Origin of the sequence: Calidithermus chliarophilus DSM 9957 (assembly GCF_000430045.1) — a bacterium.
Taxonomy (GTDB): Bacteria; Deinococcota; Deinococci; order Deinococcales; family Thermaceae; genus Calidithermus; species Calidithermus chliarophilus.
Window position 1 is genome coordinate 2348702 of the sequence record NZ_KE387023.1, and the last position, 55814, is coordinate 2404515.

General features: G+C 66.3%; 52 protein-coding genes and 4 tRNA genes (1 of these 56 cut by a window edge). 31 read left to right on the top strand and 25 right to left on the bottom strand.

The features are described from left to right. Nucleotides 1–290, top strand: a 290-nt coding sequence (locus MEICH_RS24765; protein ID WP_036218517.1) for a hypothetical protein, incomplete at its 5' end; no start/stop codon positions are given. Between the two features lie 58 nt (nt 291–348). Here MEICH_RS24765 and MEICH_RS0111405 read toward each other — a convergent pair. Continuing rightward, nucleotides 349–1563 carry an ABC transporter substrate-binding protein gene (locus MEICH_RS0111405; RefSeq protein ID WP_027892719.1) on the bottom strand — a complete coding sequence of 405 codons (1215 nt, stop codon included), beginning with the start codon at nt 1561–1563 and terminating at the stop codon, nt 349–351. Between the two features lie 47 nt (nt 1564–1610). Here MEICH_RS0111405 and MEICH_RS0111410 point away from each other — a divergent pair, with 47 nt between their 5' ends. The 16 genes from MEICH_RS0111410 to MEICH_RS28715 all read left to right on the top strand — a co-directional run bounded on the left by MEICH_RS0111410 (nt 1611) and on the right by MEICH_RS28715 (nt 15569). After that, nucleotides 1611–2489: a carbohydrate ABC transporter permease gene (locus tag MEICH_RS0111410; protein WP_036218518.1), complete on the top strand. Its 879-nt coding sequence runs from the start codon at nt 1611–1613 to the stop codon at nt 2487–2489. Beyond that, nucleotides 2476–3318, top strand: a complete 843-nt coding sequence (locus MEICH_RS0111415; RefSeq protein ID WP_027892721.1) for a carbohydrate ABC transporter permease — start codon at nt 2476–2478, stop codon at nt 3316–3318. The genes MEICH_RS0111410 and MEICH_RS0111415 overlap by 14 nt, the downstream gene beginning before the upstream one ends. 239 nt (nt 3319–3557) lie before the next feature. Beyond that, on the top strand, nt 3558–3992 hold the full coding sequence (locus MEICH_RS0111420; protein ID WP_027892722.1) for a type II toxin-antitoxin system RatA family toxin: 435 nt from the start codon (nt 3558–3560) through the stop codon (nt 3990–3992). Nucleotides 3993–4142: 150 nt separating this feature from the next. Then, complete coding sequence (gene cysS, locus MEICH_RS0111425; RefSeq protein WP_027892723.1) at nt 4143–5588, top strand: cysteine--tRNA ligase; 1446 nt, start codon at nt 4143–4145, stop codon at nt 5586–5588. Nucleotides 5589–5688: 100 nt separating this feature from the next. Next, nucleotides 5689–6804, top strand: coding sequence for a M20 family metallopeptidase (locus tag MEICH_RS0111430; protein WP_027892724.1), 1116 nt, complete (start codon nt 5689–5691; stop codon nt 6802–6804). 9 nt (nt 6805–6813) lie between these two features. Next, nucleotides 6814–7287: a YbaK/EbsC family protein gene (locus MEICH_RS0111435; protein WP_027892725.1), complete on the top strand. Its 474-nt coding sequence runs from the start codon at nt 6814–6816 to the stop codon at nt 7285–7287. A 4-nt stretch (nt 7288–7291) separates the two neighbouring features. After that, a complete protein-coding gene (locus tag MEICH_RS0111440; RefSeq protein ID WP_027892726.1) occupies nt 7292–7576 on the top strand; it encodes a hypothetical protein in 285 nt (94 codons plus the stop codon). A 291-nt stretch (nt 7577–7867) separates the two neighbouring features. Continuing rightward, a complete protein-coding gene (locus tag MEICH_RS28705; protein WP_169730660.1) occupies nt 7868–8131 on the top strand; it encodes a hypothetical protein in 264 nt (87 codons plus the stop codon). A gap of 264 nt (nt 8132–8395) precedes the next feature. Then, nucleotides 8396–9136 (top strand): hypothetical protein, encoded by a 741-nt coding sequence (locus tag MEICH_RS0111445; RefSeq protein WP_157202744.1) that lies wholly within the window; start codon nt 8396–8398, stop codon nt 9134–9136. Nucleotides 9137–9207: 71 nt separating this feature from the next. Further along, a complete protein-coding gene (locus tag MEICH_RS28710; protein WP_157202745.1) occupies nt 9208–9432 on the top strand; it encodes a hypothetical protein in 225 nt (74 codons plus the stop codon). Beyond that, complete coding sequence (locus tag MEICH_RS0111450) at nt 9429–9650, top strand: hypothetical protein (protein ID WP_027892728.1); 222 nt, start codon at nt 9429–9431, stop codon at nt 9648–9650. Before MEICH_RS28710 ends, MEICH_RS0111450 begins: the two co-directional genes overlap by 4 nt. 21 nt (nt 9651–9671) lie before the next feature. Next, complete coding sequence (locus MEICH_RS0111455; RefSeq protein ID WP_027892729.1) at nt 9672–10151, top strand: nuclear transport factor 2 family protein; 480 nt, start codon at nt 9672–9674, stop codon at nt 10149–10151. Between the two features lie 14 nt (nt 10152–10165). After that, complete coding sequence (locus tag MEICH_RS24770) at nt 10166–10705, top strand: hypothetical protein (RefSeq protein WP_051304115.1); 540 nt, start codon at nt 10166–10168, stop codon at nt 10703–10705. A gap of 304 nt (nt 10706–11009) precedes the next feature. Then, complete coding sequence (locus MEICH_RS0111465) at nt 11010–11894, top strand: DMT family transporter (protein WP_027892730.1); 885 nt, start codon at nt 11010–11012, stop codon at nt 11892–11894. A 65-nt stretch (nt 11895–11959) separates the two neighbouring features. Beyond that, nucleotides 11960–14971 carry an AfsR/SARP family transcriptional regulator gene (locus MEICH_RS0111470; protein WP_027892731.1) on the top strand — a complete coding sequence of 1004 codons (3012 nt, stop codon included), beginning with the start codon at nt 11960–11962 and terminating at the stop codon, nt 14969–14971. 157 nt (nt 14972–15128) lie between these two features. Then, entirely contained in the window at nt 15129–15569 is a 441-nt protein-coding gene (locus MEICH_RS28715) for a hypothetical protein (protein WP_157202746.1), read from the top strand. 80 nt (nt 15570–15649) lie between these two features. Here MEICH_RS28715 and MEICH_RS0111480 read toward each other — a convergent pair. The 5 genes from MEICH_RS0111480 to MEICH_RS29820 form a co-directional block, all read right to left on the bottom strand. Then, nucleotides 15650–15726 (bottom strand) — tRNA-Arg (locus MEICH_RS0111480). 61 nt (nt 15727–15787) lie between these two features. After that, nucleotides 15788–15863, bottom strand: a tRNA-Gly gene (locus MEICH_RS0111485). A gap of 103 nt (nt 15864–15966) precedes the next feature. Further along, nucleotides 15967–16048: transfer RNA gene (locus MEICH_RS0111490), tRNA-Pro, on the bottom strand. Between the two features lie 164 nt (nt 16049–16212). Next, complete coding sequence (locus MEICH_RS29815) at nt 16213–16920, bottom strand: restriction endonuclease (protein ID WP_218916398.1); 708 nt, start codon at nt 16918–16920, stop codon at nt 16213–16215. Nucleotides 16921–16924: 4 nt separating this feature from the next. After that, nucleotides 16925–17380, bottom strand: coding sequence for a hypothetical protein (locus MEICH_RS29820; protein ID WP_218916399.1), 456 nt, complete (start codon nt 17378–17380; stop codon nt 16925–16927). Nucleotides 17381–17576: 196 nt separating this feature from the next. On the opposite strand from MEICH_RS29820, the gene MEICH_RS27160 reads away from it, so the two are divergent. After that, entirely contained in the window at nt 17577–18848 is a 1272-nt protein-coding gene (locus MEICH_RS27160) for an HNH endonuclease (RefSeq protein ID WP_051304116.1), read from the top strand. Between the two features lie 32 nt (nt 18849–18880). On the opposite strand, the gene MEICH_RS0111505 is transcribed toward MEICH_RS27160, so the two are convergent. Further along, on the bottom strand, nt 18881–19891 hold the full coding sequence (locus MEICH_RS0111505; RefSeq protein ID WP_157202747.1) for a hypothetical protein: 1011 nt from the start codon (nt 19889–19891) through the stop codon (nt 18881–18883). A 121-nt stretch (nt 19892–20012) separates the two neighbouring features. On the opposite strand from MEICH_RS0111505, the gene MEICH_RS0111510 reads away from it, so the two are divergent. The 6 genes from MEICH_RS0111510 to MEICH_RS0111535 all read left to right on the top strand — a co-directional run bounded on the left by MEICH_RS0111510 (nt 20013) and on the right by MEICH_RS0111535 (nt 32238). Continuing rightward, nucleotides 20013–23210: a DUF499 domain-containing protein gene (locus MEICH_RS0111510; protein ID WP_245587643.1), complete on the top strand. Its 3198-nt coding sequence runs from the start codon at nt 20013–20015 to the stop codon at nt 23208–23210. A 3-nt stretch (nt 23211–23213) separates the two neighbouring features. Beyond that, on the top strand, nt 23214–26492 hold the full coding sequence (locus MEICH_RS30465) for a helicase-related protein (protein ID WP_027892736.1): 3279 nt from the start codon (nt 23214–23216) through the stop codon (nt 26490–26492). An 8-nt stretch (nt 26493–26500) separates the two neighbouring features. Further along, nucleotides 26501–27124, top strand: coding sequence for a type II toxin-antitoxin system toxin DNA ADP-ribosyl transferase DarT (gene darT / locus MEICH_RS0111520; RefSeq protein ID WP_245587644.1), 624 nt, complete (start codon nt 26501–26503; stop codon nt 27122–27124). 15 nt (nt 27125–27139) lie between these two features. After that, nucleotides 27140–28189: a type II toxin-antitoxin system antitoxin DNA ADP-ribosyl glycohydrolase DarG gene (gene darG / locus MEICH_RS0111525; protein WP_027892738.1), complete on the top strand. Its 1050-nt coding sequence runs from the start codon at nt 27140–27142 to the stop codon at nt 28187–28189. Nucleotides 28190–28263: 74 nt separating this feature from the next. After that, a complete protein-coding gene (locus MEICH_RS0111530; protein ID WP_027892739.1) occupies nt 28264–30993 on the top strand; it encodes a DUF1156 domain-containing protein in 2730 nt (909 codons plus the stop codon). 45 nt (nt 30994–31038) lie between these two features. Further along, nucleotides 31039–32238 carry a hypothetical protein gene (locus MEICH_RS0111535; RefSeq protein WP_157202748.1) on the top strand — a complete coding sequence of 400 codons (1200 nt, stop codon included), beginning with the start codon at nt 31039–31041 and terminating at the stop codon, nt 32236–32238. Nucleotides 32239–32292: 54 nt separating this feature from the next. On the opposite strand, the gene MEICH_RS0111540 is transcribed toward MEICH_RS0111535, so the two are convergent. From MEICH_RS0111540 to MEICH_RS28015, 3 genes are all read right to left on the bottom strand, one after another. Further along, nucleotides 32293–32655, bottom strand: a complete 363-nt coding sequence (locus MEICH_RS0111540; protein WP_027892741.1) for a hypothetical protein — start codon at nt 32653–32655, stop codon at nt 32293–32295. 317 nt (nt 32656–32972) lie between these two features. Then, nucleotides 32973–35312, bottom strand: a complete 2340-nt coding sequence (locus tag MEICH_RS0111545; protein ID WP_169730661.1) for a DUF927 domain-containing protein — start codon at nt 35310–35312, stop codon at nt 32973–32975. A gap of 52 nt (nt 35313–35364) precedes the next feature. Beyond that, nucleotides 35365–35541, bottom strand: coding sequence for a helix-turn-helix domain-containing protein (locus tag MEICH_RS28015; RefSeq protein WP_084542276.1), 177 nt, complete (start codon nt 35539–35541; stop codon nt 35365–35367). A 98-nt stretch (nt 35542–35639) separates the two neighbouring features. Here MEICH_RS28015 and MEICH_RS0111555 point away from each other — a divergent pair, with 98 nt between their 5' ends. Further along, nucleotides 35640–36584 carry a hypothetical protein gene (locus MEICH_RS0111555; RefSeq protein ID WP_157202749.1) on the top strand — a complete coding sequence of 315 codons (945 nt, stop codon included), beginning with the start codon at nt 35640–35642 and terminating at the stop codon, nt 36582–36584. A 308-nt stretch (nt 36585–36892) separates the two neighbouring features. Here the strand turns inward: MEICH_RS0111555 and MEICH_RS27165 are convergent, their stop codons facing one another. The 4 genes from MEICH_RS27165 to MEICH_RS0111575 form a co-directional block, all read right to left on the bottom strand. Then, nucleotides 36893–38053, bottom strand: a complete 1161-nt coding sequence (locus MEICH_RS27165) for a vWA domain-containing protein (protein WP_027892744.1) — start codon at nt 38051–38053, stop codon at nt 36893–36895. A 212-nt stretch (nt 38054–38265) separates the two neighbouring features. Continuing rightward, the gene (locus MEICH_RS24785; protein ID WP_051304117.1) at nt 38266–39354 is read right to left on the bottom strand and encodes a DNA methyltransferase; all 1089 of its coding nucleotides are present in this window, start codon (nt 39352–39354) and stop codon (nt 38266–38268) included. Nucleotides 39355–39382: 28 nt separating this feature from the next. Then, a complete protein-coding gene (locus MEICH_RS28720) occupies nt 39383–40285 on the bottom strand; it encodes a tyrosine-type recombinase/integrase (protein WP_169730662.1) in 903 nt (300 codons plus the stop codon). A 136-nt stretch (nt 40286–40421) separates the two neighbouring features. After that, nucleotides 40422–40498, bottom strand: a tRNA-Pro gene (locus MEICH_RS0111575). 135 nt (nt 40499–40633) lie between these two features. Between MEICH_RS0111575 and MEICH_RS0111580 the strand changes: the two genes are divergently transcribed. Next, nucleotides 40634–41791: a M28 family metallopeptidase gene (locus MEICH_RS0111580; protein WP_027892745.1), complete on the top strand. Its 1158-nt coding sequence runs from the start codon at nt 40634–40636 to the stop codon at nt 41789–41791. A 39-nt stretch (nt 41792–41830) separates the two neighbouring features. Here MEICH_RS0111580 and MEICH_RS0111585 read toward each other — a convergent pair whose 3' ends face one another. After that, on the bottom strand, nt 41831–43498 hold the full coding sequence (locus tag MEICH_RS0111585; RefSeq protein WP_084542279.1) for a formate--tetrahydrofolate ligase: 1668 nt from the start codon (nt 43496–43498) through the stop codon (nt 41831–41833). A 263-nt stretch (nt 43499–43761) separates the two neighbouring features. After that, nucleotides 43762–44676 (bottom strand): threonine/serine dehydratase family protein, encoded by a 915-nt coding sequence (locus MEICH_RS0111590; RefSeq protein ID WP_027892747.1) that lies wholly within the window; start codon nt 44674–44676, stop codon nt 43762–43764. Nucleotides 44677–44841: 165 nt separating this feature from the next. Here MEICH_RS0111590 and MEICH_RS0111595 point away from each other — a divergent pair, with 165 nt between their 5' ends. Beyond that, entirely contained in the window at nt 44842–46149 is a 1308-nt protein-coding gene (locus MEICH_RS0111595; RefSeq protein WP_027892748.1) for a MiaB/RimO family radical SAM methylthiotransferase, read from the top strand. Between the two features lie 136 nt (nt 46150–46285). Here MEICH_RS0111595 and MEICH_RS0111600 read toward each other — a convergent pair whose 3' ends face one another. After that, on the bottom strand, nt 46286–46657 hold the full coding sequence (locus tag MEICH_RS0111600) for a hypothetical protein (protein ID WP_027892749.1): 372 nt from the start codon (nt 46655–46657) through the stop codon (nt 46286–46288). 45 nt (nt 46658–46702) lie between these two features. Further along, the gene (locus tag MEICH_RS24795; RefSeq protein ID WP_036218522.1) at nt 46703–47389 is read right to left on the bottom strand and encodes a DNA alkylation repair protein; all 687 of its coding nucleotides are present in this window, start codon (nt 47387–47389) and stop codon (nt 46703–46705) included. 17 nt (nt 47390–47406) lie between these two features. Here MEICH_RS24795 and MEICH_RS0111610 point away from each other — a divergent pair, with 17 nt between their 5' ends. Then, nucleotides 47407–47733 (top strand): HIT domain-containing protein, encoded by a 327-nt coding sequence (locus MEICH_RS0111610; protein ID WP_027892750.1) that lies wholly within the window; start codon nt 47407–47409, stop codon nt 47731–47733. Between the two features lie 237 nt (nt 47734–47970). Here MEICH_RS0111610 and MEICH_RS0111615 read toward each other — a convergent pair whose 3' ends face one another. Both MEICH_RS0111615 and MEICH_RS0111620 read right to left on the bottom strand, forming a co-directional pair. Further along, complete coding sequence (locus MEICH_RS0111615) at nt 47971–48738, bottom strand: metallophosphoesterase family protein (RefSeq protein WP_157202750.1); 768 nt, start codon at nt 48736–48738, stop codon at nt 47971–47973. Nucleotides 48739–49019: 281 nt separating this feature from the next. Further along, nucleotides 49020–49448 carry a bifunctional nuclease family protein gene (locus MEICH_RS0111620; protein WP_027892752.1) on the bottom strand — a complete coding sequence of 143 codons (429 nt, stop codon included), beginning with the start codon at nt 49446–49448 and terminating at the stop codon, nt 49020–49022. Between the two features lie 205 nt (nt 49449–49653). On the opposite strand from MEICH_RS0111620, the gene MEICH_RS0111625 reads away from it, so the two are divergent. Beyond that, on the top strand, nt 49654–50193 hold the full coding sequence (locus tag MEICH_RS0111625) for a phosphoribosyltransferase family protein (protein WP_027892753.1): 540 nt from the start codon (nt 49654–49656) through the stop codon (nt 50191–50193). Nucleotides 50194–50230: 37 nt separating this feature from the next. Then, a complete protein-coding gene (locus MEICH_RS0111630; RefSeq protein WP_027892754.1) occupies nt 50231–50767 on the top strand; it encodes a type I phosphoribosyltransferase in 537 nt (178 codons plus the stop codon). Between the two features lie 62 nt (nt 50768–50829). Here the strand turns inward: MEICH_RS0111630 and MEICH_RS0111635 are convergent, their stop codons facing one another. The 5 genes from MEICH_RS0111635 to MEICH_RS0111650 all read right to left on the bottom strand — a co-directional run bounded on the left by MEICH_RS0111635 (nt 50830) and on the right by MEICH_RS0111650 (nt 55441). Next, nucleotides 50830–51177 carry a hypothetical protein gene (locus MEICH_RS0111635; protein ID WP_027892755.1) on the bottom strand — a complete coding sequence of 116 codons (348 nt, stop codon included), beginning with the start codon at nt 51175–51177 and terminating at the stop codon, nt 50830–50832. A gap of 323 nt (nt 51178–51500) precedes the next feature. Beyond that, on the bottom strand, nt 51501–52157 hold the full coding sequence (locus MEICH_RS0111640; RefSeq protein ID WP_027892756.1) for a carboxylesterase family protein: 657 nt from the start codon (nt 52155–52157) through the stop codon (nt 51501–51503). 10 nt (nt 52158–52167) lie between these two features. Continuing rightward, nucleotides 52168–52506 carry a PaaI family thioesterase gene (locus MEICH_RS24800; RefSeq protein ID WP_169730682.1) on the bottom strand — a complete coding sequence of 113 codons (339 nt, stop codon included), beginning with the start codon at nt 52504–52506 and terminating at the stop codon, nt 52168–52170. 94 nt (nt 52507–52600) lie between these two features. After that, on the bottom strand, nt 52601–53743 hold the full coding sequence (locus MEICH_RS28030; protein ID WP_084542280.1) for a DUF4034 domain-containing protein: 1143 nt from the start codon (nt 53741–53743) through the stop codon (nt 52601–52603). A gap of 42 nt (nt 53744–53785) precedes the next feature. Further along, nucleotides 53786–55441, bottom strand: a complete 1656-nt coding sequence (locus tag MEICH_RS0111650; protein WP_027892757.1) for an acyl-CoA mutase large subunit family protein — start codon at nt 55439–55441, stop codon at nt 53786–53788. Between the two features lie 104 nt (nt 55442–55545). On the opposite strand from MEICH_RS0111650, the gene MEICH_RS24805 reads away from it, so the two are divergent. Then, nucleotides 55546–55814 carry the beginning of a DUF1684 domain-containing protein gene (locus MEICH_RS24805; protein ID WP_036218523.1) on the top strand. The gene runs 568 nt beyond the window's last position, so 269 of the gene's 837 nt are visible here — the first part of the coding sequence; the start codon lies at nt 55546–55548; the stop codon falls past the right edge of the window.

A 55814-nucleotide genomic window follows, 5' to 3' on the forward strand; every position in this document is an offset into this window, starting at 1 on the left:
GGCAGGCGGCGCGCACCGCGGCCGCGATGGGGCTCCCCCTGGAGCACTGGCTGCTCGAGGCCGAGCAGGCGCACTGGTTGTCCCACCTGGGGCGGCCCGAGGAGGCCCAAGCCTGCCTCGAGCGGGCGCGCGGGGTGCTCGCCGGGCTCACCCAGGGCCTGCCCCCCTCCCGGCGCCCAGCCTTCTGGTCAGCAGCCGAGCAGGTGCTCGAGGGCCGCTGGCAACCCCTCGCCCCGCTCGCCGGGGCTGCCCCCGTCCTCCCGCTGACCGAGAGCCCGGCCGGGTCGTGAGGGGAAAAACGCCCGCCGGTCCTGGCGGGCGTTCGTGCGGCGCGCCGGGGCCCCGGGGCTACGGCTGGGCCAGCATCCGCCGGATCTCGGCCGCGAAGTCGTCGAGGGCCTGCTGGGGGGTCTTCTGGCCCACCACCATGCTCTGCCACACCGTCTCCTCCATCAGCCGGATGGCCGGCATGGCCGGGGGGCGGGGGCGGGGGAAGGCCACCTTGAGCTGCTGGTTGAACAGTTGCCACTGGGGGTTGGTCCGGAAGTGGGCCTGCACCTCGGGGCGCTCGAGGGTGCTTTGGCGCAGGGGCATGAAGTTGCTCTGGGTCACCAGCCTGGCGTTGTTCTCCGGGTGCAGCAGGTAGCGCATGAAGGCCCAGGCGGCCCGTTTCTTCTCGGGCGGGGCGGCCGCGGTCATGCCCATGGCGGTCCCCCCGATGGGCGCGGCGCACTTGACCTGGCAGGGCAGGGCCGCGACCCCCAGCTCGAAGCCGACGTTCTGGGCGTAGAAGCCGTAGTTGCCCGAGGAGTCGAAGGTGACGCCGACCCGCCCGGCGTAGAAGAGCTGCCGCCCCACGTCCTCCTTGAGCGCCGCCTCGCGCGAGGCCGAGCCCTGCCGCACCAGCCGCAGCAGGTACTCGTAGGCCGCGACGCTGGGCGCGGCGTTGATGAGCACCCGGCCCCCCTCGTCGATCCACTCCCCGCCGTTCTGCTTGACGAAAGCCCAGCGCACCCACTGGCCCGGGATGTTGACGCCCCACTGCCCCTCCCGGCTCAGCCGCCGGGCCGCCGCCTCCAGCTCGCCCCAGGTGCGCGGGGGCCGCTGGGGGTCGAGCCCGGCCTGTTTGAACAGCGCCTTGTTGTAGTACATCACCGGCACCACCACCACCAGCGGCAGCACGTAGGTGCGGTTGCGGTAAGTCGAGACCGAGCGGGCCGCGGGCAGCAGGTCGGCTTGCAGCGCGGGGTCGGAGCGCAGGTAGGGCTCGAGCCGCTCCAGCACCCCCCGCTCGGCGAAGAGCCCGAAGCGGGTGACCTCGAGGAAGACCACCTCCGGCTGCCGCCGCGCCGCCACCGCCGCCTGCAGGCGGGTGACCAGCTCGTTGTGATCGCCGGCGTACACCTCCTCGACCCGCACCTCGTCCTGCGCCCGGTTGAAGCCCTGGATCAACTGCCGCAGGGCCGGGTCGTTCACCGAGTGCCAGACGGTGATCTGCACCTGCGCCAGCGAAAACGGGATCAGCAGCACCCCCAGACCGACAACGAACTTCCAAACTCGCATGGTCCCTCCCTCAGTTGTCTGGCAGTGAGCAATTCTAGAATATACCAGTGCTTCGCTGGCAACGCCTCGTACCCTACTTGTACCTGCTGCCCAGCGGGCTCTTCCTCGCCCTGTTCGTGCTGTGGCCGGCGCTCCAGTCCTTCGCGCTGTCCTTCCAGCGCTGGGACTTCCTCGCCGCCGAGCGCCCCTTCGTGGGGGGCGCGAACTACGCCGCCTTGCTGCAGAGCGCGGAGTTCTGGAACTCGGTGCGGGTGAGCCTGGGCCTGGTCGCGCTCAGCGTCCCCGTGCGGCTGGTGCTGGCCCTGGCCCTGGCCCTGCTGCTGCTGCGCGAGACCCGCGCCAACCGGCTGGTGCGCGCCGTCCTGATGCTGCCCGGGGTTTCGAGCGCGGTGACGGTGGCGGTGGTCTTTAGCTGGATCTTCAACACCGACTTGGGGTTCGTCAACTTGCTGCTCGGGCGGTTGGGCCTGGGCCGTCCCGACTGGCTGGGCAGCCTCGAGCTGCCCCTGGTGGTGCTGGCCGTCGTGGTGGTGTGGAAGCAGTTGGGCTACGACGTGCTGGTGTACATCGTCGCGCTCCAGGCCATCCCGCAGGCCTACCTCGAGGCCGCCCGCGTCGATGGGGCGAGCCGGTGGCAGAGCTTCCGCCACGTCAGCCTGCCGCTGCTGACGCCGACCACCTTCTTCCTGCTGGTGATGGGTGTCCTCGACGCCTTCCACACCTTCACCCTCGTCAACGTGATGACCGGCGGCGGGCCCGCCCTCGCGACCGACGTGCTGGTGAACCTGCTCTACCGCACCTCCTTCGTGTTCTTCGACATCGGCAAGGCCTCGGCGCTGGCGGTGCTGCTGTTCGGCCTGCTCGGCACCCTCACCGCCTTGCAGTTCTACTGGATCGGGCGGCGCGTCCACTATGAGAACTCCTAGCCGTCTGGCTCGAGCCCTCTCCGCCCTGCAAGGCCTGGCCGCCCTGGGCGCGGGCTTCGTGGTCCTGCTGCCGCTGGCCTACAGCTTCCTGGTCTCGCTGGCGACCCCTGCCGAGGCCTTCGTGGGCCGCCTCGTGCCGGCCACCCCCCACTGGGAGAACTACCTCTCGGCCTGGAACGCCGTGCCCTTCGGGCGCTACTACCTCAACACCCTCGTCTTCGCGCTGGTCTCCACCTTCGCGGCGGTGTTCTCGAGCATCCTCGCCGCCTACGCCTTCGCCCGGCTGCAATTCCCGCTGCAGAACCTCTTCTTCGCCCTCTTCCTGGCCACGCTGATGATCCCCGGCCACCTCACCCTCATCCCCAACTACCTCACCCTGGCCCGCCTGGACCTCCTCGACACCTTCTGGGCCCTGATCCTGCCGCTGGTGGGCAACGGCTACGCCGTCTTCCTGCTGCGCCAGCAGTTCCGCGCCCTGCCCCGCGAGATCGACGAGTCGGCCCGCATCGACGGCGCGGGCTCGTGGACCATCCTCTGGCGGCTGGTGGTGCCCTTGTCGCTCCCGGCCATCGCCACCACTGCGCTCTTCACCCTGATCTCGAGGTGGAACGCCTACCTCTGGCCCCTCATCGCCACCGACAGCGACGCCACCCGCACCGTCCAGATCGGCCTCGCCCGCCTCATGGCCCGCAGCGTCGAGGAGAGCGCGGCCAACTGGCCCGTCATCCTCGCCGGCAGTTGGATCGTCCTGCTCCCCACCCTGACCTTCTTCCTCCTCGCCGACCGCCTCCTGCTGCGCTTCGCACGGCTGGGGGCGTTGTTGAGGTGAGGGGTTCGGGGTAGCTGGTGGCGTGTGGCTCGTGGCCTATGAGGAACCCCTCGCCGGCCCTCCCCGCGCGGGGAGGGCTTATCCCCCCAGCCCCCCTTGTTAAGGGGGGTGAAGAGAGGGCGTCTTGCGTCTGGCGTTTTGCGTCTTGCGTACGACGCAGGACGTACGACGTACGAGCCGCACCCCGCGCCCGGCCATCGGCTATCAGCTATCAGCGTTCAGCGATAAACTATGTCGATATGCCACACGTGCAATCCGAAATCTTCATCCCCAAGCCGCCCGCCTACGTCTACTCCTGCGCCCGCGACCTCGAGGGGCTCAAGCCCTACCTCAAGGACGTGCAGAGCCTGCGGGTCATCGAGGACGACGGCGGCCGCTCCAAGAGCGAGTGGGTGGCGGTGGCGATGGGCAAGAAGGTGCATTGGATCGAGGAGGAGGAGTGGTTCGACGCCGAGCTGCGCAACCGCTTCCACAGCCCGGAGGGCGACTTCGACAAGTACGAGGGCACCTGGGCCTTCGAGGCGGCCGACGGGGGCACGAGGGTCACGCTCGAGCTCGAGTACGAGCTCAACATCCCCATCTTCGGCGGCCTGCTGCAAAAGCTCGTGCTCAAGCTCATGAAGGAGAACTGCGACGGCCTGCTGGCCGGGCTCAAGGAGCGGGCCATGGCCTGAGGCGGGGGCGGCTCGAGGTATACTCGACCCATGAGCTTCGCCGTGCGATGTTGAGCTGAACCGATCGCCGGGTGTCTGGTGCCGTCGTGCCCAGGCCCGGCGTTTTGAATTTCAGCCCGACGACCCGTGCCCCTTGGAAAGGAAGCTGCTATGCCCTTACAGATTTACAACACCCTCACCCGCCAGAAAGAACCCTTCGTCCCCGGGACTCCCGGCTACGCGGGCATCTACTTCTGCGGGCCCACCGTCTACGGCGACCCCCACCTGGGCCACGCGCGCGGCCCCATCACCTACGACGTGCTGCGGCGCTGGCTCGAGTACACCGGCCACAAGGTGCGCTTCGTCTCCAACATCACCGACGTGGGCCACCTGGTCGATGACGCCGACGAAGGCGAGGACAAGGTGCAGAAGCGGGCCAAGCTCGAGCGCCTGGAGCCCATGGAGGTCGCCGAGAAGTACATGTGGGCCTACTTCGACGACATGAAGGACCTCAACGTGCGCCGCCCCGACATCGCCCCCCGGGCCGCCGGGCACGTCCCCGAGCAGATCGACCTCACCCAGAGGCTGCTCGAGCGCGGCTACGCCTACGTGCGGGGCGGCTCGGTCTACTTCCGGGTGCGCGCGTGGCCCAGCTTCGGCAAGCTGTCCAACCGCCAGGTCGAGGACCAGGAGGCCGGGGCGCGGGTGGAGGTGCGCGAGGAGAAGGAGGACCCCCGCGACTTCGCCCTTTGGAAGAGCGCCGACCCCGAGCACATCATGCGCTGGAAGAGCCCCTGGGGCGAGGGTTATCCCGGCTGGCACATCGAGTGCAGCGCCATGAGCCTGAAGTACCTGGGCGAGGGCTTCGACATCCACACCGGCGGCATCGACCTGCAGTTCCCCCACCACGAGGCCGAGATCGCCCAGGCCGAGGCCGCGGGCTACAAGTTCGCCCGCTACTGGATGCACCACAACCACGTGCTGCTGGGCGGCGAGAAGATGGCCAAAAGCACCGGCAACTTCGTGGTGCTGCGCGACCTGCTCAGCCGCCACGAGCCCATCACCGTGCGCTTCTACCTGCTGGGCAGCCACTACCGCAGCGTGCTCGACTTCACCTGGGAGGGCCTCGAGTCGGCCAAGCAGGGCTACATGCGCCTTTTGAACGCCTACCGCGAGATCCGCCGCCAGGTCGCGGAGGCCCCGGCCGGGCGGCACGCCGGGCTCGAGCGGGCCATCGACGCGCTCGAGGCCCGCTTCGCCGCCGCCCTCGACGACGACCTCAACACCGCCCAGGCCCTCGCCGCCCTCTTCGAGTTCGTCACCGAGTTCAACAAGGCCCTCCCCGACAAGCCCGGCCGCGACACCCTCGCCCGCGCCGAGGCCGTCTTCGGCCAGCTCGGCGAGGGCGTGCTGGGCCTGTTCCCCAAGCGCGTGCTCGAGGCCAGCCTGGGCGGCGACCTGCTCGACGGCCTCATCAAACTGCTGCTCGAGATCCGCGAGGAAGCCCGCCGCGAGCGCAACTTCGCCCTCTCCGACCAGATCCGCAACCGCCTCACGGAACTCGGCCTCACTGTGGAGGACACCCGGGAAGGGCCGAAGTGGAAGGTAGGGGTATAGGCGGGTAGTCGAGAGTCGAGGCGTTTTTCGTCTTGCGTTGGGCGTTCGGCGTACGACGTAGGACGCACGGCGGCGCCCCGAGAGCGCTAGTATGTGTTGCGTGACCCCTCTCGCCTACTTCGAATCCCACCTCCCCGGCATCCTCGCCGACCTCGAGGCCATCGTCTCGCTCGAGTCCCCCTCCCACGACCTCCCGGGGCTCGAGGCGGTGGCGACCTGGCTCGACACGCGCTTCGGGCACTTCGGGAAGCTCAGCCGGGAGGAGACCAAGAACGGGCCCATCCTCAGCCTGAAGTTCGGCCAGGGCGGCCCCAAGGTGCTGGTGCTGTGCCACTACGACACGGTGCACCCGCGCGGGGTCTTCGGCTGGCGGGTCGAAGGCGAGCGGGCCTACGGGCCTGGCGTCTACGACATGAAAGGCAACATCGTGCAGCTCTTGTGGGCGCTGCGCACCAACGACGAGATGGGCCTGGGGCTGCCGCAGCTCGAGCTGCTCTTCACCCCCGACGAGGAGGTGGGTTCGCTGGCTTCGCGCGAGTCCATCGAGGCGGCGGCGCGGTGCAACGAGATCGCGCTGGTGCTCGAGGCCCCCATGGGCAACGGCGACCTCAAGGTCGCGCGCAAGGGCACGGGCATGTACACCCTCACCGCCCACGGCAAGCCCGCCCACCAGGGCGTCGAGCCCGAGAAGGGCGTCAACGCCGTGGTCGAGCTCGCCCACCACATCCTCGAAATCGTCGGCCTGCAAGACTGGGAGAAGGGCACCACGCTGGGGCCCAACAAGATGCACGGGGGCACCGCCGTCAACGTGGTGGCCGCCGAGGCCTCGGTCACGGTGGACTTCCGGGTGTGGACCATGGCCGAGTACGAGCGCCTCGAGGCCGCCTTCAAGGCCCTCAAGCCCGTCCTGCCCGGCGCCCGGCTGAGCCTGAGCGGTGGCCTCAACCGCCCGCCCATGGAGCCGAGCCCGGCCTCGATGGAGCTCTTCGAGCGGGCCAGGCGCATCGGGGTCGAGCTGGGCCTCGAGCTAGGCGCCGGCCGCGTGGGGGGCGGCTCCGACGGCAACTTCACCGCCGCCCTGGGCGTGCCCACCCTCGACGGCCTGGGCCTCTTCGGCGCCGACGCCCACCAGCTCTCCGAGCACGTCGTCATCCCCGAGATCCCCCGCCGCGTCGCGCTGCTGTCGGGCCTGCTGGCCGACCTGGCGGCCCGCTGAGGAGCCCACGTGCTCAGCCCGAGCGCCCAAAAGGTCCAGGACGCCCTGCACGAGCGGGGCTTCGGCGAGCTCCGGGTCGTCGAGATGCCCGCCTCCACCCGCACCGCCCAGGAAGCCGCCGACGCGGTGGGGTGCAGCGTGGGCCAGATCGTCAAGTCCCTCATCTTCCGCGGGGCCGCTTCGGGCAAGCCCTATCTGCTGCTGGTCAGCGGCCCCAACCGCGTGGACGAGGCCAAGGTGGGGGAGAGGCTGGGGGAGGGCCTCGAGCGCGCCAAGCCCGACTGGGTGCGCGAGGTGACCGGCTTCGCCATCGGCGGGGTGCCCCCGGTGGGCCACGCTACCCCCCTCGAGGCCCTCATCGACCCCGACCTGCTGCAATACGAGCAGGTGTGGGCCGCCGCGGGCACCCCCAACGCGGTCTTCGCCCTCACCCCCCAGCAACTCGTAGCCCTGACCGGGGGCCGCGTGATGGCGGTAAATTAGGGCCATGTTCAGCCTGTTCAAGCGCGACGAGCACGTCAAACCCGAGGGCGACCGCGTGCTGTGGGTGCGGGTCCGACTGCTCAAGAGCGGCGAGGTCGTCGAATTACGCCTGACCAAGGGCGGCGAAATCTCCGCCGACGAGGGCGGGGGCTACTACGTGCGCAAGCACATCATCGGGCCGAAGAGCCTCGAGCGGGCCACGCTCGAGATCTGGTTCAACCGGGCCTACAAGCCCACCCGCAAGGTGGTCGAAGGCGGTGAGTTGGTGCCTATCCGTGAGTGGGAGTGAGATTCCTCCCGCAAAAAGCCCTTCCCGACCGGGAAGGGCTTTTCTCATCGCTTTTGACTCGCCGGGTGGCCCCCAGGTGATGGCTCACGGCATGATTACCCCGTCTGTGGAATACAGCTAAAGCGGCTGGATAGCCATACACCACATGCTTTGACATCAACCCGAGCCCAGGCGCTCGTCTGAGGCTGGGCCGCTTCGCGTAGGCGTTTTCCCATCGTCCAAGTGGGTGGGACGGTGGTGCCACGAAAGCGGCACGCCTCTTTTTCTACCCTCCTCCTCAGGAAGGAGGGATTGATCATGCAGATGCCAGAAACGCTGCTACTCATCGCCAGGCAACGCCAGCAGGAAATTCTCCAGCAGAGTTCGCGTGAATCGCTCGTGCGCCGCAGCCTGGCCGGCGGTGGCCGGATCGGTTGGCTCGAGCAGACCAAGCAACTTGTCCGCACCTTAGCCGGTCGCCTCGAGCGGCCCTCGCAAGAGCCGGTGGGGAAGGAGGTGAACCGTGGACATACCCCAAGGCGTCATGGCGCTGATGGAACTTCGGCGCAGGACTGAAGCCCAGTGGGCATCCCCGCAATCCGAGCCCAGCGATCCGGTGCCAACCTACCTGGAAGTTTGGTCCTGGCAGGAGCGCGTTCATCGGTGGCTCAGCCGCCTCAGGCCCAAGAGGCGCGGGCCGTCGGCACAGACCTTCGGCTCCAGCCGAGAAAGGAGGAAACTGACGCGAAGTTCGCAGCCATCCCTACAATCCAGGCCCCACGACGTTAAGCCGATTGCACTCGAGTGCGATCCAGACCCATCCCGAAAAGGAGTACAACCATGAAAGCTCTCAATTATTCCCTCACCGCAGCCTTTGCAGCCTTGGTCATCTACGGCACCTTCAACTTCAACCACGCCATCGGCCACGGCAGCGAGGCCGCCACCAACTACAAGATCGAAGTTCCCCTCAAGAATCACCTTCAACTGGGCATGAACGAACAGGACGTGTTCATCGAGAAGGTTGTGGGTTCCGGCCAGGTCTACCGGGTGACCGCCAACGACAAGGATGCCGCTGCCCCGCTCTACGCCGCTGCCCGTCCGACCGCCCACAACCCCATCGACCCCAAGGATATCGGCCCCTTCCCCAAGGGCCAGCGCTTGGGGATCACCCAGGGCAGGTGGCTCGAGGGCTCCGGTAAGGCCACGGTGAGCTGTGACAACGGCCAGGGCGCCCTGACGGCCTCGTTCCAAAAGCTCGTGCCGGGCGGAGTCTACACCTTCTGGTACTTCTTCATGGCCACCCCCTTCAGTGAGCCTTTCTCCACCTACGACCTGCCTATCGGGGCGCGTTCAGGCACCGAGAATATCTTCGTCGCCGACAGGAACGGCACCGCTTCCTACAGCGTGAAGTTCAAGCCCTGCCTGCAGCTTTCGGGCGAGCAACTGACTGCTGGGCTGGCTATCGCCTACCACTCCGACGGCAAGACCTACGCGGGCAGCCCCGGCACCTTCGGCACGGTCTCGCACCTGCACCTCTTCAACTTCCTGCCCAAGGCCTCCGAACTGGCCGCGAGCAAGTGAACCTACAGGGGCGGGCCCACACCCGCCCCTTCCCCCAAAAGCCCGAGCCTCGAGCGTCATTCGGAGGGATTATGTGGGACCAGGTCAAGCAATATTCCATGTGGAACATGGAAACTCTCGACGGATTTCTCGACGAACTCGCAGGAAAAACCGATGGGATCTGGTTCAAAAGTGAGTCGCGGCGGAGCCCGCGCCAACCAGGCCAGATCACTCGAGCACTCCGGCACTTGAAGCAAGCGACCGAGCACTGGCTCGGCAAGCGCTCCAAACTCCTTCCCCCAAGGAGAAATGCATGAACCCCAACCTCGAGCCCACCCACATCTGCTCCGGCCTCACCTGCAAGGGTCGCCAGTGGCAGGTGGAAGGACTGGCGAAGGATCTGTTCAACGTGAGCGACCTGGAAGGTTCGACCTTCATCGTGGCCGCCAGCCGGCCAATCTGCCCCAGGTGCGCCTCGGCCCTTGCGCCCTTGAGCCAGGAGATCACCCAAGCAACGCTGGCCACTCTGGCTTGATTACACGAGGAGACATGCTCCATGCAAACCCAAGCCCAACCCCCCACCACCCTGCAGCCCCAGCACTGTACTGCGCTGATCCAGAGGGTGTATAGCGCGATCAACCGCTGGGACGGCTCGGAGCGGCCCGCCGAACTCACCGATCTGCTGACGCCAGGTTTTGTCCTGCACGAAGTCGATCTGGTCGTGGCTCCCGGCGGCCCCCGGTATCAGGTGCTCACCCTGGACCGTCAGGGCTGGCTGGAGAGGCTGGTCGCACTTAAGCGCACCTTTCCAGATCTGTACATCACCCTCGAGGACTTCCGCTCCCCCGCCCCCGGCCTGTGGGAAGACCTCGTGACCCTGCGCGGCACGAGCACGGGTCCCGACGGAATGCACCGGCGCGCCGAGGCGCGGTGGCAGCACTTCTGGCGGGTGGAGGATCACCGCCTGGCCGAAGCCTGGAGCCTCGGGGTCCTGCCCCACCTGTCTGCCCGGGGCCGGATCCAGTGGGGCTCATAGCAAAGGAGAAAGCCATGCAACCCCTGGTTTCCAAATTCCTCGACAGCCTCAACGGCAAGCATCACCGCCTGGCCCTGGTGTTATTCATGGTCGTCGCCACCGCTCACTTCCTCGAGCACGTGTGCCAGATCACCCAGATCCACGTCCTGGGCTGGCCTGCCAAGCAGGCAGGCGGAATCCTCGGCCTGCTGTTGCCGCAACTCGCCGCCTCGGAAGTGCTGCACAGTAGCTGGAACACCCTTCAACTCGCAGGCTTATTGCTCCTCCAGCCAGGTTTCCGTGGACGGGGCCGCGCCTTCACCTTTTGGACAGCGGCGATCGCCGTCCAAATCTGGCACTGGCTCGAGCACGCCTTGCTGCAGGCGCAGTACCTGAGCGGCTACTACCTGTTCGGCAAAGCCAAGCAAACCAGCGTCCTCGAGCTCTTCTTCCCCCGCGCCGACCTGCACTTCACCTACAACCTGCTGGTGTTCACCCCTACCGTCATCGCCCTGGTGCTCTACCTGCTCGAGCGCCGCAGAGCCGCCAAAGCCCGGCAAAGCTCATGGGGTTGAGACCGAAGGAACTGGAGGAATCCGTGAGATTAGCTGAACTTACTCGAGACCCTGGCTCGGCTGTGGGCCGACCACCTGGGGTTGGGGGTTCAGGCCCGGCGCAAGTGGTCGCCTGCGGCAACAGGAGCAGCAGCGTTCCTGAAGCTATGGGCCGAGCGCAAAGTACCCCAGCGTGGCCTGCTGCGCGGAATGAGGGCGATGTGACTTGTCCGCTCCGTAAGGAAAGATTCGAAGGACCCGGCCTTCCTGGGCCCTTGAATTCGTGGAGGATACTGTGAATACCCCTAATTCGCACCCTCGAGACTTGGTCTCACTCCTGCTGGCGAGCGCGCTGCTCGGTTCTGCCTTCCTCTTCATCAAGCTGGCTGCCCCAGTGGTGGGCCCGGTGCTGCTCATGACCTCGAGGGTGCTCCTGGCCGCACTCGCCCTGCTGGGCCTGGCCCTGATCCTCCAGCAGCCCCTCGTCTTCTCCCGCCCCTTGGGGACTTGGCTGGTCCTGGGAGCGCTCAACGCCGCCCTGCCCTTTACTCTGGTTGCCTGGAGCGAACTCCACATTACCTCCTCCCTGGCATCGATCCTCATTGCCTCGCTGCCCTTGTTCACCGCCCTCGTGTCCAGGCTCGGCCTCGGGGAAAAGCTGGACCCCAGAACCGGCCTCGGCCTGGGGCTGGGCCTGGTGGGCGTGGTGATCCTGAGCGGCTGGAGTCCCCTGGAGCTGACCCCCAAGACCCTCCTAGCAGTAGCGGCTACCCTCCTGGCTTCGCTGTGTTACGCCCTGGCAGCTATTTACACCAAGCGGCGCTTTCAGGGGGTCTCTCGCATGTCCCTGACCATCGGCAACTTCGCCTCGGCAGGAGTGCTGCTGTTGCCCTTCAGCCTCTTCGCTCCCGCCCCCCAACTTCCTCCGGCGTCCGCTTTGGGCGTGATCCTGGCGCTGACCCTGGTCGCTACGGTGGTCCCTTACCTGCTGTACTTCCGTCTGCTCGAGCGCCTGCCGGCCACCACCGCGACCAGTGTGGGCTATCTGATCCCGGCGTTTGGGGCCTTGTGGGGCGTGGTATTCCTGGCCGAGCCCATCAACGCGGCGATGCTCGTCGGGTTCGGCGTGGTGCTGCTCAGCGTGGCCCTGGTGTCCGGCCTTCGCCTGCGGATGCCTCGTTCGGGGTTGCGGCTGTCGAGGAAGGGATGAGGGGCCTCGAGACCGCTTGATTTGAAGGACACCCCACAGGTAGAGCACAAGTGCCAGAATGGGACATGGCGACTTATGTTCAGCTCCTGGGGACGCCAGCGATCCGGTTTGGGGAAGAGTGGTTCGTTCCCCCACCTGGCCGAATTTCCGCGCTGCTGTATTACCTGGCCTACCAGCGGGGTTGGGTAGGCCGCGACGAGCTGGCCCACCTGTTCTGGCCCGACGTCTACGAGGAGAATGCTCGCACCAACCTGCGCAAAATCCTCAACCGGGCCAGGGAATTGAGCTATGCTCAGGATCTCGAGGCCGAGCGTACCCGCCTGCGCTGGCCGGTGGACACCGATGTCGAGGAGCTAAAGCAAGCCCTCGAGAACAGAAACTTCCCAAGCATCAACCGGCTGTACCGGGGGAAGTTCTTGCAGGGCTTCAACCTCGATGACGCCCTGGAGTTTGAGGACTGGCTCGAGCTCACCCGCGAGCAACTTCATAAAGGCTGGCGTAAAGCTGTTTTGAACCATGCCACCGAGCTGGAAGGGATGCAACGCTATGCCGAGGGCGCAGAGGCGCTCGAGCTGCTGCTGAGTACCGACCCACTGGACGAGGAAGCCCTGCAACGCCAGCTCAGCCTCCTGCTCTGGGCAGGCCAGCTCACCCGGGCCCTCGGCGCTTTCGAGGCGTTCAAGGGCCGCCTCGAGCAGGAGTTGGAGGTCGAACCTGGCCCCATCACCCTCAAGCTGGTCGAGCAGATCCGTCGCGCCGAGCCGGTGGTGGAGCGCCCTGTCGTCCCGGTTCCGGGGATAACGGTAAAAGAACCCCCCAAGGTAGCCCGGCGGCATAACCTGCCGGTGCAGGCCACCCCTTTCGTGGGCCGGGAAGCCGAGAAAGCCCGCATCACCGAGCAACTGGCCGATCCGGCTTGCCGTCTCCTCACCGTCGTGGCCCAAGGAGGCTTCGGCAAGACCCGCCTGGCCCTGAGCGCAGCCGAGGCCCAGCTTGGAGCCTTCGAGGATGGGGTCTGGTTCGTCTCCTTTGCCGCTACCCCGTCTCCCGACTTCATGCTCTATACCCTGGCCGATGCCCTCAGCCTCGAGTTCGTGCGCCAGCAGGAGCCCAGGGAGCAGCTTCTGCGCTACCTTGCGGACAAGGAGATGCTGCTGGTGCTGGACAACCTCGAGCACCTCACCGCGGGCATAACCCTGCTCAGCGAGCTGCTCGAGGCCGCCCCCCGTCTGAAGATCCTCGCCACCTCGCGCGAACGACTGAACCTGCGCTTTGAATGGCTGCTCGAGCTGCGCGGCCTGGATTTTCCCACCCGATCGGGGGAAGACCCGCAGGCCTTTGACGCGGTGCAGCTCTTCGCGCAGAGTGCCCGCAGAAGCCTGCCGGGATTCAGCCTCGACGAAAGCACCCTTCCGCTCGTCGCCCGCGTCTGCCAGGTCGTCGAGGGGATGCCGCTGGCCATTGAACTGGCCGCGAGTTGGTTGCGGGTGCTCACGTTGCAAAACATCGTGGACGAGCTGGGGGCGGTCCTGGACCTGCTGGAATCCCCCTTGAGGGACGCCCCCGTGCGCCACCGGAGCATCCGGGCGGTCTTCGAGACTTCCTGGAAGCTCCTCAGCCCGCAAGAGCGCTCGGTCATGCAGATGCTGGCGATCTTCAACGGGAGTTTCTGGCGTGGCGCGGCGGCGGAGATCACCGGAGCCCCCTTGAGCGTTCTAGCGGCCCTGGTGGATAAATCTTTCCTGCAGCTAACCCCTCAAGGGCGCTACCGCTGGCATCCCCTGGTGTACCAGTACAGCCGCGAGCGTTTGCAAGAGGTTCCCGAACTCCTCGCTCAGGTGCAGCAAAAGCACACGAGCTATTACGCGCGCTTGGTCGAGGAATGGTATGGGGAACTCTACCGGGGCCGACAGAGAAAATTGCTCGAGGTAATCCAGGAAGAGCTGGAAAATATCCGCACGGCCTGGCAATGGATGTTTGCTGAAAATCGCATGAACGAGTTCATGCGCACCGCGGGCCTGCTCGAGCGCTACTACCAGCAGCGCAGCCGCTACCAGGAAGGTATCGAGGTCCTGCACCAGGGGGCCCGAAGCCTCAACCCTGGCAACCCCAATCACCGTGCCGCCCTGGGGGGCGTATATGTGCGCCAGGCCTGGCTGTATTACTGGCTGGGGAAGCTGCCAGAAGGCACCGAGGTCGGGCAGCGGGCTGTGGACTTGCTGCGCCCTCTGGGCCCCAGCGCTGAACTGATGGAAGGGCTGAACGTGCTGGGGGCTTTTGCCGCGATGTCCGGGGATAACACCCGGGCTGAGGCGTACTTCGTTGAATCGCTGGAGCTGGCTCGAGGCAAGCAGGATTCGGTTCATATGGGCTATGCCCTCAATAACCTCGCGGTCCTCGCCCGCAACCGCGAGGACTACCCCCAGGCCGAACGTTTTTTTCGAGAAGCCCTCAGCTTCGCGCGGGAAGCTCAAGACTACGTCGGAATCACCCGATACCTCGGTGCCCTGGGTTCGATCCTTTCTGCGACGGGAGACTTCAATCAGGCCGAGGCCCTGCTCTCGGAGGGACTGGGCATCGCCAGGGAGAAGGGCCTCCTGATGCTGCTTCCCTACCTTTTGGAACACATGGGGAAAGTGGCCTTTCAGAAGCGAGAGTATCCGCGTGCTCAGACGCTGTGGCAGGAAGCGCTGTCCTTGGCGCGGGAGTCGGGAGCCCGGCTCCACGAGGCGGAATTCCTCTATCACCTGGGTACGGCGGCCCTGGCCCTGTACCAAGACGCACAGGCGCTGAGCCATTTCCGGGCTTCCCTGGAGATTTCCTGGAGCGTGCGCTACGACACCCAGGTGATTTCCAACCTGGTCGGCCTGGCCCAGCTCTGGAGCCGCACCGGGCAACCCGAGCGGGCGGTTCCCCTTTTGCGGGCAGTTCTCGGCAACCCGGCTACTCAGCCCAGCGCGAGAGAAGAAGCTCAACGCCTCCTCGAGAGCCTCGACATTCAAGCCATTAGCCCACATGAGACGTGGGTTTCAGACCCGCCGCTGGAGAATGTCGTGCGGGCCATTCTGACGGCTTAGAGCGCTCTTTACATTCTCTGAGCCAGATATCAGGACCAAGAACGGCGTTGGGGCAGTTGCGTCCGGGGTGGGACAGGACGCTAGCGGCACGCTGGAGGTACGGTTGTCTGCCTAACCTCGAGGTAGGCATGATCCACGGATGCCGGAGGAGGAGAAGATGAACGAACCGGACTCCTCGAGTCCTCCACGAATTTCGGAGCATCGCTTTCCAGAGCCGTCCAAACCGCCGCCTGGGTTCGAGCCAATCTCGAGCCCGAGTGCTCTCAAGGTCAGCCTGACCACCTTTTTCGACCCATGTTCATTTGCTGATGCTGAGTTTCTTATGGGCCTGGCCCACCGTCAGATGGCCCGAGACCTGGGATCGAGGCTACTGGACGCCTATCTGGCTGCTGTCTCGCCCGCGGAGAGCATGCGACTGCGCTCGAGCCCGATCTGCTTGACCCACCAGGGTATAAAAAGCCGCTTTGACCACGTTGTGGCATATCTATGCCTGGACGCGGCGGGTTCGGGTTATCTCAAGCTGTATACCGTTTTTTATCGTAAGAACCGAATCGTGGCCACGGCGATCCAAGGCGTCAGGCTGCTCGAGGGAGCCTAGCCCAGGCTTCCTGGGGGCAGAGCTGTTGGATGACAGCATAAGCGAAGGACCCGCATCCTATCCAGCTGGGGTTGCTTTGTTGGCGCGCCCGGGAGGACTCGAACCCCCGACCTACCGCTTAGAAGGCGGCTGCTCTATCCGGCTGAGCTACGGGCGCATCCGCGCGATAGTCTAGCAGACTATCGCCAGAGGAAAAACCCCGCTAGGGCGGGGTTTGGTGGAGCGGGAGACGGGATTCGAACCCGCGACATTCAGCTTGGAAGGCTGACGCTCTGCCAACTGAGCTACTCCCGCGTTCCCGTGAACAGGTGCGCCTGCGGCGCGACGCAGAGCAAAGGGCTGAGGGCAGCGGGGCTCTCGGCGCTCGGCATCCGGCGCACCGCGTCGGCGGCGCTTGTGGTCGGGGCGACTGGATTCGAACCAGCGACCCCCTGCTCCCAAAGCAGGTGCGCTACCAGACTGCGCTATTTTCCGCTCCAGGACGGAGTTTCCTCGTACCCCCTACTCGGAAAGCGCTTCTGCCTCCGGCTTGTCATTTTGACAGCAAAACGCCGTAATGACAAGGCCTACACCCGTACCCTGTCGGCCCTGCAACCTTCCGAGCAGCCGGGGGCGACTGCCCGATAGCGGCACCCAGGTAGGCTCACCCCTCCGCGGCGTGCACCGTCTTCGCCAGGGACTCCTCGTTGAGCTCGAGCAGCTCCACCGGTACCCTCCGTACGCCGATGCCGTGCTGGATGAGCAGGTCCAGCAGCCTGTCGCCGTCGATGAGCGTGATGGGGGCGGCCCCCGGGTAGAGCACCGCCTCCTTACAGCCGGGGCTGAAACCCCCGAGCGTGATGATGGTGCCACGGATGGCCTTGAAGTAGTGGAGGGAGCCGCGCAACTGGTCGAGCACGGGTCGGTTGATGGAGCCCTGGTGGCGCTTGACCTGCACCACCTCGGTCACGGCGGTGATGCCGACCTGCACCGTGCCCGCTACGTCGATGCCCTTGTCGCCGCTGGCGCGCGTGACCTCCACGTCCTCGTAGCCCATGGCCTCCAGCAGGTCCTTGACCAGGTGTTCGAAGGCGTAGGGGTTCATCTTCCCCAGCTTCTGCCTGAGCTGTGCCCTGACGCCGTCGTTATACTCGCGGATGGCCCGTTCGACCCTACGCCGCTGCTTCAGCTCCTCTGTCTTGTCTATGGAGGCGGCGTTCAGGTAGTCCAGGCCCGCTTCGGTGATGCGGTAGGTGATGCCCTCGCGCTCGACAAAGCCCCGGTCCTCGAGCACCCTCAGCCGTTTCAGCAGGGTCGCCTCGATGGAGCTCGGGGTGCGCCACCCCGAGTGGGCCCTGACGAATCCCCCCACTCCTCTAGCAGGTCGCCCCGCCGGGCCTGCTCCTTCTGGGCGACCAGCTTGAGGAGCTCGAGCACGCCCTCGGCGTCGTCAATCTCCCGCAACACCTGGGGGCCTCGCGCATGAAGGCCTTCCCGCGCGCGGCGAGGCGATAAACACCCTTGGCGTTGGTCTCTAGTAACTGGTGCAGGTCAATGAAGTGGAGGTGCCCGTTGACGTACCTGGGGTTTATCTGCCTGCCGCTGCCCTCCCATACGCGCATGGCCAGGGCCTGCTGCTTCCCCCTGAGCCATTGGGGTATCCAGACCTCGGGCTCTGACCAGTCCGCTGGCTCCTGCGGCGTTCCCCTGTGGTCGTAGATGGCTTTGTACATCGCCAGAAGCTCGGCCCTGCTCAGCCCCTCCAGCAACGGGATGACCAGGCGAACTTCGGAGTACGGCAGGCAGTGGGCGGCCTTGGCCTTGTTCTGCATGTTTCGGCTTCCTTGTATTCAAGCCTAGCAGGTGGACGTGCCGCAGGGGTACCTGCCTGGGCCTGGGCTCCTTACGGCATAGTCAGGGTTCAGGGCCTGAAGGCCCTGTCACTGACGCTTTCCCGGGACCACGCCGTCCCCGGAATAGCAGCGGGACTGGGGGAGGAGCTGCAGGTATACTTGGAGGAGCGCCAGTATGGGACCAAAAATTTACTACCACGTCGTTGGCAAAGCAAACGCCCAGAGGGACTTCCCCCGCACCCTCTTCAACCAGCGTGGCATCGATGAGGTGGTTTGCCACGTCCCGGAAAAAATCCTGCGTGAACACCGGATTATTGAAACCTTGCAGGCCAAGTTCCCAAGCGGAGCCTTTAACGCCTGGGGCGTGCCTGAAGGGGCCAGGGACGTGGTGCAAGCCCTTTCCCCTGGCGACGCAGTCTTTATCATCGAAAGCACCTCCCCGAAGAGCCGCACCACCGTGCTGGGAGTTGTGGAGGCCTTCTGGCCTGTGGAGTTGTACGGCCTGTCTAAAGCGTTCTGGACTGAGAGCCGCTTTCCTTACATCTTCTTCTTCAGCTCCCAGCCGCTTAACCTAAGCTGGGAGGATTTCCGCGAGCTCATAGGCTACTCGTCGAGGTACCGAGCGCCAGCCCTTTTTCTCAGGGTCCGTGAGGATAAGATTGCTTCAAAGGGCGGCCTCCGGGCCCTGCTTACAGCCCTGGGGGTGAACAGCGGGACGGCGCACCCGCGCAAGAGCACTGCCTGGACCCGGGACGCGCTAATCCTTGTGCTCGACCAGTACTTTCGCGGGGGTGTGCCCGAAGACCTGTCCCATTCGGCCATATCCGACTTGCACGAACTACTCAGGCAGTTACTAGAAACACACGGAGTGAAGCCCCTCTCTCCGCGCGACGTACACCGCAAGCTAGCCGACTTTGCGGGCCTGGACTCGTCTGGGGGGCCCACGGCATTCCCTCAACCTGGACGGGTGGGGGATGCAGAAATTGAGCTGTGGGGCGACTTCGTAGGCAGACGGGGCGAGCTGGAGTCTATCGCAGAGGCAATCCGCTCGCAGCTTCAAGTCCGAGAAAAGGCGCCCGGCGAGGGGGAACTGCTGGACGAGGCTGGCGAGGACTACCAGGCTCCTGAGGGCAGGTTGCTGCTTGCCACCCACAAGCGGCGCGAACGTAACCGCAACCTTGTCGAGGCCAAGAAGCAGCGCGTACTCGCTCTACGTGGGACCCTGCAGTGTGAGGTCTGCGGCTTCGACTTCCAGGAGGTGTACGGCGAGCTGGGCAGCGGCTTCATCGAGTGCCACCACAACGTGCCGCTCGCCAGCCTGCCTGGGCCTAGGGAGAACTCGCTGGAGGACCTGGCACTCGTATGCTCTAACTGCCACCGCATGCTGCACAGGAGCCGGGAACACACGCTGACGGTGGAGGAGCTCAGGGCGATGCTCAGGGGCTAACCCGTCGGCGGGCATTTGCTCCTCCAGACTCCTCAGGCGTAGTGCCCCGGCCAGACGGCCTCGAGCGCCCACCAGGCCACGAAGGCCTGAGCCCCCTCGGGGTAGCGGCTGTCGTCCAGCAGGAGCACCACCTCGCTGGACAGGTATCCGCCGGTCCACACGCTCCACAAGGCCCCGCCGGGGAAGGGGATGGCGTCGCCCACGTCGCGGCCCTCGAAGTACTCCGGCGGGTCGAAGGCCATGCGGCACCAGTCGCTTTCCTTGATGCCCGGCCTCCCGGCGAAGCCCAGCCACTCCAAAAGCTCCCCGTCGGTGAAGTGGGGGTGCACCGGCAGGGGGGTGAGGATGCCGCTCTCGGTGACCCGCTTGTGGAAGATGGAAGCGCCGTCGTACTGCGAGTCCAGGTCGCTCAGGTACTCGGGCAGCAGGTGGGCGTACCGCACGAGGGTCTCGGGGGTCGCCTCGAGGTCCCGCGGGGCCTCCTCGTGCTCCATCACCTCGCCCAGGGCCGAGCTGACCCAGCCACCGTCCAGGGCCTCTACGAAGCGGACGGCCTCCTCCATGGCCACCTCGCCCGCCTGCACCCGGCGCTGCAGCCTTTGCAGGGCCTCCACCCAGGGCCGGTCGCCCTCGCCAACGTCCATGGCGGGCTCCCCGGTCTGGTTCATCACCAGCTCCACCGGCTCGGGCAGGGGGCTGGCCGCGGTCGCCAGCCGCTTCTGGCACAGGCGGGCGATGAAGTCCACCGGGTCGTGGGCAAGGCGCTCCAGCAGCTCCCGCGGGGTGCGTGGCTCGAGGGCCACCGCCCAGCGCTCGGGCCAGGTGCCTGCCGCCCACTGCCGCAGCTCATCGGGCTGGGGCGCGGTCTTGCGGTCCTCGAAGGCGTGCCAGCGGGGGTCCGCCGCGCTCCTGCGGGACTCGGCCACGGCCCACAGCTCGAGCATTCGCCTGTCGAGTTCCTGGGCCAGTTCGGCCCGGTCGGGGTCCTCAACGGCTAGCCATCGGAGAAAGCCGCTAAGCTCACCATCACCGCTTGACCACATCACCCACCTCCGGGCCTTAGCTTATTGGCGTGCTTACTTCCGACGGTCAGAAAGCCACGGGGTCTGTGGAGGTCGGGTTATTTGCGGTTACAGCATTTTCCAGCGCCGATAGAATAGAACTATGAAAGCTGAGAGTTATATGAGCACCGCATTGAGGCTTTACGCCGAGGCAGTGCGGTCATATTTCGTGCGCGAACTGACACGGGTCCACGGCAGCGGGCGCGGGTGGGTCGAGGCCTACCTGGGTTCCCTGAGCGAGTCACGGCGGGCCCTGGTTTTAGAGGACATGAAGCGCGGCAGGACCGCCGAGGAGGTGCTCGACATCAACCACTTCAAGGACATCCTGCTCGGCCAGCGTGAGGTGTTCCGTGAGGCCTTCGGACGCAGCTACAACCGCGCCGTGACCTGGGCCGACGAAATCAGCGAGGTGCGAAACGCCTGGGCACACCAGCAGCAGCTCCCGGAGGAGGACGTCAACCGCACCCTCGACACCATCGCCCGCTTCCTGCGCCTCATCGGCGCGGAGGATTCGGCGACCGAAGTGCGCAAGCTCATGGAGCGTGACCTTCCCAGTTCTCCCAAGGGCAGCCTGCCGCCCTGGTGGCGTCTGGCCGAGCCCGATGAGGCCATCCGTAGGGGCGACTTCGACGAGAACACCTTCGCGGCCAAGCTCGACGACGTGGTGGCGGGGAGGGCCACGTCCGAGTACCGCTACGCCGACGAGTTCTTCAAGAAAACGTACCTCACCAAGGAACTTGCCTCCATCCTCAAGGACACCGTGCGGCGTCTGGCTGGCCTTGGCGGGGAGGCGGTGGTGCAACTGCGCACGCCCTTTGGCGGCGGCAAGACCCACGCGCTGATTGCCCTGTACCACCTGGTCAAGGCCTACTCCGAGCTCACTGACTTGCCCGAGGTCAAGTCCCTGTTACAGGAGGCCGGGGTTGGCAGCATGCCGAGGGCCCGCGTGGCCGTCCTGGTCGGCACCGACCTCTCGGCCCAAGGACGCACGGCCGACGGCCTGCGCATCCGCACCCTGTGGGGCGAGTTGGCCTACCAACTCGGCGATAGGGCGGGCTACGAGACGCTGCGCTCCGCGGACGAGGCCATGACCCCGCCCGGCAAGCAGGCCCTGGCCGCGCTCCTCCAGGCCTACAGCCCCGCCCTCATCCTGATGGACGAGCTCTTGGTCTACCAGGTCAAGGCCGCCTCGGTCTCCGTCGGCAGCACCAGCCTGCAGGCCCAGACCTTCGCCTTCCTCCAGGAGCTCACCGAAGTGGTCGGCAGCCAGAGCAACGCCGCCCTAGTCACCACCTTCCCCGAGTCGCACATCGAGTACTACGACCATAAGGACTCGCCGGAGGTCTTCGCCCGCCTGGAGAAGATATTCGGACGGGTGCAGGCCGTGCGCATGCCGGTGCAGGGGGAGGAAATCTACGAGGTGCTGCGGCGCCGCCTGTTCGAGCGCATCGACGGCGAGGGGGCCAAGCAGGTGGTGGCCGCCTACATGAAGGCCTACGAGGAGCTGAAGAACGAGCTGCCCAGCGAGGTGCGCAGCGGCGAGTACGGGCGCAAGATGCTCAAGGCCTTCCCCTTCCACCCCGAGCTGGTCAACGTCCTCTACGAGCGGTGGGGCACTATGCAGACCTTTCAGAAGACCCGGGGCGTGCTGCGCCTGCTGGCGCGGGTGGTCGAGGCCGGGTACCTTACGGCCTCGGCCCGTCCCCTCATCGGGCTCGGCGACGTGGCCCTGGAGTCCGCTGACCTGCGGGCCACTGTTACGAGCGTGCTCGAGGACGCCAACTGGGAGGCGGTGCTGGCCTCGGATATCATCCCCCCGGAAGGGAAGGCCTACCTGCTCGACCGTGAGCTCGGGGGCGACTACGCGCGCTACCGACTGGGCCAGTCGCTGGCCACGTCCGTGTTCTTCTACTCCCACTCCGGCGGTGGGGTGGAGCGGGGGGCCACCCGCCCGCAGCTCAACCTGGCTCTGGTGTACCCTGAGGGCATCTCGCCGCTGCTCATCGGCGACGCGCTCGACAACCTCAAGGGGCGGCTGCACTACCTGTACTCCAACGGGAGTTGGGCCTTCAAGGCCCAGCCCAACCTCAACGCGGTGCTGGCCGACCGGATGGCCCACGTCAAGGCTGCCGACGTGGAGGAGTTGCTCAGGCAGCAGGTGGAGAAGGCCGTGGGGTCGGGGGTCTTCAGGGCCTACGTATGGCCCTCCAGCCACCGGGACGTGCCGGATAGCCACGGCCTCAAGCTCGTCGTGCTCGGACCCGACGCCCCGCACGACGACAAAGACGCCCTGGAGCGCGGCTACCGTGTCGTGCAGGACAACCACGCCTCCGGGCCACGGGTCTACAAGAACACCACCCTGTTCCTGGCGATGTCCCGTGCGGCCTACCTGCGGGCTCAGGAGGCGGCCCGTAAGCTGCTGGCGCTGGAGGACATCCGGTCAGACCGTGGGCTCGTGCTCTCGGACGAGCAGAAGCAGGACCTGGAACGCCTCCTCCGCGAGGCGCGGGAGTCCCTGCCCGCGGTGGTCAAGGGCTGCTACACGGGGATGCTCGAGCCCATGGACGCTAAAGGTGCCTACCGCTACCACGACGTCACGGCTCACGCCAAGACCCAGGCCAACTTCCAGGCGATTGCCGTCGAGGTGCTGCGCTCGGAGGACCGCCTGCTGTCGGCCATCGACCCGGCCTACCTGGTGCAGGGGCCGTGGGGCTTGTGGCCTACCGACGAGGCCTACTTGAGCCTGCGCGACCTGCGCGAGCACTTCCTGCGCCTGCCGCACCTGCCCTTCCTCGAACGCGACGAGGCGCTCAAGGAGGCGGTGGTCCGGGGCGTGCACATCCGCCTCTTCGAGCTGGGGGTCAAGGGTAGCGACGGCTTCGCCCAGGTGTGGCACGCCGGGAAGGCCCCCCGGCCGGAGGACGTGTTCTTCACCGAGGCCTACGTGCTGGCCCGCCCCGGCACCCTGCCGCGTCCCGATGAAGGAGGCGTCGTTACGGACCCTCCACCGCCTCCGCCGCCGGGTCCAAAAAACTCGGCGCCTGACCCCACGCCTGGGGGTAAGCCCGAGCCTAAGCAGGCCAAGACCCGGGTTAGGGTGACCCTGGAGCAGGTCGAGCTGGCCCGCATCCCGGCGCTGGTGGACCTGGCCAAGGCCCTGCGCGACGCCGGGGGCACCGTGCGCCTTCGGGTCGAGGTCGAGGCCTTCAACCCCCAGGGGCTCGACGAGGCGGTGCTGCGTACCTCGGCCCTGGAGATTCTCGACCAGTACAACCTCAAGGCCGACTGGCAGGAGGAGTAGCCCATGCGTTGGGACTCCCTCGTGGACCGGGTCCTGCAGGCCCCCTTCTGGCCCGAGCCGGTGCGGGTTTTGCGGGTAGCGCCCGCCGGGGGGCGGTATGCCGTGGTGGCGGAGGGCCTCTCCAGCCGCCAGACCCACCACCGCCTCCTCGGAGAGGCTGACGTGGCTGACCTGCTGCGCTCGGGCCAGTCCGAGGAGCGGCCCTTCGGCGGGGACGGCGAGCTGTTCGCCCTAGGGGTCGAGGCCAGGCGCATCCAGCTCGGCTACGCCTTCGACCCCTTTTTCGCGGTCTCAGCCAGCCGCATTGACCCGCTGCCGCACCAGCTCGAGGCCGTCTACGGCGTGCTCCTGAAGAAGTCACGTGTGCGCTTTCTGCTCGCGGACGACCCCGGGGCTGGGAAGACGGTAATGGCTGGACTTTTTCTCAAGGAGCTCAAGTACCGGGGGGTGCTGGAGCGCGCTCTCATCGTCACTCCGGCCAACCTCACCGACCAGTGGCAGCGCGAGCTGAAGGAGAAGTTCGGCGAGACCTTCGAGGTCATGAACCGTGACTCGGCCACCGCCGCCTATCAGGACAACCCCTGGGAGAAGCGCTCCCAACTCATCACCAGCATCGACTTTGCCAAGCGGGAGGAGAACCTGAGCCTCCTGGAGCGGGTGCAGTGGGACCTGGTGATTGTGGACGAGTCCCACAAGCTCTCGGCCACCCGCTACGGGGCCGAGGTCAAGAAGTCGCAGCGCTACCGCCTGGGCGAGGTGCTCGCCAGGAGCAGCACCCACCTGCTGTTCCTCACCGCCACGCCCCACCAGGGAGACGACGAGAAGTTCCGGCTGCTCCTCGACCTGCTCGAGCCCGACCTCTTCGCCAACACGGCCCTGCTGCAGGAGGCTGCTCGGAAGAACGAGAACCCCATTCTGCTGCGCCGCCTCAAAGAGGACATGACCGACTTCGAGGGCAAGCCCCTCTTCCCGCCGCGCTACGTGCACAGCCTGTCCTTCAAGCTCTCGCCCAGCGAGCGCGAGCTCTATGCCAAGGTCAGCGATTACGTGGGCAAGCACTTCAAGCGGGCCTGGGACGAGCGGCGGCGCAACGTGGGGCTGGCGATGACGGTCCTGCAGCGGCGCCTGGCCAGCAGCACCTACGCCATCGCGCAGAGCCTGGAGAACCGCCAGCGGCGGCTGGAGTCGCTGCGGCAGCAGGTGGCCGCGCTGCAGGAGAACCCCTACGGCGAGTACACCGAGGAGGAGCTGGAGGAGATGGCCGAGGACGAGCGTTGGCGGGTGGAGAACGCCATCGCCGAACGCCTGACCCTCGCCCGCAACCTGCCCGAGCTGGAGGCCGAGCTGGGCGAGCTGGAGGTTCTGGTGAAACAGGCCCGCACCCTGGCTCGTCTGGAGGACGACCGCAAGCTGAAGGAGCTGCTGTCGGTGCTGGAGAAGCTGGGGGACGAGAAGCTGCTCATCTTCACCGAGCACAAGGACACCCTGCGCTTCCTGGTCGAGGTGCTGCGCAAGCGCGGCTACGCCGTGACCTCTATCGACGGCTCGATGACGCTGGAGGAGAGGGTCATGCGCGAGCGGGAGTTCCGCGACAGCGCCCAGGTGATGGTCGCCACTGAGGCCGCGGGCGAGGGCATCAACCTGCAGTTCTGTGCGGTGATGGTCAACTACGACCTGCCCTGGAACCCCACCCGCCTCGAGCAGCGCATGGGCCGCATCCACCGCTACGGGCAGCGCTACGACGTACACATCTACAACCTGGTGGCCGAGGGCACCCGTGAGGGCGAGGTGCTGAAGGTGGTGCTGGACAAGCTCGAGGTCATGCGGGCGCAGATGGGCTCCGACCGGGTCTACGACGTGGTGGGCGAGCTGCTTTCCGACGTCAACCTCGAGGCCCTCATCCTGGAGCACCTCACCGGACGCAAGACCCTGGCGGAAATCCGTGCCGTGGTCGAGGCCCGCCTGTCGCCCGAGCGGGTCGAGTTCATCCGGGAGGTCACCCTGGAGGCGCTGGCAAAGCGCGAGCTGGACCTGTCCCGCCTGCGAGAAGAGCGGGAGCGCTCCGAACACTACCGCCTGCAGCCCGAGTACACCCAGCGCTTTTTCGTGCGGGCCCTGACTCGCCTGGGTGGGGGTGTGGAGCGGCGTGGTGACGGTCTTTTCCGGGTCACAGTGCCCTACGACCTCACTCGCAGGCGGCCTGGGGTACTGGCTCGCGAGTATGGGAAGGTCACCTTCGACCCCAAAGTGCGCCAGGAGGCCGAACTCATCGCGCCGGGTCACCCCCTCTTCGACCTGGTTCTGGAGGAGACACTGGCTCAGGCCGCACCCGTGCTGCGCCAGGGAGCTGCCTTCCAGACCGACCAGGGCACCGAAGGGGTGCTGGGATACCTGGAAATGAGCGTGGTGGACGGGCTGGGGCAGACCGTGTCCCGCAGGCTGTACGCCGCCGTGGCCGCAGACACGGTGCAGGCAGTCCCCGCCGAGTTCATCGTGGACACCGAGCCAGCCCCTTCCCATGAGCTCCCGAGCGTGGACGCGGCAGCAGCGAAGGAGAAGCTGCTGGCCTGGGCCTACGACCAGGTGCTCGACAGCTTCTTCGAAGAGGTGGTAAGCGAGCGCAGGCGCGAGGTCCACATCCGCCGCAAGTACGCCCGCCGGAGCCTGGAGTACCTGATTGAGGAGTCGGTCAGGAAGCTCACCCAGTACAAGCTCAAGTCCGATGAGGGAGAGGCCATGCGGCTGGCCATCCTGCAGGAGGAGCGCAAGCTGAAGGACTTGGAGGAGCGGCTGAAGTCCCTCGACGATGTGCTGGCGCGGGCCGAGGCCCTTCACCCCCAGCCTGCGGAGGTGTTCGCCCAGGCCTACCTGCGTCCGCGCCCGCTGGGCGTCCCCAGCGAGGATGACCCTGCAGTCCGCAAGGCGGTGGAGGAGGCCGCCATGCGGGTCAGCATGGCTTACGAGGCAGCTCAGGGGCGCCAGCCGCGCGACGTCAGCCTGGAGAACCTGGGTTACGACATCCGCTCGGGAGACCGCCACATCGAGGTCAAGGGGCGGGCAGGGGTGGGGCCGGTGGTGCTGACCCCGAACGAGTGGATTTCCGCCCGCCGCATCGGTGGGCAGTACTGGCTCTACATCGTGACCGAGGCCCTCACCAGACCGCGCCTTCACCTCATCCAGGACCCCGCGGCCAAGCTGACCCCCGGCGAAGAGGTGAGCGTGGTGCGCTACGTATTGCCTTTGGAGGAGTGGCAGCAGCATGCCGAGGCTGCAGCAAAATGAAGCCGCCCGTGCTTATCTACCACATCACGCACATAGAAAACCTTAGAGGCATCCTGGAAGAAGGGCGCCTCTGGGCGAAAAACCTGTTGCCGAGGCTATGCACCAGCATTGCCTACGAACATATTCAGGAGGAGCGGGCCCAGCGAACGGTGCCGGTAGGCCCTGGAGGGGTCCTGCACGACTACGTGCCTTTTTACTTTTGTCCCCGTTCGCCCATGCTCTATGCCCTACACAACCCCGTGGAAGGGCAGATGCACTACAGGGGAGGCCAAAGGCCCATCCTGCACATCGTCTCGAGCGTCGAACGGGTCGAGCAGGCTGGCTTACCTTTTGTTTTCACAGACCGACATGCCAAGAAAAAATACGCGGATTTCTTCACCCAAAAAGCCGACTTTGCCCGGCTGGACTGGCAGGCTATCCGAGCCCGGCGTTGGTTCGACACGCCCGAACAGCCCTACCGTAAGGAAAAGAAGCAGGCTGAGCTCCTGGTTCACCGTTTTTTCCCATGGGAACTGGTCGAGGGCATCGGGGTCTTGGATTCGGGCATGGCTAGGGGGGTTCGACAAGTCCTCGAGGCCTTCCCCAAGGCAATGTGGCGAACTGTCTGGGTTAAACGCGATTGGTACTATTGAGCTATGGGGGGGGCGATGGTCCAGTACAAACAGGGTGACCTCTTGCAGGCTCCTGTAGAGGCTCTGGTCAACACGGTCAACACCGTGGGGGTGATGGGTAAGGGGGTGGCTCTACAATTCAAGCGGGCCTATCCCGAGAACTACCGGGCCTACGAAGCTGCCTGCCGCAAGGCACAGGTGCAGATTGGTCGTATTTTCGTGTTCGACCGTGGGCCTTTGTCTCGTCCCCGCTACATCCTTAACTTTCCCACCAAGAAGCACTGGCGACAGCCCTCGCGCCTCGAGTACGTTCGGGAGGGCCTGGCCGACCTGGTGCGACAGGTGGCGGAGCTTGGCATCCGCTCGCTGGCCCTACCGCCTTTGGGCGTGGGCAACGGCGGCCTGGACTGGGCTGTGGTGCGGCCCCTGATTGAGGAGGCTTTTGCTGGCTTGCCGGAGGTGGAGGTCTGGGTTTTCGAGCCCCAGCCTGGGTTTCAGGCCGACCTGGCTCCGGCCTCGAGCAAACCCCACCTCACCCCAGCCAGGGCTGCTCTGCTCAAGTTGTTTGCCCTTTACAGCGCCCTAGGCGAACCGGTGGGCAGACTCGAGGCCCAAAAGCTGGCCTACTTCCTCCAGGAAGCCGCCATGCCCCTCAAGCTGAACTTCGTGAAGCAACAGTACGGCCCTTATGCTGAAAACCTCAACCCAGTGTTGCAGCGCCTCGAGGGCCACTACCTCCGGGGATACGGCGACCGCAACACCCCTTCGGCCATGCAACTGGCTCCCGGAGCCCTGGACGAGGCGGTAGCCTTCCTGGCCGACCACCCGGAGGCCGACGAGGCAGTAAGCCGTGCTGCCGAGCTTATCGAGGGCTTCGACTCGCCGTATGGTCTAGAGTTGCTGGCTACGGTACACTGGGCTTTCACCCGTGAAGGAGCCCAGGACTGGGCCTCGCTGCTGAAGGTGGTTCGCGCTTGGAGCCCCCGCAAAGAGCGCTTCCTCGAAGCCCACCTGCGGGTAGCGGTAGAGCACCTGGCCCAGAAGGGCTGGCTCCCTCAGCCTGTAGCCGATTCAGCACAGTCGTAGCTGGCCGTATCTAAACTCTGAAAGCTGAGTTCTTAACTCTGATTCAGAGTTGTTGCCGAAATTGGGAGTTCAATATGAAGCAGAAACGCCGCCTTATCGAGCACCGTTTACCCCTCAAGGAAATCTCGGAAGCCTCCGCCAGGGAGAAATCCATCCGCCACGGCCACATCTCCACCCTGCACATCTGGTGGGCGAGGCGTCCCCTGGCCGCCAGCCGCGCCGCCGTGTTCGGCACGCTGGTGCCCGACACCGACGAGAACTACGAGCTGGTGAAGCAAATCGTCCCCTGGGAGGCCGTGAAGGACGGCAACAACGGGGCCATCCTCGAGGCCCGCCGCCGCGTCCTGGAAGCCAACGGGGGCAAGCCGCCCAAGGTGCTCGACCCCTTCGGCGGGGGCGGGGCGATTCCGCTGGAGGCCCTGCGCCTGGGCTGCGAGGTCTACAGCCTCGACCTCAACCCGGTGGCCCACCTCATCCAGCGGGCCACGCTGGAGTACCCCCAAAAGTACGGCCAGCCCGGCAGCCGCCCGGTTCCTGAGCACATCCGGGCCAAGGACACCGCCAAGGGCAAGGGCCGCCAGTCGCTGGACTTTGGCGACGGGGAATGGACCAGCAGCTACCAGCAGAACCCCCTGGCCGCCGAGGTGCGCTACTGGGGCGAGTGGGTGCTCGAGCGGGCCAAGGCCGAGCTTTCCGAGTTCTACCCGCCCGATGCCGACGGCAAAACCCCGGTGGCCTACCTGTGGGCCCGCACCGTGACCTGCACCAACCCCACCTGCCGCGCCGAGGTGCCCCTGGTGCGCCAGTGGTGGCTGGCCAAGAAGGACAAAAAGCGCATCGCCCTGAGGCCCAAAGTAGATGCGGAGGCCAAGACTGTTTCGTTTGAGGTGGTGGAGGTGGGCAGGGGCGAGGAGTGGCCCGACAAGGGAACCATCGAGCGGGGAAACGCCACCTGCTTGGTCTGCGGCACGGCCATTCCCTCGTCTGAGACACAAAATCAGGCTAGGGCGGGAAAGTGGGGGGAGCGTCTTTTGGCGGTTGTGCTGAGTGACAAAGGCGAAAGCGGAAAAGTCTATCGCGCCCCCACCTCAAACGACGAGGCAGTCTTAGAGCGGGCCAAGTCAAGGTTGGAGGAGCTGAAGCAGGGCGAGAGTCCGTTTGGTGAGCTTCCCCTAATCCCCGATGAACCCATTCCTTACGAGCCTCGAGCATTCACCCCTTGCATCTACGGCTTCAAGGAATGGGGCCAGCTTTTCAACCCCCGCCAGGCCCTGGCCCTGGTCACCTTTGCCAAGTGGGTGCGCGAGGCCCACGCCGAGATGCTGAAGGTGGGGATGGATGAGGAGTGGGCTCGAGGGGTGGCGACATATTTAGCGCTTGCACTAGATAAGCTTGCAGACTATACCTCAACGCTTTGCACCTGGCATTTCCATAATCGTGAAAAAGTGAGTCACACATTCACTCGTCAGGCCCTACCTATGGTTTGGGATTATGTTGAAATAAACCCTTGCGAAAGAGCCTCGGGTGACTGGCAAGGCTCGTTCGAATGGTTTGAAATCACCCTGAAGACCCAGGGATTTTCGACTGTATCAGACAGCCATATACTGCGCGGCACCGCTACCCGCCTCCCCTTCGAAGACAACTTCTTCGACGCCATCATCACCGACCCGCCCTACTACGACGCCGTGCCCTACGCCGACCTCTCGGACTTCTTCTACGTCTGGCTCAAGCGCACCATCGGCCACCTCTACCCCGAGCACTTCCGCACCCCCCTTACGCCCAAGCGCGAGGAGGCGGTGCAGAACCCGGTGCGCCACGGGGGCGACAACCAGCGGGCCAAGCAGTTCTTCGAGGAGATGATGGGCCAGGCCTTCCGCGAGATGCACCGGGTGCTCAAGCCCCATGGCGAGGCCACCATCGTCTTCGCCCACAAGAGCACCGAGGCCTGGGAGACCCTCATCGGCGCGCTGATTCGGGCGGGGTTCCAGGTGGAGGCCTCCTGGCCCCTGCACACCGAGATGCAGACCCGGCTCAGGGCCAGGGACTCAGCGGCGCTGGCCTCCTCCACCTTCCTCAACTGCACCAAGCGCGAGGGGGGGAGCATGGGCTTCTTCGCCGAGGTGCGCCGGGAGATGCAAGAGGCCATCCGCCCACAGCTTGAAGAGTTCTGGGAGGCGGGGATTCGCGGGGCCGATTTCTTCATGTCGGCCATCGGGCCGGGGCTGGAGGCCTATAGCCGCTACGACGTGGTCAAGCGGGCCGACGGGCGCGAGGTTACGGTGGGGGATTTCCTGGACGAGGTGCGGAAAATCGTGCTGGAGTTCGCCCTTAGCCGGGTGCTGGGGGCGAAGGCCATGGGCGCAGTGGATGGGCCTACCCAGTTCGCCCTGCTGGCGCTTTGGGCTTACGGAGCCGAGCTGCCCTCTGATGAGGCCCGCAAGCTGGCCCAGAGCACGGGGGTGGAGCTGCGCGAGCTGGGCACGCTGGTGCAGGAGAAGGGGGAGAAAACCACCCTCCGGCTGTCGAAGGACCGCGCGAAGGACAAGAACTTAGGCATCCCCAGCACCACCGGGTCGGTGCCCATGATAGACGCGTTGCACCATACGCTCCTGAAGATGCGCGAGGGCAAGCAGGCCATCGCGGATTACCTGAGCGAGGTGGGATACCTGGAGCAGGAGGCCTTCTGGCAGAGTGCCCAGGCCCTGTCCGAGGTGCTGGGAGACAGTGACGAGGGGCGTTCAATACATGAACTGTTGTCGGTACGCGGCGGGTTGCCGAAGGCGGCTGCGGCTCGCCTGCTCTAGGAAGCCTGGCGGCTTGGCGTGCTGAACAAACTGCCTGGTTAATACATGTGGTCCAGAGGAAAGCGCATCTTCACAGTAAAGAACGAGGTCGCTGTCCCGAACCCGCCGCCCGTGCGGATTCTGAGGTCGAGGGGCTTCACCCCGGTGGACTTAGAAACCACCCCGGGCGAGGTGTTCATATTGATGGCTCAGGGCTCCCTTGTCTCAAACATCCCCGACGTGATTGTTGCGGACGCGGCGGCGGGCTTCGTCAGGTACTCCCACATGCTGAGCGGGACGGGCACCATGCTCGACCTAGCGAAGAGCCCGGCCGATGTGTACAAGGACTTCGTGAAAACCTCGTTCGCGGGCCAGTGGGGCATCCCGTTTAGCCTTAAGCGTCTCAACGAGATGGGGTACCACTGGTTCGCCCACTTTGAGCACGGCACACCGTCAGCAGCTTCTAGGGGGCCGGACTACGTGATGATGCACGAAAGTGGCATCCCTGCCCTACTGGAGTCCAAGGGAACGCTCGAAACCGACGAATCTAGAGCGTGGGAAACGACGACCGGGGCTTACCGCTCCCAGGTGCAGCCCTGGCTCGGAAAGTCCAGAGACTACAACGGCGTGAGCGTGCACTTCGGATGCGGGTTCGCTGTAACCACGCTCACCGACGCGGCAGGGACGGGTGTTTACGTCGTGCACACCCAGGGCGCCCCCACGGCCCCGGTAGCGGTTCCCTTCGCCCGCCCGCGTTCGATGAGTGTGCCGCTCTCGAGCCCTATCGTGGTGCTTCACTACGCGCGTTGGCTGCGCCTGATGGGTCTTAGACCCCAAGCACTGGCTTTAGAGCAGGGAATGTATAGAAATGGAGCGTTTGAACCACCAACTGGATTGGACTTGCCGCCAATCCGTTTATTTCGTTACCGCTACCGTGGACAGGAGTACCATTTCAGCGAGGAGCTTTTCCTTTGGTTCATCCTGGAGCCCGGCTTCTATCTCAGGTACCCACTCTTTAAGCTCGGCTTAAGGTGTGAACTATCTAGCAGGTTGCTACGTGCTGTATACCGCCGAGCTGGCAGGTCTGATGACGTGGAAAATAGGCTGGTTGACATTGAGCTGGAGTTTGGAACGCGCAATAATGAACAGCTCGATGGCGTCCTGATGTTCGCTGATGGGGCGATAGCAGTCTTCTACGATGACACCCCGGCCCAATGGGATGAATCATTTGACCCCATAAGCACTGATTTATTCGACATGTTGTAGCTTTTGGCAAGTCGATGGCGGATGCCTTTATGGTCATCCGCCGTCACGTTTGCACTACTTCCTAAGCAACCTTCGAATAAGAACGGGAATGTCTTGGAGAGCTTCAACGACCTCCCCGAGCCCCTCAACGCTGCTCACCGACCAGCCGCCCCACGGCAAAGCCTTCACCAGCCACCACTGCCCCTCGAGCCTCACGCGGTAGAGGCTGCCGAACCCGTCCCTGTCCCGTGCCCTGGCCGTCGCGCCTTTGGGGGGGAGGAGGGGGACCCGGTTCCAGTGGCTGGGCAGGTCATGGGGGTCCTGCTCCTCCCTCGGGGTGAGGGGCACCCACCGTTGCTCAGGCGGTTCGACGTTTTGTGCCTTATCGCTGGGGGTTGGGGACGGCATCATGGCGAGCAGGTCAGCTAGGTGCGACATGCCGAACCCCCTCAGGTGTGGCGGTGTGTAGCCGGATGTAACCCGAGGTGTACCCGCGGGAGTCGCGTTTCGGGCGCTGTGCCTTGGACTCGGTTACACCTTCTACACCTCTACTCGCTACTGGGCACGCGCGGGCCCTCAAGTCAGACCCTGGGTTTGAACAGCGAAAGGCATCAGCGCCCCTGAGGTCGGATAGGTGTAACCGGCCTCGGTTATTGCTGTCTGGGGCGAAGCTCTTGCCCGCTGCACCTGGGGTGTAACGGCTACACCCCAGGTGAAAACCCGCCACTTTACCGTTCATGGCGTGGGTCTTCCGCTTATTCATCGTAGCTCCTCTGCACCACGGCCAGCACGCGCACTGAGAGGCCATCTCGCTTGCGGGGGATGGTGGCTTTCCCGTCGCTGCCGGGCAGAATCAACCCGCGCTCTGCCCATCTCTGGCCGTGTAGCTGCACCGCCGTCTTTCCCATGCGCTCGGTGAACGCGCCGGTACCGGTGGGCACGAACCAGACCTTCTGCCCCTGATACTCACCTTCCCACGCCACCACCTCCCCCTTCAGGCGCCGCCCGCCCGAACCGTCAGGACCGGCGGCAGCGATGAGGCCGCTAAGGTCTTCCCAGGCCTCCGAGGAGGGGTCCCTCAGGCTGGCGGCACTGCTGAGGAGCCCCTGCCACTGCACCGGCAGGTCGCGAAAGGAGTCAGGATAGGGCAGCTCAAGAGCCCCACAGGCGTACCCAAGGGTCACCATCACGTGAGCGAACACGTCGTTCCAGGGCGCGGGCAGGTAGGTGAAGCTCTGAGCGAACTGAGGTTGGCTGCCGCGGTAGTCCTCCCAGTTCAGCCACACCCGCTCGGACACTAGCCGCCCCAGGGTGCCAGCCCCTGCGCCCCACGCCGCTTCGAGGAGGGCGGCCCTCTCCCCGGCGTCCCGTCGCCCCAGCGGCATCCAGTGAGGGCCCTCGAGCCACAGCACCCTGCGGTGGGCGCCGTGGTGGCGGAAGGCGGGGAGGGCCTCCCCGGCCAGCAGGAGGGCACCGCCGATGGAGGTACCGCCGCGCGCCCTGCCGTCCGCCCCGCCGCGGGTGTAGCTCTCGCCGTTGGCGAACTGGTAGACCAGCTTTTCGAGCGGGTTGTCCTGCTCCCGCGCGGTGTGGGCCTCGTCGATGAAGAGGGGTAGGCCGCCGAGGCGCTCAAGGGTCTGTAGGTAACCCGCCAGCGTGGTCCGCCCGGCCTCCAGCCGCAGGGGGCTGTGGGTCGGGTCACCCCACACCCCGACGGCGAACTGGGCCAGGGTGCTCTTGCCGGTTCCCGAGTCCCCCGCCAGGTAGAGCACCGGGTTTCGCCGCACGCCCGCGCGAACAATCGCGGGGGCCGCGAGGGCAAGACCCAGGGCCGTCCAGAAGGCACCGGCATCCTCCCAGCCGCTAGCTTCCTCCAGCACCCGGCGGTAGGCACCGAGGTCCTTGCCGACCCGTACGGCAGGTTCGGGTTTGACGGCGGTGTGGATGTCCCCCACGGCCCCGTCGGGCAGCACCAGGGTGCTCCCGCGGCGGTAGAGGCCCAGGCGGCTGGCGCGTGATTCGTGTGGGAGGGCGGTGCGGTTATGGTGGGCGAAGGCGACGAGGTAAGCAGCCACCTCCTTCGCGTTGACCTCCGACACGGCGGCCCCTCGAGCGGCAAGGTACTCGAGTACGCCCTTGGCCTTGGCCAGTTCGGCGCGCGGCGCTGTCACTGTGGTGCGGCTGTCGAGCCCCCTGTCGAAGGCCACGGTAAGGGTTTCGTCGCCCGTGTCGAGGTCGCTTCCCAGGGCGGTCACCGCCAGGTGGCCCGGGTATACGGGGCGCGGCTTGTCGCCGACCATGCGGTAGAGGCCCCCCTGCTCGAGGGAGTAGCCCTCCGGCAGGAATAGCTTCTGACCCGTCAACGGGTGGGTGCCGAGCGGGCCACGGGCTTCGTGTCCCTGCGGGGTCTGAAGGTATTCGAGGGGGTTGTAGCCCGCGGCCAGCGCGTCGTCCACCCCGAGTTTGCGCCCCCCGGGCTCTGGCAGGTACAGCACCCGCACGTGGGCCCCCCGGCTAGCCAGGAAAGCCGCGAGGCGCTCGAGGGCCAGCTTGACCTGCTCCTTGCGCACCACGTCGGAGTCGAAGGCCAGGACCACTTCGCGCCCGTTGAAGGCGATTTCCTCGAAGTCGGGCAGGCTCGTCTTGCCGCCCTGACCGTTCTTGCCGCGCCAGCCCCAGACCCCGTTGAGGTTGACGGGCATCACCGCGTCGCCGAAGTGGCTCGCCAGGGCGTCTGCCTTCTTGGCACCCTCGGTGAACCAGAGGGGCACCGAGGGGTCGCCCAGCGCGCTGCGGTAGCGCGGCAGCACGTCGAGCACCAGGTTGACGCTCATGGGCCACTCGTACTTGATGGTTTTGCCGCCAGGTTGGCGCGGTCTGTCGGGGCGCAGCATATGAGTGTAGGGTTCAGGCCTGCCCAGACGGTAGACAGGGATGAGCAGCCCGGGCACCCTCATCTGCTGGCTCTCGAAGCCCTGCAGGTCCTCCTTGCGGGTGACCGTGCGGTAGCCCCGCTCGGCAATGACTGGCTCGCTGATGGCGCTCGCCGCGAGCTGCTCCCGGTGTTCTTCGCTGATGTATATTGGTTTTGTCATCATCTACACCTCGTAGTGGTATAGAAAGCCCGAGTTGCCGGACTCGGGCTTTCTAGTTGTTCTCGAGCTCCCGCTCAACGAAGCGCTCGAGTTCTTGCCGGGGCACGCGGTAGTGTGCGCCGACGCGGATGGCGCGCAGTTTGCCCTTGCGGATGAGGCGGTAGGTCTCGTCCCGCCCTATTCCGAGGGCGTGGGCCACTTCTTTGGGTCGTAGGAGTAGTCTATCCATATATCACCCTGTCCACGGCGCGAGAACTCGCTGCAGACTCCTTCAGGATGGGGCGGTATGGCGTAGAATGCAAAACGGGTTTCGTTTCGTTTTCCGTTATGAAAGAAAAAAGAGAGTTTTCACTAATACTCCATTGGTACCCTCCCCGGTATAGAGTCAAGTGGGCTTACTCCCGTGAGGAGGTGCCGCGCTGGGACCGCACACGCGGCTTTGACCCCTATGCGGAGGGGCCCTGCGACGGGGATAAACCTACGTGGTCTGTAGAAAGCTCCGAGCCTACCCCGGAAACCCCGGAAGACCTGGAGTACCCGAGGCTTGTGAGGCTAGACCCTTGTATTCGACAGGGCCCCCTACCTGAGACGCCTGTCTGGCAGGAGCTTGCCAAGCTCGCAGATGTGTTCCACGACACACAAAGCTTCACCGTGAACATCGTGAGGGTGGTGGAAGCGTTTGGGCCATTGGACCCCTGGGACCAGAAGTTCTCGAAGGATACCCTGTACTACTGGCAAGAGATGGTAGCCCATGTATGGGCGTTCGCGAGGCTTTACGGGCGCATTGTTGACAACCCTTTTGGGGCTGATGAAACCGACAAGGCCCTGTTGCTGGCAAGAGGGGAGGTCGTGGACGAGTGGGAAGGGAGGCGCCCGTTGCGTCCCGACCACCACGAGTCTGAGCAGACACGGTATGACGGTCTTATCAGCTACCCCATTAGCGTGCTGGACGACGTGCTGAAGACTGCTCGCTCACTGGCCGACGCCCGGCAACAAATCGCCAACAGGCTCATGCACAAGTTCACCTACCAGATGCAGGGCAACCTCGTGTACACCCCCGATGGCCTTCTTGCGCGCGTTGGCGTTGAGGGATGGGCGCACTACGAGCTTGCTACCCTGTACCAGGGAGGTAGAGCCTTAGCGTCGTGCCCCGGGTGTGGTGCCCTGTTCCTTCCTCAGCATGGGAGTCAGAAGTACTGCAGGCCCGATGACTCCAAATGCCGTGGCCGGGCATTCAGGCGGGCTAGAGGGGCCAGCCCCCGCCGAACGTAAAGTTCTACCACCAGCCGTACGCAGCATCAGAGGCTGCTCCTGCAGGCATCTTCATCCAAAGTCAGTAGGTGGGCCTCTGCCCGGTCCCTGCCCCCTCAAACTCAGGATGCCTGTCCTGCACTTTCAACAGTTGCATATGCTTGCAAAAGAGCTCCAAATGCACAAACGCCTGGGCAACCAATAATCCGCTCTACAAAGGCATTTATCGCTTCTGAGCCGGTGTGCTAAGTTTGGCAAATAGCCCTCCAGCTTCGCGCACGCGAGGGGCCCGGCTCATTGCCGGGCCCCTCGCTAACCGGGACTCCCGGTTACCTCCGTTCCACGTCGGAGGTGACCCCCACCGACCAGACCATGGCCGCGTTGTTGACCCGGGCCAGTTGAGCGGGTTCGAAGTGCTGGCCGAGGGCGGCGAGCTGGTCGGCCAGTTGCCGCAGGCGGTCCCGGAGACGGGGGAGGCGGGGGTCCTCGAGGCCCTCCAACCCCCCGCACAGGCGCTCGGCCTCGTGGGACAGGGCTTTGGCCTCCTCCTGGCCTGACACCTCAGGCAGGCGCCGCAGCAGGTGGTAGACCTGGGCCACGCGGTACTCCAGCAGCACCCTGCGGTGCCCTGGCGTGCCCTCGGGGTGGGGGGCGGGCAGGGTCAGGCGGTGCCTTTCGGGGCCATGGGCCTGAACGTCTACCTCCAGGACTGCGCCGCTGCCCCCGAGGTCGTTCAGCCCCAGCAGCCAGGTGCGCCGCTCGCCGGGGGCCATGGCCCCGCAGAAGCCCTGCCGCCCCTGCCGCCAGGCCCCCAGCCAGGGCGTAGCCGCCGCACCCGAGAGCTTCAGGTGCACGCCGCCCAGCACCGCCCGCCGCAGGAAGGCCAGCTCGGCCAGTAGGGCGGCGCGCAGGTCCTCGGCCCGCTCCTCGCCCACGTAGTGGTGCCCCCCACCCCCCTCGACGGCCATGTCGGCCAGGAGCAGTGCGTCGTAATCCTCGCCGAAGCCCACGGTGCTGGTCTGCACGCCCTCGGCGGCCTGCTGCCTGACGGCGGCCAGGATGTGCCGCGGGTCGGTGACCCCACAGTTGGCCAGCCCGTCGCTCAACAGCACCACCGCTTTGGGCTCCTTGTCTCCCCCCACCAGCTCCGCGCCCCGCCGCCAGCCGCCCAGGAGGTCGGTGCTGCCGCGGGCCCCGAGCGAGGCGATGAAGCGCCGGGCCTCCTCGTAGCCGCGGGGGGAGCAGTGGAGGACCTCGGTGTCGTAGGCCACCAGGTGCAGTTCGCTACCCTCCGCGAAGCTCTGCTCGGCCAGGGCCAGCGCGGCCTCCTGGGCGGCGCGCAGCTTCTCCCCGGCCATCGAGCCGGAGCGGTCGAGCACCAGGGACAGGGTGGGCGGGGGCAGGCGCGGGGACTCCTTGGGGGCGATGACCTCCACCAGCAGCAGGTCGTTGTCCTCGACGAGCGAGCGCTTGAGCTTGACGATGGCCATGCGTTACCTCCGGGCCATGAGTCTAGCCACCGCCCCTCTTCCGACCGTCGGAAGGGGCCTCCAGGGCTAGCCTGGGCGGGCCATGGAAGGTGGAAATCGCCCTGGAGCGCCACGGCGCCCGGCACATGACCGAGTTCTTGGACCCCGACTTTACCCGGCTGCTGCTGGAGTGCCCCAAGAGCCCCCACGGCTTCTACAAGAACCTGGAGCAGCTAATCCTCTACCGCCGCTCCCTGGGCCATTGGACCCTCCACCAGAACCCCGTTGGTCGTCTTCTGCCCGATAAAGATGGCCCAGTGCTCGCTCCCGTCCTCCGCCACCGCCAGGTGGTAGGCGTGGGGCAGCAGCACCGGGCGGGCCCGACCATCCTCCTCCGCGGGCACATACTGGCCGGGGAACTCGGCGATGGCCCGCTCGAAGGGCGCCACGAAGATGCGCTCCAAGGGCGCGGTGGTGCCGGTGGGCAGGTGCTGGCGCGGCCTGGCGACGAGGGCCAGGTAGCCGCCGGGCTTGAGCGCCCCGACCGCGGGCGCCATCAGGTCGTGAACGATGTGCTCCAGGTAGTCCACGTAGGGGTCCACGTAAGGGGCGTCGGGTGGGCGTACCCAGTTCCTCACCCACCAGCGCGTGAATACGGGCGGGTGCAGCACCAGCAGGTCGGCCACCGGCTCGGGGTAGTCCTGGGGGAGAGAGGCGACGGGGGCCTCGAGGATGCCCTCCCCCGTGGGCCGGATGTCGCGCCCCTCCGCCCGGCGGCCCAGGCGCAAGGCGGCCCGCACCACCGCGCCGGTGCCCGCCATGGGGTCGAGCACGAACTGCCCTGGCCGGGTGTACATCTCCACCAGCGCCTCCGCCACGTAGGGGTGCAGCGCCTCCGCGCCTTGGAGACCGGGGTCGGAGGGGTAAATCCACACGGGGCTGTGGCGGGGCGAGAACCGGCGCTCGGGCCTGGCCAGCAGCTCCTTCAGGGCCTGACGCGGCCCGGGGCTGGCGAGGGCCGTCTCGAGCTGCTCCTGGCTTAGCTCCCCCTGGTCCAACCGGCGCTTGAGCCGTTGAACCTGGCGCATGGGCATCCCCAGGGCCAAAGCCCGCCGGAGGGTGTCCGGGTAAAGCGCCAGCGGCAGCACCTCGTAGCGCAGGTACTTCTCCCTCAGGCCGGTGCGCTCGGCCAGGGCCCCGAGGTGCCCGTCGCCCGCCCCCAGCAGGGCCTGGGCCACCTCGGCTTCAGGAAGGTCGGGGGCGACCAGGAGGCGTCGGGCCTCCTGGAGGACGCGGTTGAGGACGGCGGTGGCGTTGGGCATGCTTGGTTCCCCGTATCAGGATTTTGCCCTATTTTTTCCGCCCAAGTAGCCAGTCGCCGGGGCTCACGCGGTCGTGCTCGGCGGCCAGGTCCTCGACCGACATCGAGACGTAGCGGTCCACCATCTCCATGGTGGAGTGCCCGAGGCGGCGCCGCAGGCCCAGGGCGGTGCCCCCGTGCAGCAGGTAGCGCACCGCGAAGGTGTGGCGGAAGGCGTGGGGGTGGACGTTGACCTTGGCCGGGTCGAGCCCGGCCCGCCGGGCCACCCGCCGCAGCATGTCCCGCACCCGCAACCGGCTGAAGGGCTCGCCCTCGTCGGTGGTGAAGAGGTAGCCCACCCCCGGCTGGGCCCTGCGCTCCTTGGCGACGTAGGCGTTGAGGAAGCGGGCCACCCGGTAGCCGTAGAAGGCCGGTCGGTCCTTGTCGCCCTTGCCCCGCACCCACACGCAGCGGGTCTCGGTGTTGACGTCCTCCAGCCGGATGCTGAGGGCTTCGGAGACGCGCAGGCCGGTGTCCACCAGCAGCAGGATGAGGGCGCGGTCGCGCCAGGGGTTGCGCCCCTTGGCTGCTGCTCTAAGCATGGCCTCGAGCGCCTCCGGCGGGATGGGCTTGATGGGGCGGTCGGCCTGCTTGGGGACGCCCGCCTGCTTGACCGGGTTCTCCCGCCCCCATAAGCCCTCCTCCTTGAGGAAGGAGAAGAAGCGGTGCAGGTCCCTGGCGTACCCGCCGACCGCGAGGCCCCGCTCCAACAGGTACAGCCAGTACTCCCGCACCAGCCAGTGGGTGACCTCCTCGACCTCCGCCACCTGCTTGCCCTCGCAGAAGCGCCGGAAGTGCCCCATGGTGTGCTCGAAGTGCTCCAGCGTCCCCGGCTTGGCCCCCTGGCTGCGCAGGTATATGAACAACAGCTTCACGGCTGCTTCCACCCTCACCATGACCTCCTTGGTGGGGCAGTTAAGCGCTCCTGTGCCGGCGATGTCTCACCCGAGGATGAGAACAGCCTCAGCTTTTTAGGGGGGCTTGGATTGTCGTGTGTAGGACGAGGTTCGCCTGACTCCGCGGCGCTTGTGGTCGGGGCGACTGGATTCGAACCAGCGACCCCCTGCTCCCAAAGCAGGTGCGCTACCAGACTGCGCTACGCCCCGTTGCACCTATGGGACTTCCGGCGCACCTCGGGTCATGCGAGACCCGTCCTCAAAGATAGCACGCACCATCGCGCGGGTAAAGCCTCGGTGAGCTGGTCGATGGTTCGATTCGCGGCCTGCCGTCACACTGTCTCCATGAAGCCCAGCCTGTGGACCGTTTTGTTGCTCAGCTTCAGCGCGCTCGCCTTCGCGCCCGAGCGGGCTAAGGCCGACCTGGACTACCTCGTAGGGATCGGGCCCCGGGTGGCGGGAAGCCCGGCAGCGGCCCAGGCGGCCGAGTACCTGGCGGCGCAGGCCAGGGCGGCGGGTTATGCGGCGGAGTTCCAGCCCTTCAGCTACACCCGCAGCCGCGACACCGGCAGCAGCCTGAGCCTGGGGCCGACCCGCCTCGAGGCCCTCGCGCTCTCGGGCAGCCCCGGTGGGACCTTCGAGGCCCCTCTCCAGGCGGTGCCCGGGATCGGCGCGGCGAGCGACTACGCCGGGCTGGACGCGCGGGGCAAGATCGTGGTGGTGCGGCGCGGGGTGATCCCTTTCCTGGAGAAGGCCCGCCAGGCCGCGGCCCAGGGCGCGGTGGCGGTCGTGGTGGTGAACAACGAGCCCGGGGCGGTGCGCGGCACCTACGGGGGCGTGGGCCCCATCCCGGGCGTCACCGTGTCCGGCAGCGAGGGGGAGGCCCTGTTCGCCCGCAGCGGGGAGCGGGCACGGCTGGTGGTCGGGGCGGTGCTCGAGCAGGCCCAGGCCCGTAACGTGATCGCCCGCTGGCCCGACAGCCGCGCACCCAGCGTGGTGGTGGGTGGGCACTACGACTCGGTGCAGGGGGCCCCGGGGGCCAACGACAACGCCTCGGGCACGGTGACGGTGCTCGAGCTCGCCCGCAGCCTGGCGGGGGAGGGCTGGGCTAAGGACGTGTGGTACGTGTGGTTCGACGGGGAGGAGGACGGCTTGTGGGGCTCGCGCAACTTCGTGCAGGCCTTCCCCGAGCGGGTGCGGGGGCTCAAGGCCATGTTCAACCTCGACATGGTGGGGGTGCGGGCCAGCCCGGCGCTGGGGGTGGGCGGCGACCCGGCGCTGCTGCGGCTGCTCCAGCAGAGCGGGGCGCAGTTCAACGACATCGGCGGCTCCGGCGGCAGCGACCACACGCCCTTCGCCCAGGCCGGGGTGCCGGTGCTGTTCTTCCACTGGGGCATCGACCCCAATTACCACCAGCCCACCGACACCACGGCCGACCCCGCGCTCATGGCCGAGACCGCGGCGGTGGTGCGGGCGGCGCTCGAGCGCATCCTCAAGCAGTGAGCGCCCGGCGGCTGCGGGGCGCTCGTCCCCGGGCAGGGGTCACGACAGCCCGAGGGTCTGCCCCTGTTCGTCCAGGTCGATGCGCTGGGCGGCGGGCGCTTTGGGCAGGCCGGGCATGGTCATGATCTCGCCCATGTAGGCCACCACGAAGCCCGCGCCGCAGCGGGCCTTGAGGTCGGTGACGGTGACGCCGAAGCCCTCGGGGCGCCCGCGCAGGCGGGGGTTGTCGGAGAGGGAGTTGGCGGTCTTGGCGACCACCACGGGCAGGTGCTCGCAGCCCTCCTTGGCTAGCTGCTTGAGGGCCTTGCGGGCCTCGCGGGTGTACTCGACCCGGGCCGCGCCGTAGACCTGGGCGGCGATGGCCTCGATCTTCTGGGGGAGGGTGGCCTCGAGCGGGTAGGCGAAGCGCAGGGTGCCGGGGGTCTGGAGGGACTCGAGCACCGCCTCGGCCAGCTCCAGTCCCCCCTCACCGCCGCGGGCGTGGACCTCGGCGAGGGCCAGCCGCAGGCCGTGTTGCCGGGCGAAGGCCTCCATCAGCGCCAGCTCCGCCGGGGTGTCGTCGGGGAAGCGGTTGAGGGCCAGCACCGGGTCGAAGCCGTGCAGCCGCACGTTCTCCACGTGCTTGAGCAGGTTGGGCAGGCCCCGGCGGGCGGCCTCGAGGTCGGGGCGGGCGAACTCGTCCGAGCCGCCGTGGAAGCGCAGGGCCCGCAGCGTCGCCACCAGCACCACTGCCTGCGGGCGCAGCCCCGACTGCCGGCACACCAGGTTGAAGTACTTCTCGGCCCCCAGGTCGGAGCCGAAGCCGGCCTCGGTGACCACGCAGTCGGCGTAGCCCAGCGCCAGGCGGGTGGCCCGCACCGAGTTGGTGCCGTGGGCGATGTTGCCGAAGGGGCCCATGTGGACGAAGGCGGGCTGGCCCTCGAGGGTCTGCACCAGGTTGGGGTGCAGCGCGTGCTTGAGCAGCACCGCCATGGCCCCGGCGGCCCCCACCTCCTCGGCGGTCACCGGCGTCCCGGCGTGGGTGTAGCCCACCCGGATGCGCCCCAGCCGCTCGCGCAGGTCGGGGAGGTCGCGGGCGAGGCTCATCACCGCCATCACCTCGCTGGCGACGGTGATCTCGAAGCCGCTCTCGCGCGGCACGCCCTGCTGGGGGCCGCCCAGCCCCACGACCACCTGCCGCAGGGCGCGGTCGTTGAGGTCGAGCACGCGCTTGACCTCGAGCCGCCTCGAGTCGAGCCCCAGCGCGTTGCCCTGGTGGAGGTGGTTGTCGGCCATGGCGGCCAGCAGGTTGACCGCGCTGCTCACCGCGTGGAAGTCGCCGGTGAAGTGCAGGTTGATCTCCTCCATGGGGATCACCTGGGAAAAGCCCCCTCCCGTCGCCCCCCCCTTGATGCCGAACACCGGCCCCAGCGAGGGCTCGCGCAGGGCCACCGCCACCTTGTGCCCCAGCCTCCCCAGCGCCTGGGTCAGGCCGATGGCGACCGTGGTCTTGCCCTCCCCGGCGGGCGTGGGGGTCATGGCCGTGACCAGAATCAGCTTGCCCCGCGGGGGCGGGGGCTCGAGCCGGACCTTCGCCATGTGCTCCCCGTAGAGAAACAGGGCCTCACGGGGAATGCCCAGCTCGGTGGCGACTTCACGGATGGGTCTGGGGCTGGCGCTACGGGCGATCTCGAGGTCGGAGGGCACCTCAGGCTGGGTTGTGATCATGTCCTCAAGCTAATCCCGTACAGCGGTTACAAACGTCCTTGGCGGACATCGGGGAGCGGTCAGCCGTCAGCTATCAGCTTTCAGCCATCAGCTAGTGGCCCGTGGTTACCTCACCCCGTCTCTCCCCGCGCGCGGGGAGGGGTATCCCCCCGCCCCCCCTTGCTAAGAGGGGTAAACAAAGGGCGTTCTGCATTTAGCTATCGGCTATCAGCTATAGGCTATCGACCATCGACTATCGACCATCGACTATCGACACCCACCCCCTAGGGCATCCAGTTCCCCCCACAGACGATCACGGCGATGCGCTTGGGCAGCTCGTAATCCATCAGCACCGGGCCTAAGGCCAGCCCGGCGGTGGGCTCGACGACCTGCTTGAGGCGGCTCATCATCAGGCGCTGGGCCTCGAGCGTCACCGCGTCGGGTACGGTGAGGATGCGGTCGACGTGGTTTTGCATCACCGGAAAGGTGCGCTCTCCCACCACCAGGGTGCGAACCCCGTCGGCTACGGTCTTGGGAGCGCCCATCAGCTTGATGCGGGTGCCCACTTGCAGGCTCTGCTGGGCGTCGTTGGCGTTTTCCGGCTCGACCCCGATCACCTCGCACTCGGGCCGCAGGTGCTTGACCACGGTGGCGATGCCCGAGATCAATCCCCCGCCGCCCACCGCGACCAGCACGGCCTCGAGGCCCTCGACCTGCTCGAGCAGCTCGAGCGCCTGGGTGCCCTGACCCGCCATCACCGCGTAGTCGTCGAAGGGGTGGATCAGCGAGTAGCCCAGCTCGGCCGCCTTCTGCCGCACGACCTCCTCGCGGTTCTCCACCGTCACGCCTTCGTCGAAGACCTCCGCCCCGTAGGCCCGCGTGGCCGCCTTCTTTGTTTCCGAGGCGTCCTGCGGCATCACCACCAGCGCCGGGACCCCGATCACCCGCGCCGCGTAGGCCGCCCCCTGGGCGTGGTTGCCCGAGGAAACGGCGATGATGCCCTTGGGGTTTTGCAGTTGCAGCGCGGCGTTCACCGCTCCCCGCGCTTTGAAGCTCCCGGTTTTCTGCAGGTGCTCGGCCTTGAAGAAAAGCTCCTTGCCGAACATCCGGTCGAGGTCGCGGCTGGTGAGCACCGGCGTGCGGTGAACGTACGGGGCGATGCGGCGGGCCGCGGCTTGGACGTGCTCGAGGGAGATCACCTCGCCATTGTAAGAGGGGGTGGGGGATAGGAGGTAAGAGATGGGAAGGCAAAGGCCTGTGGCTCGTGGCCTGGCGAGGGGGTGTAGCTGAAGGCTTACAGCTTATCGCCTTCCGCTTCTTCGGCCCTTGACCCCCGCCCCCCGACCCTCGACAATGGTTCAGCTATGCGGTTGGCGGTGCGAACCCTGGGTTGCAAGGTCAATCAGGTCGAGTCGGACGCGCTGGTCGGGCTGCTGCGGGCGCTCGAGCCCGAGGTGGTGCGGCTGGAGGAGGGGGCCGACCTGGTGGTGATCAACACCTGCGCCGTGACCACCAGCGCCGAGGCCGACGCCCGCAAGGAGGTGCGCCGGGCGCGGCGGGCCAACCCCGAGGCCTTCATCGTCGTGACCGGCTGCTACGCCGAACTCGCCCCCGACCAACTGGCCGAGCTGGGCGCCGACGCCGTGGTGCCCAACGCCCGCAAGGCCGAGCTGCCCAGGGTGATCCTCGAGCACTTCGGCTTCCCCTCCGACCCCCTCACCACCCCGCCCAACGAGTTCTGGGGGGCCGGGGAGCGGGGCCTGCTCAACAACTGGGTGCGGGCCTTCGTCAAGGTGCAGGATGGCTGCAACGTGGGCTGCGCCTACTGCATCATCCCCCGGCTGCGCGGGCGCGAGCGCCACCGCGAGAGCGCCGACGCGCTGGGCGAGGCGCGGGGGCTGCTCGAGGCCGGCGTGCAGGAGATCGTGCTGACGGGGGTGCGGCTGGGCTCCTACAAGGGCCACCCGCGCGGGGTGGCGGGCTTGGTCGAGGAACTCGCCCTCATGGGGGCCAAGGTGCGCCTGAGCTCCATCGAGCCCGAGGACACCGACGAGGCCCTGCTCCGCACCATCGCCCGCTACGCGCCCCAGGTGCGCCCCCACCTGCACCTGAGCCTCCAGTCGGGCTCCCAGCGCCTGCTGCGCCTGATGGGCCGCCGCTACGACAAGGACTACTACCGCGAGCTGGTGCTGCGGGCCTACGAGCTCATCCCCGGCTTCGCCCTCACCACCGACGTGATCGCGGGCCTGCCCACCGAGACCGAGGAAGAGCACCAGGAGACGCTCGAGTTCCTGCGCGAACTGCGCCCCAGCCGCGTCCACGCCTTCACCTACACCCCCCGCCCCAAGACCCGCGCCGCCTCCTTGCCCCAGGTGCCCGTCGAGGTCCGCAAGCGCCGCACCCGCGAGGTCATCGCCCTGGCCCAACAACTCGCCGCCCAGCGCATCGCCCCCAAGCTCGGCAGCCGCGTGGAGGTGCTGCTCGAGTCCCGCCGCGGCGGGCAGTGGGTGGGCCACACCCCCGACTACTACGAGGTCCTGGCCGACGGCCCCGCCTCCAAACAGGGCCAGACCGTGTGGGTGCGGGTCGAGCGCCTCGAGGGCTACACCCTCATCGGGCCGGTAGAGGCCGTAAAGGAAGAACCTCAGCGCATGCTTTTGCCGATGGCGTGAGGGTTTTTAGCCGTCAGCTCGTGGTTTGTCGAGGGTCTAGGGCCAGGGCGTCTTGCGTTTCGCGTTTAGCGTTTAGCTATCGTCGTACGACGTACGACGTAAGACCCACCCCCAGCGCCCCGCTATCGGCCACCGACTACCCCAACCGGTCCCGCCGCGCCTCGAGAAAACCCTGCACCCACCGCACCACGAAGCCCAGGCAGATGAAGATGGTGGCGAACTGGGCCATGGTCGCTACCGGGCGCTCGACGCTGCCCCCGCCCAGCAGGGTGAGGAAGTCGGGGACGCCGCGCAGTGAGCCCAGGATGCCGAGCACCGCCAGGCCCAGCGCGGCGTTCATGGCAGGGCGTTGCAGGGCGGGGGTCTTGTCGCCCACGATGCCCATCAGGGCGATCAGCAGGCCCAGGGCGCCGGGGATGAAGGCGGTGGGGGTGGGCTTGGCCGCGGTCACGGCCACGGTGCTCACCAGGATCAGCAGGATGCCCGTCCAGAGGGCTCGAGCGGTCATGGCTTCACCCTAAGGAAGCGGGGAGGAAAAATCTGTGAGGCTGCCTCATTTCCCGCCCTTTTGGTGCTTGAGGGCCTCGCGGAGCGAGAGGGGAGACAGCCGCGCCCGGTGGACCTCCACGAAGGCGTGAACGGCTTTGGGGTCGGTGTAGGCGTATTGCCGCAGGGCCCAGCCGATGGCCTTGCGGATGAAGAACTCCTTGTCGGGGGCGTTCTCGAGGCAGTAGCGGAACAGCCGCTCGGGGTCGGTCTGGCCCTTGTAGCCGAGCTGGTGCAGGATGGCCGAGCGCCGCACCCAGAAATCGGGGTGCCGGCTCCAGCGGTCCATCTCGGACCCCAGTTCCGGAAGCCGCAGCACCAGCGGCCCCACCACGCTGCTGGTGAGGGCGTCCACGCTGTCCCACCACGGCTTTGCCTGCAGGAGGGCTTCGGCCAGCTCGAGGCTCCGCCCGCTCAAGGTTTTGCGGTTGGCATGCAGCACGGCGACGGCGGCGTACTGGAACTCCCGCTCGGGCAGTTCCCACAGGCCCAGCGCCGCCGCGTGCAGCCAGGCTTCGTCGTGCCCCTTGCTCCGGGCGAGCAGCGGCTTGACCAGGGGCTCGAGCTGGGGCCGCTTGAGCCCGAGGAAGGGGAAGCGGTTCTTCATGTAGCGGGCCATGGGCTCGGCCTGGGAGGGGTCGCGGTGGGGCTCGAGGGCGGCCCGGACCTGGCGTACGAATTCCGTGGGGGTCATGCTTTAGAGTATTCCGCATGGACAACCCCACCGTCTTCGGCAAGATCATCCGCCGTGAAATCCCTGCCAGCATCGTCTACGAGGACGAGGAGTTCATCGCCTTCAAGGACATCCACCCCCGCTCGAAGGTCCACGTATTGGTGTGCCCCAAGGAGTACATCCCCACCCTGGCCGACTATCCCGACACCGAAGAGGGCGCGCTCAAGCTGGGCAAGCTGATGCTCACCGCCAACCGCATCGCCCGGCAGATGGGCCTCGAGGGCTACTTCATCCGCGTCCACGTGGGCGAGAAGGGCGGCCAGGAGGTGTTCCACGTGCACGTGCACCTGCGGTCGGATGCTTGAGGGGGTCGTACGTCTGATGCGGGTCGTACGTCCTACGTCGTACGTCGTACGCCAAACGCCAAACGCAAGACGCAAGACGCCCTTTCTTTGCCCCCCTTAACAAGGGGGGGCTGGGGGGATACCCCCTCCCCGCTCGCGGGGAGGGTTGGGGAGAGGTAACCACGAGCCACAGGCCACGGGCCACGAGCCTCCGGCTGACCGCTGAAGGCTGAAAGCTGACGGTTGAGGGCTTACCGCTTACCGCTTGAGCGTAAAAGTGTCGAGCACCTTGTTCCCCGGTGCTACTGCCGTGAAGGTCAGCCGCTCCTCGGAGGCCTCGAGCACCCCGAAGTGGGCTTCCACGGCCCGCACCAGGCTTTGTGGGACTGCCTTGAGGAATCCGCGCAGGTAGGCTCCGCCACCGCCTGCGACGACGTGGGTGATGCCCTTGGCTTCCAGGCGCTCGTAGTCGTGGTCGTGGCCGGCCAGCACCAGCCGGACGCCGTACTTCAGCAGCAGGGGCTCGAGCGTGCTGCGTAGGCTGCGGCTGCCCCCGTGCAGGCCCGAGCTGTAGAGGGGGCGGTGCAGGGTGAGCACCTTCCAGGGGGCCTCCGAGGCGCGCAGGGCGGCCTCGAGCCAGCTTCGCTGGGCCGCGTCGAAGACCTCGGAGTAGACCACGAAGACCTCGAGGGCCCCCAGCCGGAAGCTGTAGTAGGGCCGCTCGACCTGGAAGAGCCGGAGCTGCGCCCCCAGCGCGGGCACGTCGTGGTTGCCGAAGGCGGGGTAAACGCGGACCTCCGGCAGGTCGTCGAGAAAGGCCTGGATGGGCTTGCCCCGAGGATAAAAGTTGTCGCCTAGCGTCAGCAGCCCGTCGAAAGGCCGCTTCTCGTGGGCTTCGCGCATCGCCTGGGCCACCTTGGGACGGTGAGGGCTGTTAGCCCCCCAATCCCCGATCACCGCCAACCGCTGGGCCAGCCCCGACGCACCCAGCAGCAAAAGCAGGAGAACGAGCGTTCGCAGCAGCATCCCGCCTAGCGTACCGGGTCCGCTCAGGGGATGCCGGTAATTGGTGCTGAGTGGGCAGCTATCAGCCGTCAGCGGTCAGCCATCAGCAAAAGGCGTGTGGCCCGTGGCTCGTGGTTCACCCCACCCCTTCCCTCCCCGCACGCGGGGAGGGGGTATCCCCCCAGCCCCCCTTGCTAAGGGGGGTAAAGAATAGTCGTTTGGCGTCTCGCGTACGACGTACGACCCGCGTTCGGCGTTCGGCGTTCGGCTATCGGCTATGGGCTATCGACCATCGACATGCCTCACGCCTGCGCCGTGCTCCCCCCCGGCATCTTGAACTCGTCCACGCCGGCCTGCTTGAGCACCTCCTCGGCGACGAGGATCTCGGCCCCCGTGCGCAGGGCCAGCGCCAGGCTGTCGGAGGGGCGGGCGTCGACCTCGTACTCCACGCCGCGCTGCTCGAGCATCAGCCGCGCGTAGAAGGTGCCCTCCTTCAGCTCGATGATCTCGACCCGGTGCAGCTTGATGCTCAGCAGGTCGAGCACCGAGGCGAAGAGGTCGGGCAGCAGGGGCCGGGGAGGCTTCTCCTCGGAAAAGGCCGCGAGGATGTGCTGGGCCTCGAGGTGCCCGATGACGATGGGCAGGATGGGGCCGTTCTCGGCCCGCAGGAGCACGATGACGCTGCCGGAGTTGGGTTCCAAGCCCAAATTTTCGACTTTGGCCCTTACCATTGCTTCCTCCCAATGAGCTCACGAATCCGTAGCTCAGTATAGGCACCCCTCCCTGAACGCAGATGTGTAGCTTTGGGAGGTGAAGGACAGGGCAGCGCTGCAAAGCCTGCCGGGGGCCCGGGTGAAGGTGTCGTGGCCGGGGTTTGCCCTCTCGAGCTTCTGGGCCGCTTGGTACGAAACGTCAGGGGTACGATAAACTTTGGGGGTGAAAACGTACCCAGTCAACATCGGAGGGGTCACCCGCGAGTTGCCGGTCGTGCAGGTAGGGCCGGGCGTCGCGGTCGCCCTCCTCAACCTGTTGGGTGACACCGAGCTCGTCGAGGCCGCTGCCCAGGCGCTCGCCGAGAAGATGCCCGCCGACGTTGAAACCCTCATCACCCCCGAGGTCAAGGCGGTCCCGCTGGCCCACGCGCTCTCCCGCCTCACCGGCAAGCCCTACGTGGTCGCCCGCAAGACCGAGAAGCCCTACATGATCAACCCCGTGACCCGCACGGTGATCTCCATCACCACCGGCAAGCCCCAGCTCCTCGTGCTCGACGGCACCGACATCCCCCTCATCAAGGGCAAGAAGGTCGCCATCGTCGACGACGTGGTCTCGACGGGCAGCACCCTCAAGGGCCTGCGCGAGCTGATCGAGGACGTGGGCGGCCGGATGAGCGCGGTGCTGGCGGTCTTTACCGAGGGCAACCACCGCGACGACGTGCTGGCTCTGGGGCACCTGCCCTTGTTCGAGCCGGAGCAATAGACTAGAGTTCGCTGGAGTAACGAGGTCAACGATGAGTATGGACACCTACCCCATCACGGTAGGCCGTGTCACCCGGCACGTGCCCCTGGTCGAAACCCTTCCCGGCGTCCGCATCCCCCTGATCGAGCTGATGGGCGACGTCGAGCTCGTCAACGCAGCGGCGGAGGCCCTCCTCAAGCACCTGCCCCCCGAGACCGACTACCTGCTGACCATGGAGACCTCGCCCATCGTGCTGGCCCACGCCATGAGCCAGATGTCGGGCAAGCCCTACGTGGTCGTGCGCCGCCGCCGCCGCCCCTACATGCAAGACCCCATCATCCAGGAGGTCCAGTCCCTCACCCTGGGCGTGAGCGAGACCCTGTGGCTCGACAGCCGCATGGCCGAGAAGCTCATGGGCCAGAACGTGAGCCTGGTGGTGGACGTGGTCTCCTCGGGCGGGACCATCGCGGCGCTCGAGCGGGTCGCGGTGCGCGCCGGGGCCAAGGTGGTGGCCCGCCTCGCCGCCTTCCACCAGGGCACCAACAAGCTGCCCATCACCTTCCTCTCCGAGATCCCCATCCTGCAGACCGCCTGAAGCTCACGAAGCGGAGCCGGGGGCCTGACCCCCGGCTTTGTCGTTGCCGCCCTGGGGAGCGATTACCACAGCAGCAAGCAGCGCTGGAAGGTCTGGCAGCGCCAGCTCCCGTTCTCGCGCAGGCACAGCTCGCCGCTCACCAGCACGGCCCTCGAGTCGAAGTCGGCCTCGAGCTCCAGCCGCACCTTCACCCAGTCGTTGCCCACGCTCCCCGGCACCCGGGCGTGCTCGGTGCTGAGGGCGCCGCTGCTGACGGGGACGCCCACCAGCGTGACCTGATACTGCACGCCGGCCCCGTCGGGGTCGAAGAGGTCGAGGGTGACCATCAGCGGGCCGAGGGCCCAGCGTACCGACTGGCTCGAGGCGAAGGCGAGGGTGGTGTTGGAGACTTGCGGGGGCCATTTGAACATAGCTTCGCCAACTCCTTTCTGTGGCAAGCCGCGAAACCGTCGCCGCCACGGACCTCATGCGAGAGCGTAGACGAGAGGCGTGAAATTTCCGGGAAATGCGCAGCCGCCGTCCGCACCTGCGGTGCTGGCACAAGCCTCCATGCCCGGATCGCGGTTCCCGCAAGCACCTGCCGAGGACGAGGTGCCGGAGCTGCTTATACCGGATTCAAAAAGATAGTCGTCCAATCCAAAGAGCCCCGGAGGCCATCTTTTTGAATCCTAGAGCACTCCCTTCGGCCCTGTCAGTCCGGCGCCGAACGGCGCCGGACTGACCGAATCTGGTATTAGCGCTTGCGTCGCTGGGCGAAGATCCAGCGGGGGAGTTCCTCGTTGGCGTAGCCTTTATCCCAGACGGCGTGGCCCACCTCGTCGTACTCGGTGAAGCGGTGGGTTTTGTTGCCGCCCTTCTCGAGCGCCTGCCGCAGCACCCGGCTGAACTCCACGGGCACTACGCCGTCGTCGGTGCCGTGGAAGTTCCACACCGGCAGGTGTTGCAGGCTGAACATCACCCGGAAGGGGTCGGCGGCGCCGCACATGGGGGCGATGGCGGCGAAGCGGTCGGGGTAGAGGCAGGCCATGGTCCAGGTGCCGTGGCCGCCCATGGAGAGCCCGGTGAGGTAGAGCCGGTCGGGGTCGGTGCGAAATTCCCGCTCGAGCCGCCCGATCAGGCGGTAGACGGACTCGAGGACGAAGCCCTCCCAGCGCAGCCCCTCGGGGCACTGCGGCATCGCCACCACGCCCGGCCAGCGCTCGGGGTGCTGCTTGAGGTGCTTCGGAAGGCCCACGGTGGTCTGCTTCCGGCCGTCGCTGCCGCGCTCCCCTGAGCCGTGCAGGAAGACCACCAGCGGCCAGCCCTCTCTGGGGGCTTTGCCGTCCGGCACGTACAGTGCGTAGGGGAGGGTGTCGAAGGCGGCCTTGCGGTAGCGGAAGCGCACGCTCATGGCCCTAAGTTTAGGGCTTTTCCAGCACCGCCACCGTCACCGTGGCCTTCGACACCAGCTTTTGCGTGTACACCTCTGACTCGACGACGATCAGGCTCTTCCCCGGCTTGAGCACCTGGACCCGGCAGTTCAGGCGCTCGCCCCGCGCCGGGCGCAGCAGGTTGATCTTGAACTCGACCGTCAGGACGTACTGGCCCGGCCCGATCAGCGTGGCGGCGGTCCCGGCGCTGTGGTCGGCCATCGTCGCCTGCACGCCCGCGTGGACGAAGCCGTCCTGCTGCTGGTGCTGCTCGCCGACCTCGAGCTCGGTTTGGCACCAGCCCTCGCCTAGGGGGTCGGCGTAGCCGATACTCGCGGTGCGAGTAACCTGGCGTCCACCAGCCGCATCCCGAGGTGGCGGATGAAGTGGGCGGTCTGGTAGAGGCGCTGGATTTCCTCGAGGTTCATTTGGCTTGGTTTAGGTTAACAAAGAGGCGAAAAATCCCGATAGCCAGCAGAACTAGCACTACTCGGGCTGCAATCCTAACTGTCCACCCGCCAATACTTCTTGGATTTTCTAGATAGCGAGATAGTTTGTTGAAACCTATGCCGATGGGCATCAAGATCTTGAATCGAGGATCGCTGTTGAGCGCATTATGCATCTGAACTGCGTACCATTCTCCCCAATCCATAGCTTCCCGCAGCATTTTGAGTGCTCGCTCTGAATTCCTTATATCTTGAATTATTAGCGCTCGAGCGAGGTCGCTTTTGGCAATGTCGTTTTCGGGCTCTAGTTCCATAGCTCGCTCGAGGTAACTGACTGCTTCGTCAATGCGCTTAGTATCCTGAGCCAAGTAAGCACCATACTTGGCTAGGTTGAAGCCTAGCTCCTTGATGCTGAGTGACTTCTGATATGCCCTTTCAGCTTCTGCCATATTGCTTTCGAAATACTCGAACCAATGCCCCCTAGCTTCATGGTATTTGGCTTGCATCCAGAGCTTGTCTTCGTCCTTTAGGTCTCGGTGCTCATTAGACTCAACGTAGTCCTTGAGAGAATCTAAAGAACCACCCCATTCCTGTCGAAGCCGCCACATCTTCATACGACGGGCTTCCATACTCATGGGATGGACTGCTATTGCTTGCTCGTATTGACTCTCGAAATCACCTCCGCCAATGATGCTCATGTGCATGAGGGTGGTAAAACTGAGGATTGGTTTGGTGGTCAACTCTAGACTTCGGTACAGGTCTTCTGCCGCCCGTTGATAACACGCGCTTATAATGTCCCAGTCCTCTTGCTTGACATCCCTGGCACGAGTGTACCCCCTGTGAAATCCTGCCTTTGCTACGAGATGTTTTGCCCTTGCAAGTCGTGCTACGTAAGAACCGGGCTTGGCCTCTACCCAATCCTCGAGGGTGGTCGAGATACTAGGTAAGTATTGATCAAAGACAGCGTAGGCCCTGTTCAGCGATACGTCACTCAGGCTGCCTTGCTCAAAGGCAGCCTGCAAAAGCAAGAGACTTTGATCAGCTTCTCTCCAGTTGCCTTGCTCTAGCAATGCACGCATGGAGGCACGACTGGGAAATTCCACCAGAAAGGAGGAAGACATGTCATTTTCTAGACTACATAAGGGAAAGCAATTCGCAAGTGCTTATACCAACACCGGCTCCTCGTAGACCCCGTACACCGCCCGCAACTCGTCCATCATCTCGCCCAGCGTGGCGTAGGCCAGGGCGCACTCGACGAAGTGGGGCATGGTGTTGCGGCCTTCCTTGGCGGCCTGGCGCAGGCCCTCGAGCGCCACCTGCACGGCGATGGGGTCGCGCTCGCGGCGCACCTGGGCCAGCCGGGCGTTCTGCACCTTCTCCACCTCGGGGTCGATGAGCTGGATGGGCACCTGCAGGCCCTCCTCCTGGAAGGCGTTCACGCCCACGATGATGCGCTCGCCCTTCTCGACCTCCTGCTGGTAGCGGTAGGAGGCGTCGGCGATCTCGCGCAGGAAGTAGCCTTCTTCGATAGCCCGCACCACCCCGCCCATGCGGCGGATCTCCTCGATGATCGCCATGGCCTGGCGCTCCATCTCGTCGGTGAGCCACTCGACGTAGTAGCTGCCGGCCAGGGGGTCGGCGGTGTGGGTCACGCCGGTCTCGTAGGCGATGATCTGCTGGGTGCGCAGGGCGATCTTGGCCGAGTCCTCGGTGGGCAGGGCCAAAGCCTCGTCGTAGGCGTCGGTGTGGAGGGAGTTGGTGCCTCCCAGCACGGCGGCGAGGGCCTGGATCGCCACGCGGGCGATGTTGTTTAAGGGCTGCTGCGCGGTGAGCGAGACCCCGGCGGTCTGGGCGTGGGTGCGCAGCATCCAGCTCTGGGGGTTCTTGGCCTTGTAGTGCTCGCGCATCTGCTTAGCCCAGATGCGCCGCGCGGCGCGGAACTTGCAGATTTCCTCGAAGAAGTCGTTGTGGGCGTTGAAGAAGAAGGAGATGCGGGGGGCGAACTCGTCGATGTCGAGGCCACGCTTGAGGGCCCAGTCGACGTACTCGAGCCCGTCCGCCAGCGTGAAGGCCAGCTCCTGCACCGCCGTGGAGCCCGCCTCGCGGATGTGGTAGCCCGAGACCGAGACGAAGTTCCACTTCGGCACGTTGCGGGGCCCCCACTCGAAGGTGTCGATGACGAGCTTGACGCTGGGCTCGGGCGGGAAGATGAACTCCTTCTGCGCGATGAACTCCTTGAGGATGTCGTTCTGGATGGTGCCGCCCAGCTTCTCCCAGCGGTAGCCCTTCTTCTTGGCCGCCGCCAGGTACATCGCCCAGATGGCGTTGGCGGGGGAGTTGATGGTCATGGAGGTGGTGACTTCCTCGAGGTTGATGCCCTCGAAGAGGATCTCCATGTCGGCCAGGCTGGAGACGGCCACCCCGCACTTGCCCACCTCGCCCTTGGAGAGGGGGTGATCGGAGTCGTAGCCCATCAAAGTGGGCAGGTCGAAGGCAGTAGAGAGGCCCATCTGGCCCGCGGCCATCAGCTTCTTGAAGCGCTCGTTGGTCTGCTCGGCGGTGCCGAAGCCCGCGAACATGCGCATGGTCCACAGGCGGCTGCGGTACATCGAGCCGTACACCCCGCGGGTGTAGGGGTACTCGCCCGGGTGGCCCAGCTTATCGTCGTAGTTGAAGCCCCCCAGGTCCTCGGGCGTGTACAGCGGCTCGGGGGCGATGTCCGAGAGGGTCTTGTGCGCGAGGGGGCGCTCGGGCATCTTCTCGAGGGACTTGCGGTAGGTTTCCCGCATCCAGGCGTGCTTGGGACGGGTCGGGGTCATAGCCGGATTATATAACGGTTTTGGGGCAGTAGAATGCCAATCCGTCAGACGATGAGTGAAAAGCCCGACAGTCGGGGCAGGGGAGGGCTGGCTATGATCGGGCGGTGGACTTCTCCGAGACCGAGTACGTCGCCTCCGTCGAGCGCTGGCGGGCCGAGCGCGAAGCGCGCCTGCGGGCCGAGGACGGCTGGCTCAGCCTGGCCGGGCTGTTCTGGCTCGAGCCCGGCGAAAACCGCGTGGGCAGTGACCCCTCGAGCCCGGTGCGCCTCCCCGGTGAGCCCGGCGAGGTGGGGGTGCTGGAGCTTCTCGAGGACGGCGTGCGCTTCACGGCCCACCCTGGCGCCGGGGTCACGCTGAACGGCGCGCCCGTGCG

What these genes read in the sequence shown, in the direction of transcription:
- MEICH_RS0111405 (WP_027892719.1), bottom strand. Translation starts at nt 1,563, where the DNA reads ATGCGAGTTTGGAAGTTCGTTGTCGGTCTGGGGGTGCTGCTGATCCCG.
- MEICH_RS0111415 (WP_027892721.1), top strand. Translation starts at nt 2,476, where the DNA reads ATGAGAACTCCTAGCCGTCTGGCTCGAGCCCTCTCCGCCCTGCAAGGC.
- MEICH_RS0111420 (WP_027892722.1), top strand. Translation starts at nt 3,558, where the DNA reads ATGCCACACGTGCAATCCGAAATCTTCATCCCCAAGCCGCCCGCCTAC.
- cysS (WP_027892723.1), top strand. Translation starts at nt 4,143, where the DNA reads ATGCCCTTACAGATTTACAACACCCTCACCCGCCAGAAAGAACCCTTC.
- MEICH_RS0111440 (WP_027892726.1), top strand. Translation starts at nt 7,292, where the DNA reads ATGTTCAGCCTGTTCAAGCGCGACGAGCACGTCAAACCCGAGGGCGAC.
- MEICH_RS0111445 (WP_157202744.1), top strand. Translation starts at nt 8,396, where the DNA reads ATGAAAGCTCTCAATTATTCCCTCACCGCAGCCTTTGCAGCCTTGGTC.
- MEICH_RS28710 (WP_157202745.1), top strand. Translation starts at nt 9,208, where the DNA reads ATGTGGGACCAGGTCAAGCAATATTCCATGTGGAACATGGAAACTCTC.
- MEICH_RS0111450 (WP_027892728.1), top strand. Translation starts at nt 9,429, where the DNA reads ATGAACCCCAACCTCGAGCCCACCCACATCTGCTCCGGCCTCACCTGC.
- MEICH_RS0111455 (WP_027892729.1), top strand. Translation starts at nt 9,672, where the DNA reads ATGCAAACCCAAGCCCAACCCCCCACCACCCTGCAGCCCCAGCACTGT.
- MEICH_RS24770 (WP_051304115.1), top strand. Translation starts at nt 10,166, where the DNA reads ATGCAACCCCTGGTTTCCAAATTCCTCGACAGCCTCAACGGCAAGCAT.
- MEICH_RS0111470 (WP_027892731.1), top strand. Translation starts at nt 11,960, where the DNA reads ATGGCGACTTATGTTCAGCTCCTGGGGACGCCAGCGATCCGGTTTGGG.
- MEICH_RS28715 (WP_157202746.1), top strand. Translation starts at nt 15,129, where the DNA reads ATGAACGAACCGGACTCCTCGAGTCCTCCACGAATTTCGGAGCATCGC.
- MEICH_RS29820 (WP_218916399.1), bottom strand. Translation starts at nt 17,380, where the DNA reads ATGCAGAACAAGGCCAAGGCCGCCCACTGCCTGCCGTACTCCGAAGTT.
- MEICH_RS27160 (WP_051304116.1), top strand. Translation starts at nt 17,577, where the DNA reads ATGGGACCAAAAATTTACTACCACGTCGTTGGCAAAGCAAACGCCCAG.
- MEICH_RS0111505 (WP_157202747.1), bottom strand. Translation starts at nt 19,891, where the DNA reads ATGTGGTCAAGCGGTGATGGTGAGCTTAGCGGCTTTCTCCGATGGCTA.
- MEICH_RS0111510 (WP_245587643.1), top strand. Translation starts at nt 20,013, where the DNA reads ATGAAAGCTGAGAGTTATATGAGCACCGCATTGAGGCTTTACGCCGAG.
- MEICH_RS30465 (WP_027892736.1), top strand. Translation starts at nt 23,214, where the DNA reads ATGCGTTGGGACTCCCTCGTGGACCGGGTCCTGCAGGCCCCCTTCTGG.
- darG (WP_027892738.1), top strand. Translation starts at nt 27,140, where the DNA reads ATGGTCCAGTACAAACAGGGTGACCTCTTGCAGGCTCCTGTAGAGGCT.
- MEICH_RS0111530 (WP_027892739.1), top strand. Translation starts at nt 28,264, where the DNA reads ATGAAGCAGAAACGCCGCCTTATCGAGCACCGTTTACCCCTCAAGGAA.
- MEICH_RS0111535 (WP_157202748.1), top strand. Translation starts at nt 31,039, where the DNA reads ATGTGGTCCAGAGGAAAGCGCATCTTCACAGTAAAGAACGAGGTCGCT.
- MEICH_RS0111540 (WP_027892741.1), bottom strand. Translation starts at nt 32,655, where the DNA reads ATGTCGCACCTAGCTGACCTGCTCGCCATGATGCCGTCCCCAACCCCC.
- MEICH_RS0111545 (WP_169730661.1), bottom strand. Translation starts at nt 35,312, where the DNA reads ATGACAAAACCAATATACATCAGCGAAGAACACCGGGAGCAGCTCGCG.
- MEICH_RS28015 (WP_084542276.1), bottom strand. Translation starts at nt 35,541, where the DNA reads ATGGATAGACTACTCCTACGACCCAAAGAAGTGGCCCACGCCCTCGGA.
- MEICH_RS0111555 (WP_157202749.1), top strand. Translation starts at nt 35,640, where the DNA reads ATGAAAGAAAAAAGAGAGTTTTCACTAATACTCCATTGGTACCCTCCC.
- MEICH_RS27165 (WP_027892744.1), bottom strand. Translation starts at nt 38,053, where the DNA reads ATGGCCATCGTCAAGCTCAAGCGCTCGCTCGTCGAGGACAACGACCTG.
- MEICH_RS24785 (WP_051304117.1), bottom strand. Translation starts at nt 39,354, where the DNA reads ATGCCCAACGCCACCGCCGTCCTCAACCGCGTCCTCCAGGAGGCCCGA.
- MEICH_RS0111580 (WP_027892745.1), top strand. Translation starts at nt 40,634, where the DNA reads ATGAAGCCCAGCCTGTGGACCGTTTTGTTGCTCAGCTTCAGCGCGCTC.
- MEICH_RS0111585 (WP_084542279.1), bottom strand. Translation starts at nt 43,498, where the DNA reads ATGATCACAACCCAGCCTGAGGTGCCCTCCGACCTCGAGATCGCCCGT.
- MEICH_RS0111595 (WP_027892748.1), top strand. Translation starts at nt 44,842, where the DNA reads ATGCGGTTGGCGGTGCGAACCCTGGGTTGCAAGGTCAATCAGGTCGAG.
- MEICH_RS0111600 (WP_027892749.1), bottom strand. Translation starts at nt 46,657, where the DNA reads ATGACCGCTCGAGCCCTCTGGACGGGCATCCTGCTGATCCTGGTGAGC.
- MEICH_RS24795 (WP_036218522.1), bottom strand. Translation starts at nt 47,389, where the DNA reads ATGACCCCCACGGAATTCGTACGCCAGGTCCGGGCCGCCCTCGAGCCC.
- MEICH_RS0111610 (WP_027892750.1), top strand. Translation starts at nt 47,407, where the DNA reads ATGGACAACCCCACCGTCTTCGGCAAGATCATCCGCCGTGAAATCCCT.
- MEICH_RS0111615 (WP_157202750.1), bottom strand. Translation starts at nt 48,738, where the DNA reads ATGCTGCTGCGAACGCTCGTTCTCCTGCTTTTGCTGCTGGGTGCGTCG.
- MEICH_RS0111620 (WP_027892752.1), bottom strand. Translation starts at nt 49,448, where the DNA reads ATGGTAAGGGCCAAAGTCGAAAATTTGGGCTTGGAACCCAACTCCGGC.
- MEICH_RS0111630 (WP_027892754.1), top strand. Translation starts at nt 50,231, where the DNA reads ATGGACACCTACCCCATCACGGTAGGCCGTGTCACCCGGCACGTGCCC.
- MEICH_RS0111635 (WP_027892755.1), bottom strand. Translation starts at nt 51,177, where the DNA reads ATGTTCAAATGGCCCCCGCAAGTCTCCAACACCACCCTCGCCTTCGCC.
- MEICH_RS0111640 (WP_027892756.1), bottom strand. Translation starts at nt 52,157, where the DNA reads ATGAGCGTGCGCTTCCGCTACCGCAAGGCCGCCTTCGACACCCTCCCC.
- MEICH_RS28030 (WP_084542280.1), bottom strand. Translation starts at nt 53,743, where the DNA reads ATGTCTTCCTCCTTTCTGGTGGAATTTCCCAGTCGTGCCTCCATGCGT.
- MEICH_RS0111650 (WP_027892757.1), bottom strand. Translation starts at nt 55,441, where the DNA reads ATGACCCCGACCCGTCCCAAGCACGCCTGGATGCGGGAAACCTACCGC.